The organism is Pseudomonas sp. ES3-33 (assembly GCF_000952175.1).
GTDB classification, from domain to species: Bacteria; Pseudomonadota; Gammaproteobacteria; order Pseudomonadales; family Pseudomonadaceae; genus Aquipseudomonas; species Aquipseudomonas gregormendelii.
Genome location: NZ_JZRI01000080.1, coordinates 56,197 through 102,953 on the forward strand (window position 1 = coordinate 56,197; position 46,757 = coordinate 102,953).

52 protein-coding genes (1 of these 52 running past the window's edge) are annotated in these 46,757 nt (G+C 59.6%); 21 read left to right on the plus strand and 31 right to left on the minus strand.

What is annotated here, in order from left to right; genetic code table 11:
- Together UB23_RS15585 and UB23_RS15590 are read right to left on the minus strand one after the other, a co-directional pair.
- Window positions 1-376, minus strand: the beginning of a protein-coding gene (locus tag UB23_RS15585) for an ABC transporter permease (RefSeq protein WP_045060198.1). Its footprint begins 2,129 nt before the window's first position; 376 of the gene's 2,505 nt are visible here — the first part of the coding sequence; it begins with the start codon at window positions 374-376; the stop codon falls past the left edge of the window.
- Window positions 376-1,059 carry an ABC transporter ATP-binding protein gene (locus UB23_RS15590; RefSeq protein WP_028619977.1) on the minus strand — a complete coding sequence of 228 codons (684 nt, stop codon included), beginning with the start codon at window positions 1,057-1,059 and terminating at the stop codon, window positions 376-378. The genes UB23_RS15585 and UB23_RS15590 overlap by 1 nt, the downstream gene beginning before the upstream one ends.
- Before the next feature lie 10 nt (window positions 1,060-1,069).
- Here UB23_RS15590 and UB23_RS15595 point away from each other — a divergent pair, with 10 nt between their 5' ends.
- The 3 genes from UB23_RS15595 to UB23_RS15605 all read left to right on the plus strand — a co-directional run bounded on the left by UB23_RS15595 (window position 1,070) and on the right by UB23_RS15605 (window position 3,457).
- Complete coding sequence (locus UB23_RS15595) at window positions 1,070-1,675, plus strand: arylesterase (RefSeq protein ID WP_045060199.1); 606 nt, start codon at window positions 1,070-1,072, stop codon at window positions 1,673-1,675.
- Window positions 1,676-1,731: 56 nt separating this feature from the next.
- Window positions 1,732-2,025 carry a hypothetical protein gene (locus UB23_RS15600; RefSeq protein WP_003226812.1) on the plus strand — a complete coding sequence of 98 codons (294 nt, stop codon included), beginning with the start codon at window positions 1,732-1,734 and terminating at the stop codon, window positions 2,023-2,025.
- Window positions 2,026-2,485: 460 nt separating this feature from the next.
- Entirely contained in the window at window positions 2,486-3,457 is a 972-nt protein-coding gene (locus UB23_RS15605; protein WP_045060200.1) for a L,D-transpeptidase family protein, read from the plus strand.
- Between the two features lie 123 nt (window positions 3,458-3,580).
- Here the strand turns inward: UB23_RS15605 and oprI are convergent, their stop codons facing one another.
- Entirely contained in the window at window positions 3,581-3,832 is a 252-nt protein-coding gene (gene oprI, locus UB23_RS15610) for an outer membrane lipoprotei OprI (RefSeq protein WP_003199355.1), read from the minus strand.
- Between the two features lie 639 nt (window positions 3,833-4,471).
- Here oprI and UB23_RS15615 point away from each other — a divergent pair.
- A complete protein-coding gene (locus tag UB23_RS15615) occupies window positions 4,472-4,759 on the plus strand; it encodes a GNAT family N-acetyltransferase (RefSeq protein ID WP_020800382.1) in 288 nt (95 codons plus the stop codon).
- Window positions 4,760-4,832: 73 nt separating this feature from the next.
- Here UB23_RS15615 and UB23_RS15620 read toward each other — a convergent pair whose 3' ends face one another.
- Together UB23_RS15620 and UB23_RS15625 are read right to left on the minus strand one after the other, a co-directional pair.
- Entirely contained in the window at window positions 4,833-5,909 is a 1,077-nt protein-coding gene (locus UB23_RS15620; protein ID WP_045060201.1) for a 3-deoxy-7-phosphoheptulonate synthase, read from the minus strand.
- Between the two features lie 128 nt (window positions 5,910-6,037).
- Window positions 6,038-6,481, minus strand: coding sequence for a PilZ domain-containing protein (locus UB23_RS15625; protein ID WP_045060202.1), 444 nt, complete (start codon window positions 6,479-6,481; stop codon window positions 6,038-6,040).
- Here UB23_RS15625 and UB23_RS15630 point away from each other — a divergent pair.
- The 5 genes from UB23_RS15630 (at window position 6,480) to cysB (ending at window position 10,434) form a co-directional block, all read left to right on the plus strand.
- The gene (locus UB23_RS15630; protein WP_045060203.1) at window positions 6,480-6,866 is read left to right on the plus strand and encodes a thioredoxin family protein; all 387 of its coding nucleotides are present in this window, start codon (window positions 6,480-6,482) and stop codon (window positions 6,864-6,866) included. The genes UB23_RS15625 and UB23_RS15630 overlap by 2 nt on opposite strands.
- Window positions 6,863-7,819: a putative 2-dehydropantoate 2-reductase gene (locus tag UB23_RS15635; RefSeq protein WP_045060204.1), complete on the plus strand. Its 957-nt coding sequence runs from the start codon at window positions 6,863-6,865 to the stop codon at window positions 7,817-7,819. Before UB23_RS15630 ends, UB23_RS15635 begins: the two co-directional genes overlap by 4 nt.
- Before the next feature lie 24 nt (window positions 7,820-7,843).
- The gene (locus UB23_RS15640; RefSeq protein ID WP_045060205.1) at window positions 7,844-8,749 is read left to right on the plus strand and encodes a 5'-nucleotidase; all 906 of its coding nucleotides are present in this window, start codon (window positions 7,844-7,846) and stop codon (window positions 8,747-8,749) included.
- A 94-nt stretch (window positions 8,750-8,843) separates the two neighbouring features.
- Window positions 8,844-9,347, plus strand: a complete 504-nt coding sequence (locus UB23_RS15645; RefSeq protein WP_045060206.1) for a universal stress protein — start codon at window positions 8,844-8,846, stop codon at window positions 9,345-9,347.
- Window positions 9,348-9,459: 112 nt separating this feature from the next.
- On the plus strand, window positions 9,460-10,434 hold the full coding sequence (cysB, locus tag UB23_RS15650) for an HTH-type transcriptional regulator CysB (RefSeq protein WP_008148549.1): 975 nt from the start codon (window positions 9,460-9,462) through the stop codon (window positions 10,432-10,434).
- A 7-nt stretch (window positions 10,435-10,441) separates the two neighbouring features.
- On the opposite strand, the gene UB23_RS15655 is transcribed toward cysB, so the two are convergent.
- Together UB23_RS15655 and UB23_RS15660 are read right to left on the minus strand one after the other, a co-directional pair.
- Entirely contained in the window at window positions 10,442-10,924 is a 483-nt protein-coding gene (locus UB23_RS15655) for a GreA/GreB family elongation factor (protein WP_045060238.1), read from the minus strand.
- Between the two features lie 11 nt (window positions 10,925-10,935).
- A complete protein-coding gene (locus UB23_RS15660) occupies window positions 10,936-11,352 on the minus strand; it encodes a hypothetical protein (protein WP_045060207.1) in 417 nt (138 codons plus the stop codon).
- 124 nt (window positions 11,353-11,476) lie between these two features.
- Between UB23_RS15660 and earP the strand changes: the two genes are divergently transcribed.
- A complete protein-coding gene (gene earP / locus UB23_RS15665; protein ID WP_045060208.1) occupies window positions 11,477-12,619 on the plus strand; it encodes an elongation factor P maturation arginine rhamnosyltransferase EarP in 1,143 nt (380 codons plus the stop codon).
- A 48-nt stretch (window positions 12,620-12,667) separates the two neighbouring features.
- Complete coding sequence (locus UB23_RS15670; protein ID WP_032626910.1) at window positions 12,668-13,237, plus strand: elongation factor P; 570 nt, start codon at window positions 12,668-12,670, stop codon at window positions 13,235-13,237.
- Between the two features lie 170 nt (window positions 13,238-13,407).
- On the opposite strand, the gene UB23_RS15675 is transcribed toward UB23_RS15670, so the two are convergent.
- The 3 genes from UB23_RS15675 to UB23_RS15685 all read right to left on the minus strand — a co-directional run bounded on the left by UB23_RS15675 (window position 13,408) and on the right by UB23_RS15685 (window position 15,535).
- The gene (locus UB23_RS15675; RefSeq protein WP_045060209.1) at window positions 13,408-13,827 is read right to left on the minus strand and encodes an organic hydroperoxide resistance protein; all 420 of its coding nucleotides are present in this window, start codon (window positions 13,825-13,827) and stop codon (window positions 13,408-13,410) included.
- 220 nt (window positions 13,828-14,047) lie between these two features.
- Entirely contained in the window at window positions 14,048-14,509 is a 462-nt protein-coding gene (locus tag UB23_RS15680) for a MarR family winged helix-turn-helix transcriptional regulator (RefSeq protein ID WP_045060239.1), read from the minus strand.
- A gap of 69 nt (window positions 14,510-14,578) precedes the next feature.
- The gene (locus tag UB23_RS15685) at window positions 14,579-15,535 is read right to left on the minus strand and encodes a LysR family transcriptional regulator (RefSeq protein WP_045060240.1); all 957 of its coding nucleotides are present in this window, start codon (window positions 15,533-15,535) and stop codon (window positions 14,579-14,581) included.
- A gap of 107 nt (window positions 15,536-15,642) precedes the next feature.
- Between UB23_RS15685 and UB23_RS15690 the strand changes: the two genes are divergently transcribed.
- Entirely contained in the window at window positions 15,643-16,392 is a 750-nt protein-coding gene (locus tag UB23_RS15690) for a sulfite exporter TauE/SafE family protein (RefSeq protein ID WP_045060210.1), read from the plus strand.
- Here UB23_RS15690 and UB23_RS15695 read toward each other — a convergent pair.
- Complete coding sequence (locus UB23_RS15695; RefSeq protein WP_045060211.1) at window positions 16,382-17,236, minus strand: LysR substrate-binding domain-containing protein; 855 nt, start codon at window positions 17,234-17,236, stop codon at window positions 16,382-16,384. The genes UB23_RS15690 and UB23_RS15695 overlap by 11 nt on opposite strands.
- A gap of 96 nt (window positions 17,237-17,332) precedes the next feature.
- Between UB23_RS15695 and UB23_RS15700 the strand changes: the two genes are divergently transcribed.
- Both UB23_RS15700 and UB23_RS15705 read left to right on the plus strand, forming a co-directional pair.
- On the plus strand, window positions 17,333-17,554 hold the full coding sequence (locus tag UB23_RS15700) for a DUF1127 domain-containing protein (protein WP_045060212.1): 222 nt from the start codon (window positions 17,333-17,335) through the stop codon (window positions 17,552-17,554).
- Window positions 17,555-17,764: 210 nt separating this feature from the next.
- A complete protein-coding gene (locus tag UB23_RS15705; RefSeq protein WP_045060213.1) occupies window positions 17,765-18,994 on the plus strand; it encodes a winged helix-turn-helix domain-containing protein in 1,230 nt (409 codons plus the stop codon).
- Between the two features lie 105 nt (window positions 18,995-19,099).
- Here UB23_RS15705 and UB23_RS15710 read toward each other — a convergent pair whose 3' ends face one another.
- Complete coding sequence (locus UB23_RS15710) at window positions 19,100-20,446, minus strand: class II 3-deoxy-7-phosphoheptulonate synthase (protein WP_045060214.1); 1,347 nt, start codon at window positions 20,444-20,446, stop codon at window positions 19,100-19,102.
- A gap of 160 nt (window positions 20,447-20,606) precedes the next feature.
- Here UB23_RS15710 and UB23_RS15715 point away from each other — a divergent pair, with 160 nt between their 5' ends.
- Window positions 20,607-21,362: a spermidine synthase gene (locus UB23_RS15715; RefSeq protein ID WP_045060215.1), complete on the plus strand. Its 756-nt coding sequence runs from the start codon at window positions 20,607-20,609 to the stop codon at window positions 21,360-21,362.
- A 117-nt stretch (window positions 21,363-21,479) separates the two neighbouring features.
- Here UB23_RS15715 and UB23_RS15720 read toward each other — a convergent pair whose 3' ends face one another.
- On the minus strand, window positions 21,480-22,271 hold the full coding sequence (locus UB23_RS15720) for a crotonase/enoyl-CoA hydratase family protein (RefSeq protein WP_045060216.1): 792 nt from the start codon (window positions 22,269-22,271) through the stop codon (window positions 21,480-21,482).
- 432 nt (window positions 22,272-22,703) lie between these two features.
- On the opposite strand from UB23_RS15720, the gene UB23_RS15725 reads away from it, so the two are divergent.
- Window positions 22,704-24,377, plus strand: coding sequence for a DEAD/DEAH box helicase (locus UB23_RS15725; protein ID WP_045060217.1), 1,674 nt, complete (start codon window positions 22,704-22,706; stop codon window positions 24,375-24,377).
- Between the two features lie 59 nt (window positions 24,378-24,436).
- Window positions 24,437-24,745: a hypothetical protein gene (locus UB23_RS29785; RefSeq protein ID WP_160298065.1), complete on the plus strand. Its 309-nt coding sequence runs from the start codon at window positions 24,437-24,439 to the stop codon at window positions 24,743-24,745.
- 42 nt (window positions 24,746-24,787) lie between these two features.
- Here UB23_RS29785 and UB23_RS15735 read toward each other — a convergent pair whose 3' ends face one another.
- The 7 genes from UB23_RS15735 to minC form a co-directional block, all read right to left on the minus strand.
- Window positions 24,788-26,962, minus strand: coding sequence for a mechanosensitive ion channel domain-containing protein (locus UB23_RS15735; RefSeq protein WP_045060219.1), 2,175 nt, complete (start codon window positions 26,960-26,962; stop codon window positions 24,788-24,790).
- 76 nt (window positions 26,963-27,038) lie between these two features.
- Window positions 27,039-27,215, minus strand: coding sequence for a hypothetical protein (locus tag UB23_RS29930; protein ID WP_163019418.1), 177 nt, complete (start codon window positions 27,213-27,215; stop codon window positions 27,039-27,041).
- A 138-nt stretch (window positions 27,216-27,353) separates the two neighbouring features.
- Complete coding sequence (locus UB23_RS15740; RefSeq protein WP_045060220.1) at window positions 27,354-28,643, minus strand: M18 family aminopeptidase; 1,290 nt, start codon at window positions 28,641-28,643, stop codon at window positions 27,354-27,356.
- 243 nt (window positions 28,644-28,886) lie between these two features.
- Entirely contained in the window at window positions 28,887-29,522 is a 636-nt protein-coding gene (locus tag UB23_RS15745) for an RluA family pseudouridine synthase (protein ID WP_045060221.1), read from the minus strand.
- Window positions 29,523-29,702: 180 nt separating this feature from the next.
- A complete protein-coding gene (gene minE, locus UB23_RS15750; RefSeq protein WP_007944431.1) occupies window positions 29,703-29,957 on the minus strand; it encodes a cell division topological specificity factor MinE in 255 nt (84 codons plus the stop codon).
- Window positions 29,957-30,769 (minus strand): septum site-determining protein MinD, encoded by an 813-nt coding sequence (minD, locus tag UB23_RS15755; protein ID WP_045060222.1) that lies wholly within the window; start codon window positions 30,767-30,769, stop codon window positions 29,957-29,959. Before minD ends, minE begins: the two co-directional genes overlap by 1 nt.
- Before the next feature lie 202 nt (window positions 30,770-30,971).
- Window positions 30,972-31,709 (minus strand): septum site-determining protein MinC, encoded by a 738-nt coding sequence (minC, locus tag UB23_RS15760; protein WP_045060241.1) that lies wholly within the window; start codon window positions 31,707-31,709, stop codon window positions 30,972-30,974.
- Window positions 31,710-31,827: 118 nt separating this feature from the next.
- On the opposite strand from minC, the gene UB23_RS15765 reads away from it, so the two are divergent.
- Together UB23_RS15765 and UB23_RS15770 are read left to right on the plus strand one after the other, a co-directional pair.
- Window positions 31,828-32,760 (plus strand): lipid A biosynthesis lauroyl acyltransferase, encoded by a 933-nt coding sequence (locus UB23_RS15765; protein WP_045060223.1) that lies wholly within the window; start codon window positions 31,828-31,830, stop codon window positions 32,758-32,760.
- A gap of 52 nt (window positions 32,761-32,812) precedes the next feature.
- On the plus strand, window positions 32,813-33,967 hold the full coding sequence (locus UB23_RS15770) for a patatin-like phospholipase family protein (RefSeq protein WP_045060224.1): 1,155 nt from the start codon (window positions 32,813-32,815) through the stop codon (window positions 33,965-33,967).
- Window positions 33,968-34,065: 98 nt separating this feature from the next.
- On the opposite strand, the gene UB23_RS15775 is transcribed toward UB23_RS15770, so the two are convergent.
- The 9 genes from UB23_RS15775 to puuE form a co-directional block, all read right to left on the minus strand.
- On the minus strand, window positions 34,066-34,851 hold the full coding sequence (locus UB23_RS15775) for an outer membrane protein OmpK (RefSeq protein WP_045060225.1): 786 nt from the start codon (window positions 34,849-34,851) through the stop codon (window positions 34,066-34,068).
- A 26-nt stretch (window positions 34,852-34,877) separates the two neighbouring features.
- Window positions 34,878-35,225 (minus strand): hypothetical protein, encoded by a 348-nt coding sequence (locus tag UB23_RS29420; protein ID WP_152644279.1) that lies wholly within the window; start codon window positions 35,223-35,225, stop codon window positions 34,878-34,880.
- Window position 35,226: 1 nt separating this feature from the next.
- Complete coding sequence (locus UB23_RS15780; protein WP_045060226.1) at window positions 35,227-36,012, minus strand: outer membrane protein OmpK; 786 nt, start codon at window positions 36,010-36,012, stop codon at window positions 35,227-35,229.
- Between the two features lie 160 nt (window positions 36,013-36,172).
- Window positions 36,173-37,525 carry a nucleobase:cation symporter-2 family protein gene (locus UB23_RS15785; protein WP_045060227.1) on the minus strand — a complete coding sequence of 451 codons (1,353 nt, stop codon included), beginning with the start codon at window positions 37,523-37,525 and terminating at the stop codon, window positions 36,173-36,175.
- A 141-nt stretch (window positions 37,526-37,666) separates the two neighbouring features.
- Window positions 37,667-38,965 (minus strand): urate hydroxylase PuuD, encoded by a 1,299-nt coding sequence (locus UB23_RS15790; protein WP_045060228.1) that lies wholly within the window; start codon window positions 38,963-38,965, stop codon window positions 37,667-37,669.
- A 50-nt stretch (window positions 38,966-39,015) separates the two neighbouring features.
- Entirely contained in the window at window positions 39,016-39,519 is a 504-nt protein-coding gene (locus UB23_RS15795; protein WP_016773758.1) for an ureidoglycolate lyase, read from the minus strand.
- A 117-nt stretch (window positions 39,520-39,636) separates the two neighbouring features.
- Window positions 39,637-40,632, minus strand: a complete 996-nt coding sequence (gene alc, locus UB23_RS15800; protein ID WP_045060229.1) for an allantoicase — start codon at window positions 40,630-40,632, stop codon at window positions 39,637-39,639.
- An 89-nt stretch (window positions 40,633-40,721) separates the two neighbouring features.
- Complete coding sequence (uraD, locus tag UB23_RS15805) at window positions 40,722-41,237, minus strand: 2-oxo-4-hydroxy-4-carboxy-5-ureidoimidazoline decarboxylase (protein WP_045060230.1); 516 nt, start codon at window positions 41,235-41,237, stop codon at window positions 40,722-40,724.
- Window positions 41,234-42,160 (minus strand): allantoinase PuuE, encoded by a 927-nt coding sequence (puuE, locus tag UB23_RS15810; RefSeq protein WP_045060231.1) that lies wholly within the window; start codon window positions 42,158-42,160, stop codon window positions 41,234-41,236. Before puuE ends, uraD begins: the two co-directional genes overlap by 4 nt.
- Window positions 42,161-42,578: 418 nt before the next feature.
- On the opposite strand from puuE, the gene uraH reads away from it, so the two are divergent.
- Window positions 42,579-42,932, plus strand: a complete 354-nt coding sequence (uraH, locus tag UB23_RS15815) for a hydroxyisourate hydrolase (protein ID WP_008031462.1) — start codon at window positions 42,579-42,581, stop codon at window positions 42,930-42,932.
- A 224-nt stretch (window positions 42,933-43,156) separates the two neighbouring features.
- On the opposite strand, the gene UB23_RS15820 is transcribed toward uraH, so the two are convergent.
- Both UB23_RS15820 and UB23_RS15825 read right to left on the minus strand, forming a co-directional pair.
- Window positions 43,157-43,783 carry a LysE family translocator gene (locus tag UB23_RS15820; protein WP_045060232.1) on the minus strand — a complete coding sequence of 209 codons (627 nt, stop codon included), beginning with the start codon at window positions 43,781-43,783 and terminating at the stop codon, window positions 43,157-43,159.
- 72 nt (window positions 43,784-43,855) lie between these two features.
- The gene (locus tag UB23_RS15825) at window positions 43,856-45,205 is read right to left on the minus strand and encodes an NCS2 family permease (protein WP_045060233.1); all 1,350 of its coding nucleotides are present in this window, start codon (window positions 45,203-45,205) and stop codon (window positions 43,856-43,858) included.
- A 642-nt stretch (window positions 45,206-45,847) separates the two neighbouring features.
- Between UB23_RS15825 and UB23_RS29425 the strand changes: the two genes are divergently transcribed.
- Window positions 45,848-46,757 (plus strand): hypothetical protein (locus tag UB23_RS29425; protein WP_152644280.1); only part of this gene is annotated, 910 nt, incomplete at its 3' end.

The window sequence follows — 46,757 nt, forward strand, 5'->3', positions numbered from 1 at the left end:
CGCTTTTCAGTTCGCCGCGTAATGGGTAGGCGTTATCTGCCGCCTTGATGCTCGACAGCTGGATCCCGTTGTCGGTGGCGATCACGCTGGAGAACTCGACCACCTGGGCGTGTTCGAGTCCCAGCTCGACGCCGCTGGTGATCTGTTCCGGTCGCGCTGGCGAGCTGCCTTCGAGCAGCAGGTCGGCGCCGAGGAACTCGGTGGCCCGCAGCAACATGGCGCCGTTCAGGCGGGCGCCGAAATAACCAATGGCCGTACTCGCCGCCACGGCGACCAGCAAGGCGAAGAACAACACCCGCAGCTCACCGGCGCGGGCGTCGCGCAGCAGTTGGCGCAGGGCAAGGCTGAACAGGCGCAATAGCGGCAGGCGTGCCATCAAGGCTCCAGAGGGGCGACCAGCAGGCCGGCTTCAAGGCGGATCAGGCGCCGGCACCGGTGTGCCAGGCGTTCGTCGTGAGTCACCAGCACCAGCGTGGTGCCGCGCTCTTTGTTGAGTTCGAACAGCAGGTCGCTGATGCGCTCGCCCGTGTGGCTGTCGAGGTTGCCCGTGGGCTCGTCGGCAAACAGTACGTCGGGCTCGGCTGCGAACGCGCGGGCAATTGCCACGCGTTGCTGTTCGCCACCAGAGAGCTGGCGCGGTGAATGGGTCAGGCGCTGGCCCAGGCCTACCCGCTGCAACAACTGCGTGGCCCGTTCGCGGGCGTCCTTGCGACCGTCCAGCTCCAGCGGCAGCATGACGTTTTCCAGGGCGTTGAGACTGTCGAGCAGCTGGAACGACTGGAACACGAAACCGACGTGCTCGGCCCGGATGCGCGCCCGCTGGTCTTCGTCAAGATTACTCAGGGCCTGGCCGGCCAGTGTGACTTCACCGCTGCTGGGCAGGTCGAGGCCGGCGAGCAAACCGAGGAGGGTGGATTTGCCTGATCCGGAGGCGCCGACGATAGCCAGGCTATCGCCCTTGTTCAGTTCCAGGCTGAGTTCGTGCAGGATAGTCAGTTCACCTTCCGCGCTGGGTACCACTTTGCTGAGGTTCTTCGCGGTGAGAATGCTTGCGCCCATGGAGAATCCGATGCGAGTGTGGTTTTTGAGTGCTGGCCTGGCCTTGATGTGCATGGCCCAGAACGCAGCGGCGGGTACAGTCCTGATCGTTGGCGATAGTATCAGCGCGGGTTTCGGCCTGGATACCCGCTTAGGCTGGGTGTCTTTGCTTGAGCAGCGGCTCAAGCGCGAAGGTTTCGACGATAAGGTGGTCAACGCGTCCATCAGTGGCGACACCAGTGCCGGAGGCCAGGCGCGCCTGCCGGCGCTGCTTGCAGAGCATAAGCCGGAGTTGGTGATCCTCGAGCTGGGTGGCAATGATGGCTTGCGCGGGATGCTCCCAACTCAATTGCAACAAAATCTTGCGTCGATGATCGACAGCTCGCGCGCCAGCGGAGCAAAAGTGTTGCTGCTGGGCATGCAATTGCCGCCCAATTATGGTGCTCGCTATACCAAGGCTTTTGCCGAGGTCTACAGCACCGTGGCCGACGAGAAAAAAATCCCGCTGGTACCCTTTTTTCTGGAGGGGGTGGGTGGGCATCCGGACCTGATGCAAAGCGACGGCCTGCACCCGGCTGCAGGGGCTCAGGGCAAGTTGCTGGAAAATGTCTGGCCAACACTGAAACCGCTGCTTTGACGCTTTTCTACTGGCTGCGTTTCGGCTAAGGTGGCGCCCCCGATTTGGAGCCCCCGATGCCGCGTCCCGCCTGGTCACTTTTCGCCTATCAACTGATCGAGCCTGACGAGCAGCTGGATCTGTTCGCCTGCCAGGAAGTGCGTGTGCATCTGGTGACCCGACAGCTTGAACTGGGCGGCTCGGCAGACCGGACCCTCTGCGGCAGCCTCCTGCCGGCGCAGCCACGTTGGTCGAGTGTGGATCGTCGGGTGTTTCAGGACCAGCGCTTGTGTTCGTTGTGTCGTGCGATTCTGGAATCGCAGAAACGCGGGACTTCGCCGATCTGGCCGGAGTTGCGGTTTGAGCTGTAGGAGCCGTAGGAGCTGTCGAGTGAAACGAGGCTGCGATCTTTTGATCCCGCTTTGTGTACATATCCATTTTTGCGGTAACGGCTTCTGATGGTTCCGCTCTTACAGCGGGTTACTTTGCGCCGGGGCGCGCAGCCTTTTCGAAAGTGACCCGCCGTAAGGGCGGAACCATAAGCAGCCCTGACCGCAGCAATGGATATGTACGCAAAGCAAGATCAAAAGATCGCAGCCTCGTTTCACTCGACAGCTCCTACGGCTCCCGCAGCTACCCAGCTCCACCGGACCCCAGGGACCCCATCACCTCAGGCCGAATTCGTTAGCAGGGGTTTCGAAATAAACCGAACCCCCCACCCACCAAACCCCCCAGCCAATGCGCGCTCTATCGGTGCGTCTCCCCGACTAGCGAAGCGCCAGTGTACAATCGCGTTTTTATACCTTGTCGATCATGCGAAGGATTTTCCGGATGTTGCCGCGCTTTCCCGCCGTCACCCGCTGCCTGACTCTTGCCGCGCTCTGTGCCGCAGGCCCCGTGGCAGCCTTGGAGTTGCCTCTTCCGCCACCCGGTGAAGACATCATTGGCCAGGTGCAAGTGATCAAGGCCAAGTACGAAGATACCTTCGCCGACCTTGGCACCACCTACGACCTGGGCTATTCGGAAATGGTCGCCGCCAACCCGGGCGTCGACGCCTGGCTGCCTGGCGTGGGCACCGAAATCATTCTGCCAACGCGCTTCATCCTGCCCCCAGGGCCGCGTGAAGGCATCGTGATCAACCTCGCCGAGTACCGCCTTTATTACTACCCCAAAGGCCGGGACGTGGTGTACACCTTCCCGCTGGGCATTGGCCGTGAAGGCTGGGGCTCGCCGATTGCGCATACCACCATCACCGCCAAGACACACAATCCGACCTGGACGCCGCCTGCGTCGATCAAGGCCGAACACCTTGCCGATGGCGATCCGCTGCCCAACGTCGTACCGGCCGGTCCGGACAACCCATTGGGGCCGTTCAAGTTCAACCTGGGTACCCCGGGCTACCTGATCCATGGCTCGAACAAGAAATTCGGCATCGGCATGCGCACCAGCCATGGCTGTTTCCGCATGTTCAACAATAACGTCCTGGAAATGGCGAGCATGGTCCCGGTGGGTACCTCGGTGCGTATCATCAACGACCCGTACAAGTTCGGCGTGAGTGGCGGCAAGGTCTACCTCGAGGCGCACACGCCGCTTGACGACAACGGCAACCCGTCGGTGGTCGACAAGCACACGGCGGTGATCAACGCGATGCTCAAGCGTGAGGACATCACCAACAACCTGCGCATGAACTGGGATGTGGTGCGTGATGTGGTCGCAGCCGAAGATGGCTTGCCGGTGGAGATCGCCGTACCCAATGGTGCGGCGCCGATGGTGACCAGCTCACCTATCGACCTGCAGCAGTAGGCCTGTGCAAAAGCCCGTCGACGTGAATCGCGTCGACGGGTTTTTTATTGTCCGCAGGAAAATCCGGGCAATAAAAAAGCCGACCCAAAAATGGGTCGGCTTGATAACAATCCCGAGGGATTATTACTTGCGGCTAGCTTTGTCGAGCATGCGCAGAGCGCGCTCGTTAGCTTCGTCAGCAGTCTGTTGTGCTTTTTGAGCAGCAGCCAGAGCTTCATCAGCTTTACGGTAAGCTTCGTCTGCACGAGCCTGGGAGCGAGCTGCTGCGTCTTCGGTAGCAGTCAGACGTGCTTCGGTTTCTTTCGATGCGCTGCTGCAACCGGTAGCCAGAACTGCGGCCAGGGCCAGAGCAGAGAATTTCAGAACGTTGTTCATCGTGTTCCCCTTCAAGGACTTTCTATTAAGTAGCTGTCTCCTCAGAGTGAGGAAATAGCCGGCGTACATACTACCCATTACTTGTAGTAAGTAAACTGACGTGTAGCAAGAAGCAAAAAAAATTGTAGGCGTTGATTCTTTTTCGAGCAACTTTTAACTGCTTTGTATAAAAAATATCCAGCTGCGAGCCCCGATCTGAGCGAGCCCCCCGGAAAAAGTTCCCGATCTGCAGCGCTGTTTTTGCGGTCTAGGGTAAAGTCTGTCTAAATGATTTCGTCTACACTTTTGTTCGGGAATTGTGCAGTGCTTCGCTTATCTTTCTGCTAGTTGAGGTGACTTTAACAACGGGCGCTCGTCTTAAGTCTCAACATCCGGCAATGTTCAGGTAATCGGCTGCGGGAAATCCCCGGTCTTGAAGTCCCTGCGTCTCCTCTGGAGCAGCACCCGCCAATCTGCGTAATGACGAGCGTACCTTGAGCATTTTTGCCAATGGTGCCTACTATTTGTACGTGCCCGGTTGCGCGAGATTGGTGCAGCTCTTCTCGGTGTCCTTTCAGGCACGGGGTGGCGTAGATGTTCCTTCGCCGGAAAAACATCGGTAAGGTAGGGGTCAAAATTCAAGACCCGCGAGGAGTAGTGATGAGCGAGGCGTTGTCCATCCACCATGACCAGGCTGGTCATCAGTTCGAGACCAATGTGGACGGTCATCGTGCCTACCTGACCTATATGGACCTGGGTAAACAGACCCTGGATATTTATCGTACCTTCGTACCCAACGCGTTGCGTGGTCGCGGTATTGCCGCCGCGTTGACCGAGCAGGCGCTGCAGTACGCCGAGGAAATGGGCTACACGGTCATTCCATCGTGCTCCTATGTGGAGCGCTACATGGAACGTCACCAGCGCCATGCCGCCAAGCTGAGCCAGTAAACGCAACGCAAAAAAACGCCGGGCTGCCCCGGCGTTTTTTTTGCGTTGCGTTTACTGACCCGCTTGGCCGTGCTCAGTCGCGAGCGCGTTTTGGCAGTACGTCCTTGAGCTTGGCATGCATGCTGCGCAAGGTCGTCTCGGTGGCAGACCAGTCGATGCAGGCGTCGGTGATCGACACGCCGTATTGCAGGTCGGCCAGATCCTTCGGAATGGCCTGGCAGCCCCAGTTCAGGTGACTCTCGACCATCAGGCCGATGATCGACTGGTTGCCTTCGAGGATCTGGTTGGCCACGTTCTCCATCACCAGCGGTTGCAGGGCGGGGTCCTTGTTGGAGTTGGCGTGGCTGCAGTCGACCATGATGTTCGGCTTGATCTTCGCCTTGTTCAGTGCCTGCTCGCAGAGCGCGACGCTAACCGAATCGTAGTTCGGTTTGCCGTTGCCGCCGCGCAGTACCACGTGACCGTAGGCATTGCCCTTGGTGGTGACGATCGACACGCCACCTTCCTGATTGATGCCCAGGAAACGGTGCGGGCTGGAAACCGACTGCAGGGCGTTGATCGCAACGGTCAGGCCGCCGTCGGTGCCGTTCTTGAAGCCGACAGCCGAGGACAGGCCGGAAGCCATTTCACGGTGAGTCTGGGATTCGGTGGTGCGCGCGCCAATGGCCGACCAGCTGATCAGGTCCTGCAGATACTGCGGGGAGATCGGGTCAAGGGCTTCGGTGGCGGTGGGCAGGCCCATCTCGGCCAAGTCCAGCAGCAATTGACGACCGATATGCAGACCGTCCTGAATCTTGAAGGAGTCATCCAGGTACGGATCGTTGATCAGGCCCTTCCAGCCAACGGTGGTACGTGGCTTCTCGAAATACACTCGCATGACCAGATACAGGGTATCGGACACCTCGGCGGCCAGCACCTTGAGGCGCTCGGCGTATTCGTGGGCGGCCTTGATGTCGTGGATCGAGCAAGGCCCGATAACGACGAACAGGCGGTGATCGGTGCCATCAAGAATGTTGCGAATGACTTCGCGACCCTTGGTGACGGTGCGCAAGGCAGCGTCGCTCAGGGGCATATCACGCTTGAGCTGGTCAGGGGTGATCAGCGTCTCGTTGGAGGCGACGTTTAGGTCGTTGATCGGTAAATCAGCCATCGTTTACTCGTCAGGTCACGGGTGCCGGCCGCCAGCGAACCCGCGCGGCGGAGCACAGCAAATTAAGCGCGTCGGGGAGCGGAACCTTAGCGCGTTACACCGTGGCTCGACAATGGGCAGAAGTGGGTTTAATCCAGCACAGGCTGCGCAAAAGCCTTGCTTACCGTGTCGTGGGAGAACTCATCGGCATGCTGCTGCACCCATTCAAGCGCCAGTGCCTGGTTGTCCTGGCGCTCGCTGTGCGGTTCATGCAGGCGGCAATAGCGTTCGATCTGGCAAATCTGCTCGCCCATTCTCGCGCTGAACAGCATCTGTTCGTCGACAAAGGCTATGCCTACCAGATACCCGCGCTTGCGGCGCAGGCACCAGGCTACATAGCCCAGGTAGCGCAGGTCCGGGTTGAGGGTCGGCATGCGCACTTCAAGCGCCGTGCCGTGGCGCCAGGCGCGGTGATAATTGCAAGCCATGCCGCCGAGGCTGATAGTGTGCAGCCGTTGTCGCGATATGCATTCATGTTTGAGCAACGTTAATTCAACGGGCACATCGTCAGGGTGAGGAAGAAAACGTCCCATGAACACAGACTCCATGTGTCGGTCATCTGACAGCGTTTCCCCCAGTATAGTGGTCGAATTGGAACTGACCGATTTCGATGCCGACCAGCGGCTGCTGGCGCTGAGCGGTGTTTCGCTGGTGATTTTCACCAGCGTCGGCTGCGCCAGTTGCCGTTATGCCAGGGCTCGCTTGCCCGGGCAGGCGCTGGAGGTCGACCGGCTGTGCTGGATTGATGCCGGCAGCAACGGTGGCGTGGTCGAGCGTTACCAGGTCTTTCACTTGCCAGCACTGTTTGTCGTGCGTGACGGTGAATTCTTCGGGGCACTGAATTCGCGCCTTGAGACTACTGAACTCAATGAGGCGCTGACTAAGGCGCTGACACGAACAGCAGAGGAGTTGCCATGACGGGGGCAGCAGCGAGGCCGACAATCGGCATTATAGGCACCGGGGCGATCGGTGGATTTTACGGGGCGATGTTGGCGCATGCCGGCTTCGATGTGCATTTCCTGGTGCGCAGCGAGTTCCACGCCGTGGCCGAACGTGGCCTGCAAGTGCACAGTGCGCAGCATGGGACATTGAACGTTTTCCCGGTGCAAGCCTATTCCTCGGTCGACGACATGCCGCCCTGTGACTGGTTGCTGGTGGGGACGAAAACCACCAGTAACGCCGAGCTGGCATCCACCATCGTTCGAGCTGGCGCGGCTGACGCCAAGGTGCTGCTGTTGCAAAATGGCCTGGGCGTCGAAGACAGCCTGCGCGAATCGCTGCCTGATTCGCTGCACGTGCTCGGAGGTCTCTGTTACATCTGTGTCCATCGCGAGGCGCCCGGGGTTATTACTCATCAGGCCCTTGGCGCAGTGCATGTCGGTTATCACAGCGGTCCTGCCGCCGACCTGCCGGCGCGCCAGGCAATAGCCGAAGAAGGCGCCGGACTGTTCCACTTCGCCGGCATCGACTCCCAGGCCATGGCAAATCTGCATCAGGCACGCTGGCAGAAACTGGTCTGGAATATCCCCTACAACGGACTCTCGGTGCTGTTGCGCGCGAGCACTGTGCCGTTGATGGCCGATACCAATAGCCGGGAACTGATCAAGGCGTTGATGGCCGAAGTGGTGCAGGGCGCCACCGCCTGTGGTTATCAGGTGCCCGCCGGGTACGCCGAGCATCTGTTCATGATGACCGAAAAGATGCCCGATTATTGGCCGAGCATGTATCACGATCATCTGCACGGGCGGCCACTGGAGCTGGAGGCGATCTACGCCCGGCCCCTGGCAGCCGCGAAAGCCGCGGGATGCGAAATGCCGCGAATCGAAGCCCTGTTCCGCAGTTTGGCTTTCATCGATCGACGTCCTGCCTGAGTCGGTCATTCAGTGAGGGAAGGTATGGCAAAGACTATCGATGACAAGCTGGTGCTGGCGATTTCCTCGCGAGCGCTGTTCGACCTGAGCGAAAGCCACAAGGTGTACCTGTCCAGTGGCGTTGAGGCCTACCGCCAATATCAGATCGAGCACGAGGACGAAATCCTCGAACCGGGCGATGCATTTCCCTTGGTGCAGAAACTGCTCAACCTCAACAACAGCCTGGGCCGTGCCCGGGTCGAGGTGATCCTGGTGTCACGCAACAGTGCCGACACCGGGCTGCGGGTGTTCAACTCCATCCACCACTACGGCCTGGCGATCTCGCGCGCAGCATTTGTCGGCGGGCGCAGTCCGTACCCCTACCTCAAGGCCTTCGGCTGTGACCTGTTCCTGTCGACCCATGCCGAAGACGTGCGCAGTGCCCTGGACGCCGGTTTCGCTGCGGCGACCATCCTGTCCGGTGGTGCCAGCCGGGCGGCCAGCGAAGAATTGCGGATTGCCTTCGACGGTGACGCGGTGCTGTTTTCCGATGAATCCGAGCGGGTTTACCAGGCCGGTGGCCTGGAAGCCTTTCAGGCCAGCGAGCGGGAGTCGGCCAGGGAACCGTTGCGGGGTGGACCGTTCAAGGGCTTCCTCGCGGCACTCAATTTGTTGCAGCGTGAATTTCCAGACGACGCCTGTCCGATCCGCACCGCCCTGGTGACGGCACGTTCGGCGCCGGCCCATGAACGGGTGATCCGCACATTGCGCGAATGGGATATCCGTCTCGATGAGTCGCTGTTCCTTGGCGGCCTGACCAAGTCGGCTTTTCTCGAAGCGTTCGCTGCCGATGTATTTTTCGACGATCAGGCCGGGCACTGCGAGTTGGCCCGTGAAGTGGTTGCGACCGGCCATGTGCCCCATGGCATAAGCAACGAGCAAAAGGTTTAAGCCCGCCGTTCAATGCGTTACACCGGCCGCCGTACTCGCCAAGGCACTGCTAAGCTCAACCCATCTCCGCCATGTTGGCACACGAGGAGGTCATATGATTCGTTCGATGCTGTATGCCACTGACCTCGGCCTTTACGCACCGTTGGTGATGCAGCATGCCCTGGCGCTGGCCCGGACATTTGATGCGCAGTTGTATGTGGTGCATGCGGTGGAGCCGATGGGGCTGTTCGCCGAGTCGGTACTGCAGAGCTACCTTGATGAGCAGGCGTTGAACGATTTTCACAGCCAGGGCCTGAATACGGTGATTGCCAACATCGAGCAGCGGGTGCTCGACAGCTTTCGCGAGGAGCTGGGTGAGGAGGGGGACCAGGACCTGGCGCGCATCCAGGCGGTGCGGGTGATCCAGGGAGATCCCTCACAGGTGATTCTTGACCAGGCGCAGAAACTCTCTGTGGATTTGCTGATCGTAGGTAGTCACAGCCACGGGGCCGGCGCGGAAACACCCTTGGGCCGCACCGCTGCGCGGGTGTTGCAACTGGCGAGGGTGCCGGTCTACCTGGTACCGCTGGTTGAGCGTCGGCGCCTGGGAGATCGCTAGAACACGAATCGTGGCGAACTGATAAAAAGTTCTAGATTTATTCTTCAAACCATTAATATAGTTATATACCGTCGCTGATGCCCGTGGCGTCTACCTGCTTTGAGGGATTCATATGAAGCTTCAACAATTGCGCTACATCTGGGAAGTGGCGCACCACGACCTCAACGTTTCAGCTACAGCCCAAAGCCTTTACACCTCGCAACCGGGCATCAGTAAGCAGATTCGACTGCTGGAGGACGAATTGGGCGTCGAGGTCTTCGCCCGCAGCGGCAAGCACCTGACCCGCGTCACCCCGGCAGGCGAGCGCATCATCACCACCGCCGGCGAGATCCTGCGCAAGGTCGAAAGCATCAAGCAGATCGCCCAGGAATTCTCCAACGAGAAAAAGGGCACCCTGTCGATCGCCACCACCCACACCCAGGCGCGCTACGCACTGCCGCCGGTGATCAGCAACTTCATCAAGCAATACCCCGATGTGGCCCTGCACATGCACCAGGGTTCGCCGATGCAGATCGCCGAAATGGCCGCCGACGGCACAGTGGATTTTGCCATTGCCACGGAAGCGCTGGAGCTTTTCGGCGACCTGGTAATGATGCCATGCTACCGCTGGAATCGCTGCGTTGTAGTGCCCCAGGGCCATCCGTTGACCAAGCTGTCGAAGCTGACCCTCGAAGCGCTGGCCGAATACCCGATCGTAACTTATGTGTTCGGTTTCACCGGTCGCTCCAAGCTCGACGAGGCCTTCAGTCACCGTGGCCTGACACCCAAAGTGGTGTTCACCGCCGCCGATGCTGACGTGATCAAGACCTACGTGCGGCTTGGCCTGGGCGTGGGCATTGTGGCGAAGATGGCCGTTGACGCCAAGCTCGACAGTGACCTGGTGATGCTCGATGCCAGCGATTTGTTCGAGTCCAGCATTACCAAGATCGGCTTCCGTCGCGGTACTTTCCTGCGCGGTTTCATGTGCGACTTCATCGAGAAATTCGCGCCGCACCTGACGCGCGAAGTCATGGCCAAGGCCATCCAGTGCCATAACAAGCAGGAGCTCGAAGAGCTGTTCGACGGAGTCGAATTGCCGGTGCATTGATCCCGGTCTAGATCACCTCGGTAACAGCAAACTGTTGCCGGGTTCCCGCCACCAGAATGTCTACCTCGTCCCCTTCGAACTTGCCCAGCAGACTTTTTCCCAGGGGCGAGCGGGGGGTGATGACGGTGATGATCTGCCCTACCATATCGATCTTCAACCCCGCCGCGTCGGGTGCGAGGAACAGCCATTGTTCGCGACCCTTTTCGTCTTCCAGCCCCAGCAGCGCACCGACTTCGATGCCGCGTTGCTCGTCGTAGGGGCGCAGGGCCAGGTTCTGGCAAAGGGTCAATGACTGCCTGATCTCCTCCACGCGCCTGGCCTGGCCGGCTGCCAGGTAGGACGCTTCCAGGCCCAGGGTGTCGTACTTGTTCTCGGCGATGTTCTCTTCGTGAGTCGCGGTCTCATAGGCGGTCTGCGCCGCGCGCTCGGCGATGTCGAGATCAATGCGCAGCTTGTCGAGTATGAGTTGGTGGACGGTCTTCTTGTGCATGGCTGGCTTCATCAATCGCAAAATTGCTGGACGTTGGCGCGACTCTTTTCACTCGGTGCGTTCTGGTCCTGTTGCAGCCAGAACTGGCACTTCGGATTGGCCAGGTTGCGGCTGCTGCCCCGGGCCTGATCCAGTCGCTGCTGCTGCTCGTTCTTGCGCAGGTTTTCTTCGTATTGTTCGAACAATGGACTCTGCGGCGCAATGTCAGGTCGTGGTTGCACCTGCGCCGGAACGGGCGGCCTGGCCAGTTGCTCCACCGCCGTGGCCACGGGCGCCAACTGCTCGCTGAACAACAGGCGTGAGGCGAGCCAGCAAGTCAGGGCGATCGCCATGAATCCAAGCCACAGGCCCAGGGCGATGCTGGCACTCAGTTGCAGCACATGGAATCGTACGGCAAGTGGGCGGCGCGGGTTGGGGCGGTAGGGCATGGCGGCCTCCTGGCGGGTGGTTGCAAGCGAAGGGCGATTGTCGCATGAAGATTAATCGCCGTCGGCTCTTCTGCGCGGGGTAATTTATGCGGACAATCGCTACCTTTGCCAACGGGAGCCTGGAATGCCTCAAACGAACCCCCGCTGGGATATTTTCTGTACCGTGGTCGACAATTTTGGCGACATCGGGGTGACCTGGCGGCTGGCCCGGCAACTGGTGGCCGAGCACTCGGTGCAAGTGCGCCTGTGGGTCGACGACCTGCGCGCCTTCGAGCGGCTGTGCCCGGAGATCGACATTCAGCTGGCGCAGCAATGGCAGCAGGGCGTCGAGGTGCGGCAATGGCCGGCGGAATGGCTGCCGGTTGATGCCGCTGATGTGGTCATCGCCGCATTTGCCTGCCAATTGCCGGCGCCCTATATGGACGCCATGGCCGCGCGGGCACAACCACCGCTGTGGCTGAACCTGGATTACCTGAGTGCCGAAGACTGGGTGGTGGGTTGTCACGGCTTGCCGTCGGTCAAATACCGACACGTGCAGAAGTACTTTTTCTTCCCCGGTTTCCGCCAGGACACGGGCGGCTTGCTGCGCGAGCGTGGCTTGCTCGAGCGACGGCGCAAGTTCCAGCAGGATGCTTCAGCGCAGCGCGAATTCCTCCAGGGCCTGGGCGTCGATCGCGCCCCTGGCAGCCAGTTGATTTCGCTGTTCGCCTATGAGAATGCCGGGTTGGCCAGCTGGCTTGATTGCCTGGCGAGCGATTCCACGCCTTCGCACATGCTGGTGCCGGAAGGGCGGATCCTCGGCGACGTCGAGCGCTGGCTTGGGGTCGAGGGGCTCGCGGCGGGGGACGTGCACGTTCGCGACGGTTTGACCGTGCAGGTGCTGCCATTCGTCCGACAGGATCAATACGACCTGTTGCTGTGGAGCTGCGATTTTAATGCGGTGCGCGGCGAGGACTCGTTCGTGCGTGCCCAATGGGCCGGGCGCCCGCTGCTGTGGCACATCTATCGGCAGGACGAAGATATTCACCTGGACAAGCTCGAAGCCTTCCTCACGCTGTACACCAAGGGCCTGACGCGGCCGGCCAGCGAGGCGATCAGCGGTCTATGGCGAGCCTGGAATGCCGGTGTAACAATGAGCGATCACTGGCTGGCCACCCGTAAACACTCGCCAGAACTGCAGCAACACGCCGAGGCGTGGTGTCTGGAACAGGCCTTGCAAGATGATCTTGCCGCGGCGCTGGTACAGTTTTATGTAAATTGGATATGATACGCGGCCTAGATTTTTGTAAATCCCATCCAAATTCGGATATTCGCAATGAAAACTGGTAAAGAACTGAAACCCGGTACCGTGATCCGTCTCGAAAACGATCCTTGGCTGGTTCAGAAAGCTGAATTCACCAAATCCGGTCGTAACAGCGCGATCATGAAGACCAAGCTGAAAAACCTGCTGACCGGTTACAAGACCGAGATCGTTTACAGCGCCGACGACAAACTGGACGACGTAATCCTCGACCGCAAAGAAGCGACCCTGTCCTTCATCAGCGGCGACACCTACACGTTCATGGACACCACCGACTACACCATGTACGAGCTGAACGCTGAAGACATCGAAGCCGTTCTGCCTTTCGTTGAAGAAGGCATGACCGATGTTTGCGAAGCGATCTTCTTCGAAGAGCGTCTGGTTTCCGTAGAGCTGCCGACCACTATCGTGCGCGTAGTTGACTACACCGAAGGTTCGGCTCGTGGCGACACTTCCGGCAAGGTGATGAAGCCTGCCAAGCTGAGCAACGGTACCGAGCTGCAAGTGGCTGACTTCATCGAAATCGGTGACCGCATCGAGATCGACACCCGCGAAGGCGGTTCCTACAAAGGCCGTGCTAAATAAGCACAGCTTCAGGAATGAAAAAGCCCGACCATTGAGTCGGGCTTTTTTGTGCCTGCAAAATCACAGGATCGCAGCCTCGTTTCACTCGACAGCTCCTACAAGGGAATCACGTTCTTCCTGGTTCTTCCTGTAGGCGCTATCGAGTGGAACGAGGCTGCGATCTTTTGCTGTTAAACCGTGACGTGCAAGCGCACTTCAACGTTGCCGCGGGTGGCGTTCGAGTAAGGGCACACCTGGTGAGCCGCCTCTACCAGCGATTGCGCGTCGGCTTGTTCAAGACCCGGCAGGCTGATGTGCAGGTCGATGTCCAGGCCAAAACCGCCGGGGATCTGGCCGATGCCGACATGGGCAGTGATCGAGGCATCGTTGGGGATGCTGCGCTTGGTCTGGCTGGCAACGAATTTCAGTGCGCCGATAAAGCAGGCGGAGTAGCCGGCCGCGAACAGCTGCTCGGGGTTGGTTGCTGCGCCACCCGCACCGCCCAGCTCTTTAGGCGTGGCGAGCTTGACGTCGAGGACGTTGTCGCTGGAAACCGCACGACCATCACGGCCGCCAGTGGAAGTTGCGATTGCGGTGTAGAGCGTTTGCATGATTTAGGCCTCGCCAGATCAGATATGTTTCGCGCTAAATGTTTGCGCGCAAATTAAGTGCGAGATGAATGTATCGCGCTAATAGCTTGCGCGCAAGATAAATTTTGAAGCGCCTGATAGCGCAGTACCCGTCGACATCAATGTTGGATGTTATACCGCTATCGCGGGCAAGCTTTGCTCCCGCAATGGGCTTCACCTTCAGAGGCGTTCGCTCTCACCTTCAGAGGCTGTCCTGCAGATGACTACGCAGCGCTTGCAACTCGGCCTGCAGCTTCTGCAACTGCTGCAAGGTCTGGCCACTCGCCCCCAGGATGCACTGTGGAATATCGCGGGCCTTGTCCCGCAATGCGCGGCCTGGCCCGGTCAACTCGACAATCACTACCCGCTCATCCTCACGGCTGCGGGTACGACTGAGCAAGCCCTCGACTTCGAGGCGCTTGAGCAGCGGCGTCAGTGACCCGGGATCGGTCAACAGACGGGCGCTGATTTCACTCACGGTCAAGCCGTCGCGCTCCCACAACACCAGCATCGCCAGGTACTGCGGATAGGTGAGGCCCAACGCCTGCAGGAGCGGTTTGTAGACTTTGGTCATCATCAGTGACGTGGAGTGCAGGGCGAAACACACCTGATTGTCCAGCAGCAGGTGGTCACAGTTATCCGGAGTGTTGCGCTTGTCGGTCATTTCAAAGCCTTGATCAGTCATCGTCATCAATCTAGTGGGCGAATCTTTAATGCGCCAGATAATTCGCGGTCAGTGCCGACCCAAAGTGTTTTGCAGCACCAGGTCCCAGGGCGGGATCGGGCTGAAACGGGTCTTCAGGTACTCAAGCAGCAGGCGACTGCGTGGGTTGGGTTGCTGCTGCAGGCGCAACGCGTAGATCCCGGTGCTTTCCGGCGGCGGCAGTCCGTTGTCACAAAACAACGGTTGCAGTTCGCCGCGCAGCAGGTATTCGCTGGCAAGCCAGGTGGGTAGATGGGCAATGCCCAGCCCGGCCAACGCACCGCACACCAGTGCTTCGGCATTGTTGGCGCTCATGCGGATGCGCGCCGGGCGGTGCAGTTGCATCTGTCCGTGCTGTTCAAAGCGCCAGGCGAAGGGCGGCGCCAGGCCGTCCCAGTCCAGGCCATCATGCTCGATCAACTGCGCCGGTTCCGCCGGCACGCCACGGAGCTTCAGGTAGGCTGGGCTCGCGCACGCAATTCGAACCATCCGCGCCAGAGGTGTGGCGACCAGGCGGGTGTCGGCCATTTGTCCGGCGCGCAGCACGAGGTCGACCTTGCCCAGGTTAAGGCCCTGCATGTCGACGAAACTGTCGATCAGGTGCAGTTGCACATCGAGGCCAGGGTAGAGCATCAGGAAGTCGGCAATCACTGGCGCCAGGTGTCGGCGCCCGAACGCGGCAGGCGCGTCGATACGAATCAGGCCTTCCGGTGCACTGCTCAGGGAAACCGCCTCGGCTCGGGCCAGGCGCAGTTCGGCGACGATCCGCCGCGCGCGCTCGGCAAACGCCAGGCCTGCCGGTGTCGCCCGCACCGCGTGGGTGCTGCGGATGAACAGCTGGCTGCCCACGGCGTTTTCCAGGCTGTCGATACGCCGGGCGACAGCGGAGGGTGTCAGCGGATAACGACGCGAAGCGGCAGAAAAACTGCCGGTTTCCAGTACGTCGAGGAACAGCGCAAGCTGCTCGGTTAACTGATTGGGGTTCATGGCGATGCGCTTGTGCGAAGTTGGCATAGCCATTGTGCGTTGCTATGCGTTTCACTGCCAATCCCGAATGCGTAGCATGGGCCCATGATTTGGATAGGAATGTAACTGTGATTGAGTTCTTGGTGTATCTGGTGTTCGGCGCAGCCTTGGGCACCCTGGGCGGATTATTTGGCATTGGCGGCGGATTGATTGCTATCCCATTGCTGGGTGTTTTTTTCGGGCTCGACCAGCAAATAGCCCAAGGCACGGCGCTGGTCATGGTGGTGCCGAACGTAATGCTCGCCTTGTGGCGTTATCACCAGCGCAATCGCATCGAATTGCGCCACGCGTTGCCGCTGGCCGTGATGGGCTTCAGTTTTGCCTGGATCGGCTCGATCTGGGCGGTGGGCATTGATGCGCAATCCATGCGCGCCGGATTCGTTGCATTTCTGGTGGCCTTGTCTGCGTACAACCTTGTGCGAATGTTCACCACCAACCCGCCGGCAACGGCGCAAATGCGCTATTCATGGCCATGGCTGGGCGTGCTCGGCGCCGCGTCCGGGACCATGGGGGGTCTATTCGGCGTTGGCGGGGCAGTGGTGGCAACACCGGTGTTGACCAGCCTGTTCGGCACCACTCAGGTCGTTGCCCAAGGGTTGTCCCTGGCCCTGGCGCTGCCCAGCACCGGCGTGACACTGGTGACCTACGCCGTGCACCATCAAGTCGACTGGATGATCGGCGTGCCATTGGCCATCGGCGGCCTGCTGAGCATCAGCTGGGGCGTTAAAATCGCCCACGCGATGCCGGAGCGCCTGCTGCGCGGGCTGTTTTGCGGCTTTCTGGTGATGTGCGCGGTGATGCTCGCCTTTAAAGTTTGAAACCATCGACGATGTGTTCCGCCAGGCACTCAGTGATAGGCGAGGGGTTGTGCAAGTTGCGCACCAGCATGATGCTGGCCTCGGGCAACACCGGCAGACCCTCGGCCTCACCCAGGATGCGCATATCGGGGGTGATCAGGCTTTCCAGTTGCGCAGTCACTGCAAGGCCGGCGCTGACCACCGCCATGATCGCCGACAGGCTTGAACTGTTATACGCCACCCGATAATCACGCCCCATGGCATCCAGTGCATTGCACGCCCACAGGCGGCAGAAACAATCGCTGTTGAACATCGCCAGCGGCAAAGGCGTCTGCTCGTGGGCGCTGAAACATTGCGCTTCGGCCCAGACAAATCGTTCTTTGCGCAGCAGTTGGCCGATCTCGTTGCCGGGTTCGCGGGTGACGATGGACAGGTCAAGGTCCTGGCGCAGCAGCAATTGTTTTGATGACTCGCAATGCACCTCAATCTGGATCAGCGGATAGGACTGCGCAAAACGCCGCAGAATCCCGGGTAGAAAACGCATCACGTAGTCGTCCGGCGTACCGATCCGGACCATGCCGACCATGTGCGGCTCGCGCAGGGTATTGAATACTTCGCTGTGCAGCTTGAGGATGCGCCTGGCATAACCAAGCAGTACCTGGCCCTCGGCTGTCAGTCGCACCTGGCGCCCGTCACGTTGAAACAACTGGCGCTGCAGCACGTCCTCTTCAAGCCGCTTCATCTGCATGCTGACCGCAGACTGGGTGCGGTTGACCAGTTCGCCTGCGCGAGTGAAGCCACCCTGGTCAGCGATGGCGACGAAGGTGCGCAGCACTTCAGTGTCGATACTGGGGTAGGCAGACATCCATCAATCTCCGAGATGTATTGCATAAGAAACATTCGTTGGATTGATCTTAGCCCCGGCGCGACACTTGAGCCATCCCAAACGGAGGGCAACAAGATGAAAGGTCAACAGGATGTCAGCGCAGTAGAAAAACACTCCATTCACGTCGTCTCGGATCTGCTGCACAAGCTGACCCGCTGGTATGAACTGCACCGCGAACGGGAAATGTTGGCGGGCATGAGCGATGAGGCCTTGAAGGACATCGGCCTGAGTCGCGCGGACGTGGCGCAGGAAGCGGAGCGTCACTTCTGGCAAGACCCATTGGGCGGCGGCAAATAAGGCTGGAAACACCGATGGCACATGCCTGGTCACAACCCCATCACGCGTGGCGCAAGCCCGGGTCATGGGGTTTTTCATGGGCGGCAGCAGGCGGTCGTATTCGTTCGCTGGAGCCGGGCGGGCACCTGCTGAAAAGGCGATGAGGTCACGCCATTGGCGTTTCATGCGTGGGCCGCTAAGGTGGACACAGACCTCTGCATGAGCCTTTGAATGTCTACCTCCTCGTATTTTTCCTTGCTGCAGGCCAGGCGCCTGGCGTTGAGCTCCCAGGGGTTCGGTGGGCGCCAGCCGCCAGCGCTGGTCAAATCAATCCAGGTCAATCGTTTGATCGAACGTCTGGGTATCCTGCAGATCGATTCGGTCAATGCACTGGTGCGCTCGCACTACCTTCCCCTGTTTTCGCGCCTGGGCTGTTATTCATCCGCCTTGCTTGATCAGGCGGCCTGGAGTCAGGGGCGGCAGCGCACGCTGTTTGAATACTGGGGGCATGAAGCGTCCCTGCTGCCCTTGTCGATGTTCCCCTTGATGCGCTGGCGGATGGCGCGGGCAGGCCGGGGCGAAGATATTTATCAGCAACTGGCGCGTTTCGGTCGTGAGCACCAGGACATCATCCGCCGCGTCCTTGGCTCGGTTCAGGAACTCGGGGCGTTGGGCGCAGGCAGCCTGTCGACTCGCCAGGAAAGAGCCGGGCCATGGTGGGACTGGAGCGCGGAAAAACACGCGCTGGAATGGTTGTTTGCCGCCGGTGAAGTGACTGTTGCCGGACGACGTGGATTCGAGCGGTTGTATGACTTGCCGGAGCGGGTGCTTCCCGCGGTCATCCTCCAGCAGCCGATGCTCTCGGAAGATGAGGCCCAGCGTGGCCTGTTGCTGCATGCGGCCAATGCCTTGGGCATCGCGACGGAAAAGGACCTGCGTGACTACTTTCGCCTGAATCCGGGCGATGCGCGTTCGCGCCTGGCGGAACTGCTGGAGGCGGGCGCATTGCTGTCCTGTGAGGTCCAGGGTTGGCGGCAACCGGCCTTTTGCCTGCCCGAGCCGAAAGTGCCGCGCAAGGTCGAGGCCAGCGCCTTGCTGTCGCCCTTCGATTCACTGATCTGGGAGCGCGGCCGTACCGAGCGGTTGTTTGATTTTCGCTATCGGCTGGAGATTTATACGCCCCGGGATAAACGGGTCTATGGCTATTACGTGCTGCCGTTTTTGCACAACGAACGAATATCGGCGCGGGTAGATTTGCGCGCGGAGCGCGCGCACGGCCGCTTGGCGGTGCATGCCGTGCACGAGGAAGAGCCGGGGCTGGATGATCAGGGGATGCTGGCGTTGGCGGTGAATTTGCGGCGGATGGCCGATTGGCTGGGGCTGGCGCAGGTGAAGTTGAATTGCCAGCGGGTGAGTGCGGCCAGATTAAGAGTGGCATTGGCTGGGATTGAGGGTGCCTGAGCTGGCCTCATCGCGAGCAGGCTCGCTCCCACAGTTGACCGCGTTTGGCAGAACAACGCCGTCAAAATGTGGAAGCTAGCCCGCTCGCGATTGTTTCAAAGTGGTTTACCGCCGGACTTGCTTCAACGTCTCGGCAATCAAGAACGCCAATTCCAGCGACTGATCTGCATTCATTCGCGGGTCACAATGGGTGTGGTAGCGGTCTGACAACCCGTCCTCGGTAATCGGCCGCGCGCCGCCGATGCATTCGGTCACGTTCTGCCCGGTCATCTCGATATGAATCCCGCCGGCATAACTGCCTTCGGCCTGGTGAACCTGGAAGAATTGCTTCACTTCGCCCAGGATCTGCGCAAAGTCGCGGGTCTTGTAGCCGCTGCTGGCCTTGATGGTGTTGCCGTGCATCGGGTCGGAACTCCACAGCACCTGCTTGCCCTCGCGCTGCACAGCGCGGATCAGGGCGGGCAGGTGGTCACCGACCTTGTTGGCGCCCATTCGGGCGATCAGGTTCAGGCGGCCAGGGTCGTTGTCCGGGTTGAGCACATCAATCAGGCGGATCAGGTCGTCGGGGTTCATGCTCGGGCCGACCTTGACCCCGATCGGATTGTTCACGCCACGCAGAAACTCGACGTGAGCGCCGTCCAGCTGGCGAGTGCGGTCGCCAATCCACAGCATGTGCGCTGAACAGTCATAGTAATCGTTGGTCAGGCTGTCACGGCGAACAAAAGCTTCTTCGTAATTGAGCAGCAAGGCCTCGTGCGCAGTGAAGAAACTGGTCTCGCGCAGCTGTGGCGAGCTGTCCATGCCGCAGGCGCGCATGAAGGCCAGGGTTTCATCGATGCGATCGGCCAGGTGGCTGTATTTCTCAGCCAGTGCCGAGTTGGCGATGAAGTCCAGGTTCCACTTGTGCACCTGATGCAGGTCGGCAAAACCACCCTGGGCAAACGCGCGCAGCAGGTTGAGGGTGGCGGTGGACTGGTGGTAGGACTGCAGCAGGCGTTCCGGATCCGGCACGCGGCTTTTTTCATCGAAGCCGATGCCGTTGACGATATCGCCACGGTAGGCCGGCAAGGTGACGCCGTCGATGGTTTCGTCATTGGCCGAACGGGGTTTGGCGAACTGCCCGGCCATGCGACCGACCTTGACCACCGGGCAGCCGGCAGCAAAGGTCATGACGATGGCCATTTGCAGCAGCACCTTGAAGGTGTCGCGAATTTTTGCTGCGGAGAATTCGGCAAAACTTTCAGCGCAATCGCCGCCCTGCAACAGAAACGCCCGACCCTGTGTCACTTCGGCGAACTGGCGACGCAACTCCCGGGCTTCACCGGCAAACACCAGCGGCGGATAGCTGGCCAGGGTTTGCTCGACCTGCAGCAAATGTGCTGCGTCTGGGTAGGCGGGTTGTTGCTGGATCGGCAGGGCGCGCCAGCTGTCAGGGCTCCAGGGTTGGCTCATCACGGTCTCGGTAGTTTTACGCTCGGACCCTCATGTTATCAGCAATTAGTGCGTGACCTGTTCCCGTTGCATCGCTGACAATCGCGCCTTTGCAGCCGCATCAGCGGTTGACTGCGCTGTGTTTCCCCAAGCTGCAGGCCCGAGACGACCAGGAGACGAAATGACCGAGGAGCGCGTCGAGCATCTGCTCGCCGAGGTACAGGATGAGTTCGGCGTGATACGCGTGCTGGAAGTGGCGGACTACCGATTTCTCGAGTTCGGTGACGCCATCGAACAGAGTTGCGTGTTCACCGCCGACCCGAGCTGGCTCGAATACGATTACACCCGCGCGATGCTGATCGGTGCTTTGTGCCACGAGCAGCCGGAAAGTGCATTGTTCCTGGGGCTGGGCGCCGGTACGCTGACCCAGGCCTGCCTGAAATTCCTGCCGCTGGAAGACGTCGAAGCCATCGAGCTGCGGCCCGACGTGCCGCGCCTGGCCATTGAATACCTGGGGCTGGATGATGATCCGCGCCTGTATATCAGGGTCGGCGACGCGCTGGAGTTGCTGGACACTGCGGAGCCTGCAGACCTGATTTTCGTCGACCTGTATACCGATGTCGGGCCTGGGGTCGGCCACCTGGCCTGGAGTTTCCTGGAGAACTGTCAAAAGCGCCTGAATCCGGGCGGATGGCTGGTGATCAATCAGTGGGCGACCGACGATGGCAAGCCGCTGGGCGCTGCGCTGTTGCGCGGGCTGTATCACCGCCATTACTGGGAGTTGCCGGTGAAAGAGGGCAATGTGATTTTGCTGGTGCCGTCAGAGCTGGATCAGGAGCTCGACATGGACGCCCTGGTGGCCCGGGCCGAAGGGCTGGCGCCGCGATTGGGGTATTCGTTGCAGTCGCTGATCAAGGCTATTCGCCCGGCAACATGAGTCGGCGTCTGTGAGGCCCTCATCGCGGGCAAGCCCGCTCCCACAGGTTTCGTATACGACGCAATCATTGTGGGAGCGGGCTTGCCCGCGATGAGGGCCCCACAGTCAATACATCCCTCAAAGCCCCTTAAACACGCCAGGTCGCTTCTCGATCATCGACCGCACTCCCTCCCTGGCATCCTCACTGCCCAGCAGCTTCTTCGCCAGCGGCGCCAGCCCCAGCGCTGCCGCCGTTTCTCCTTCATAGCGCGCCTGCCGGGCCGACATCAGGGTCGCCTGCACCCCAAGCGGCGCCTGACGGGCGATCCGTTCAGCCAACTCCAGTGCCCGTGGCAGCAAATCCTCACTGGCCATGACTTCCTGGACCAGGCCCAGGTGCAGCGCCTCATGGGCATCGAACTCATCCCCGGTAAGTAACCAGCGCATTGCATTGCCCCAGCCGGCAACCTGATGCAGGCGCAAGGTGGCGCCGCCGAACGGGAAAATCCCGCGTTGCACTTCTTTCTGGGCGAAGCGGGTATTGCTGGCGCACAGGTTGATATCAGCGGCCAGCATCAATTCGATGCCAATGGTCAGGCAGTATCCCTGGGCGGCGACGATCACCGGCTTGCTCACCCGAGGGCCGGCCTGGATTCCCCATGGATCGCAGCCACCGGGGGGCACCTGCCAGCCTTCGGCCAGGCTGGCACTGGCGCTGACCAGGTCGAGCCCGGCGGTAAAATGCTCGCCGTGGCCAAACACTACCGCCACCCGCGCTTCGCGGTCGGCTTCGAACTCGCCATAGGCCAGGCTCAGTTCATTCAGCAGGTCGAGGTCGAACGCATTGCGCTTGGCCACCCGGTCCAAACCGATCAACAGCACATGACCGCGCCGTTCGCGGCTGACTCGACTGGAGCAGGGCTGATTCATGGGGCAATTCCTCGGGCGGGAAGGGGGCGGTTGCCGGGCGCAGGGCAAAGGTGGCGGCTCAGCAGGGTGAACCGTTTTAGCGCCATCTCCAGCAGGGCCGGGCCTTTGAAAAGTAGACCCTGGTTGGATTCTGCGCAAAGCCTGTGACACAACGGCGTATACGTCAGTTTTCCGACAAATAATGCTCCCTTTTTGCCCGAATTCCGGTATAGTGCGCGCCGGCCTTTAACCAGGCCGCGTTTAGGTAGCGCAATTCCCCGAAGTCAGCTTCGGCTGCACGTCCGCACAGCGGACTCTCCCTTGACGAATCTTTTTCATTCATTCGTTTTCGCAAATCCCCGCCGACAAAGCAGCCAGGGCGACTCTTGAGTCTTACACGGCATGCGCAGCTTTGGAGCATGGGTCTTTGCGGATGCACTTAGAGGCAGACCCATGACCCAGGAAACCGGCGGCTTCGCCGCTTTTAATCTTAATCCGAATATCCTTGCAGCCGTCATTGCGACTGGCTACGAAGAACCTTCGGCTATTCAGCAGCAATCGATCCCAATCATCATGGCCGGCCAGGACATGATTGGCCAGGCGCAAACCGGTACGGGTAAAACCGCTGCGTTCGCCCTGCCTATTCTGCATTGCATCGATCCTGCCAAGCGCGAGCCGCAAGCCCTGATCCTGGCGCCAACCCGTGAGTTGGCGCTGCAAGTAGCAACCGCTTTCGAAACCTACGCCAAGCAAATGCCGGGCGTTACCGTTGTGGCCGTTTACGGCGGCGCGCCTATGGGCCCACAACTGAAAGCAATCCGTAACGGCGCACAAATCGTTGTCGCCACCCCGGGCCGTCTTTGCGACCACCTGCGTCGCGACGAAAAAGTCCTGTCGACCGTGAACCACCTGGTTCTCGACGAAGCTGACGAAATGCTCAAACTGGGTTTCATGGACGACCTCGAAGTCATCTTCAAGTCCCTGCCTGCAACCCGCCAGACCGTATTGTTCTCGGCAACCTTGCCGCAGTCGATCCGTGCCATTGCCGAACGCCATCTGCGCGATCCGCAACACGTGAAGATCCAGACCAAGACTCAGACCGTTACCGCGATCGAACAGGCTCACCTGTTGGTTCACGCTGACCAGAAGACCTCGGCTGTATTGAGCCTGCTGGAAGTTGAAGATTTCGACGCCCTGATCATGTTCGTACGCACCAAGCAAGCGACCCTGGACCTGGCCAGCGCCCTGGAAGCCAAAGGCTACAAAGCCGCTGCGCTGAACGGTGACATTGCCCAGAACCAGCGTGAGCGCGTGATCGACTCCCTCAAGGATGGCCGTCTGGACATCGTTGTGGCGACCGACGTTGCCGCTCGTGGCCTGGACGTTCCGCGCATCACTCACGTGTTCAACGTTGACATGCCGTACGATCCAGAGTCCTACGTTCACCGTATCGGCCGTACTGGCCGTGCCGGTCGCGAAGGTCGTGCGCTGTTGCTGGTGACTCCACGTGAGCGCCGCATGCTGCAAGTGATCGAGCGTGTAACCGGTCAAAAGGTTGCCGAAGTTCGCCTGCCGGACGCACAAGCTGTTCTCGATGCCCGCATCAAGAAACTGACCAACAGCCTGTCGCCACTGGTGGCTGACGCCGAATCGACCCACGGTGATCTGCTGGATCGCCTGACCGCCGACATCGGTTGCACTCCGCGTGCCCTGGCAGCTGCCCTGTTGCGCAAGGCAACCAACGCCCAGGCGTTGACCCTGGCCGCGATCGAGAAAGAACGTCCACTGGTGCCGAACAATGCACCGCGTGGCGATCGTCCAGAGCGTACCGGTGATCGTCCGGACCGTGGTGATCGTGAGCGTCGCGCTCCGGTTCCATTGGCTGAAGGTCGTGCTCGTTGCCGTACCGCGCTGGGTGCGCGTGATGGTATCGCTGCCAAGAACCTGCTGGGCGCCATCCTGAACGAAGGCGGCCTGGCCCGCGAAGCCATCGGTCGCATCCAGGTGCGTGACAGCTTCAGCCTCGTCGAGCTGCCGGAAGATGGTCTGGAAAAGCTCCTGACCAAGCTGAAGGACACTCGCGTTGCTGGCAAGCAGTTGAAGCTGCGTCGCTATCGCGAAGATTGATCGGCCCTTGGGTTGATTGATCGAACATAAAAAATCCCCGACTGGTTCGGGGATTTTTTTTGCCTTTGAAAACGTACCCGCTACCGCTACCGCTACCGCTACCGCTACCGCTACCGCTACCGCTACCGCTGCCGCTGCCGCCGCTGCCGCCGCCGCTGCCGCTGCCGCTGCCGCCGCTGCCGCTGCCGCCGCTGCCGCTGCCGCTGCCGCCGCTGCCGCTGCCGCCGCTGCCGCTGCCGCTGCCGCCGCTGCCGCTGCCGCTGCCGCTGCCGCCGCTGCCGCTGCCGCCGCTGCCGCTGCCGCTGCTCGAACCCACTGTAGGAGCTGCCGCAGGCTGCGATCTTTTGATCTTGATCTTGGGCAATTGAAGATCAAAAGATCGCAGCCTGCGGCAGCTCCTACGGGTTAGGTTAGTCAGGGTTCGAGGTTGTTTGCGCTATCGGTCCGCCGCCCGCCGTTACCACCTGCACACTCATGCGCGGCGTTGCCAGATCCATTCCTGCCTCATCCAGATGGCGTTTGAGCGACAGGTTGAACGCCCGCGACACTTCCCACTGCTTGATCGGTGCCGTCTTGAACCGGGCGCGCAGGATCGCGTTGCCTGACTCGAAACTCTCGACGCCCTGGATCTCCAGCGGAGACCAGATGTTGCGCCGCTGCAGCGGGTCGGTGCGCATTTTCTGGCCGACATCACGCATCAGCTTGATCGCTTCGTCGATGTCCATGCTGGACGGCACCGCCACCCGGAAAATCGCGTAGCCGAACTCCCGGGAGTAGTTCTTGATGCTTTTGATTTCGCTGAACGGGATGGTGTGCACGATACCGTCGATGTCCCGCAGGCGTACCGTGCGGATCGTCAGGCCTTCGACGGTCCCCAGGTGCCCGCCGACGTCCACGTAGTCGTCAATGGCCAGTGAGTCTTCAATGATGATGAACAGGCCGGTGATCAGGTCGGCGACCAGGGACTGCGCGCCAAAACCGATGGCCAGGCCGATTACGCCGGCACCCGCCAGCAGCGGCGTGACGTTCATGCCCATGTTGGCCAGGGCGACGATCAGCGCGATGATGAAAATGGCCACGAACAGCACGTTGCGAATCAGCGGCATCATCGTCTGCGCCCGGGCGTTGGCCAGGCCTTTGCGCGAGCGGGTCAGGGCGTGGTGCACCGCGGTGTCGCTGAGAATCCAGATCAGCCAGGCGAACATCAGCGTGCCGGCCACGCTTAACAGCTTGACGCTGATTTCATGGCCTTCACCCTCGGTGAAGGCTATCAACGACATGCCCCAGACGCGCAGGCCCAATTCGATGAACGCCAGCCAGACCACCAGGTGGGCCAGGGTGTAGAAGAAGCTTTTCAGACGATCCGAATACAGTGCATGGCGCTTCACCCCGCGTTGCGGCCTGAGCGAGTGACGCCGCACCAGGCCGTTGATCACCATGCACAACACCAGCAGCACGGTGCAGATCAGCGACTGGCGCAGTGCGGTGCTGGTATCACCGGCGGATACGAACGTGGCAAACAGCGAGATCGCTACCAGCACCAGCGCCGGTACATACCAGAAGGTGCCCAGGATATCGATGCTGTCGCTGAGTGCGCGGCGGGTCAGGCGGCGCGACAGTGGCTGGTTGCGGATCAGGTGGGCGATCGGGCGGCGGAAACGCAAGATGAACAGACCCGTGGACAGCGCTGCCAGGACATTGGCTATGGTCGCGGCGGTGTGCGCCAGGTGGCTGCCAAGGCTTTCCACTAGGCGCGGGTCGCTCAGTGCCTCACCAAACGCGGCAAAACTGCCGATCAGCCACAGTGGCCGGAAGGCCTGGTGCCGCAAGATGAACAAGGCGCGGTGCCGGTGCGGGCCGTCCAGAACGGAAAAGGCGATCACGCAGATAGCCGAGAAACAGGTGCCCACCACCAGCGCATAGGCAAGGACCATGGCCAGGCTTTTGCCCAGTGACGAGGGCAGGGCGTAGGTCATGTACACGGTCATGACCAGGGCGATCAACCAGGGCCCGAGTTTGCGCAGGGCGAAGCGCAACATATCCAGGGCCTTGGGGTGTTGGGGCAGCTCTTCGGTCAGGCCGAAGCGCATGCGCACGCGGTGGCCGAGCCAGATCAGCACGGCAGCAAGCAGGCTCCAGACCATCAGGATCATGGCGAAGGCGAAGATGATCGGCAGCCATTCGTTGGCCGGCAGAATCAGCGCTTGCAGCTCGTCCTTGGCCAGGTCGTACTCTTGGGACCAGCGGGTAATCGGGCTGTCCTCCCCGGAAAACTGTTTCTCGAAACTGGCCAGCGTGCCGCCGATCAAACCAAGCACTCCTTGTTCGGCGGCTGGCTGGACTTGCTTGGTGGCATCGCGGAGTTTTTTCAGGTCGGCCAGCAGTTTGCTGCGCTGCTGGTCGTTTTCCAGCGACTTGATGACATCGTCCAGGGACTGCCCGAGAGGCGCTTGCGCCTCCGGCTGGGGTTTCTCCGAGCCATTGAGCAGCCCGGGCAGGCCGACCGCCTCGGCAGACGCCAGCGGTAGCAGCGTCATGAGGCAGACGAAGAGGAAATACGGCAGGGCAAAAAGACGAACAAACACTAGGCGGTCAACCTTGGGAGATCAGATTGCCCGAGTGTACGAGCCCGCCAAAATCAATGCGAGTCGGGGCGAGTATTTATTCGTTGAGTTTGGCGAGGATCTTGAACACCACGGTGCCAAGGATCGTCAGCATGCCAATCCACATTGCGAACACGCCGGCATTCTTGTCGCGGAAATTGAATCCGATGGCCAGCAGGATCATCCCGGTGAGGATCGGGATCAGCATGGCGTGGAAGGATTGCATGGTGATCATGGCGACGGCCTTGTCGAAAGGGATTACTTGAATTCTAGGCGGGTTTGGTGGGTCGAGCACAGGCCGTGGGAGCCCGGCTTGCCGGCGATGGAGTCATTGAAACCGCCATCGCCGGCAAGCCAGGCTCCTACACGGGTGTCATGGCAATTCGTGACTGGCGTAGAACGCGCTCAGTACTTTCACAAGGTGCGCCAGGTCATGGCTGCCGCACAACTCGCGGATCGAGTGCATGGCGAACGTCGGCAAGCCGATGTCGACCGTGCGCACGCCCAGGTGGCTGGCGGTGATCGGGCCGATGGTCGAGCCGCAGCCCATGTCGCTACGCACCACGAAGCTTTGCACCGGCACTTCTTCAGCCATGCACAAGTGACGGAAGAACCCGGCGGTTTCGCTATTGGTGGCGTAGCGCTGGTTGCTGTTGACCTTGATGACGGGGCCGGCGTTGAGTTTCGGGCCGTGGTTGGCATCGTGCTTGTCGGCGTAGTTGGGGTGCACGCCATGGGCGTTGTCGGCCGATACCAGCAGGGATTTCTGGATGGTGCGGACAAACTCGTCACCCTCCGGCAGCAAGCGGCGCAAGGTTTGCTCAAGCATTGGGCCGTCGGCACCGCAGGCCGAGCAGGAGCCGACTTCTTCGTGGTCGTTGGCCACCAGCACGCAGGTTTCATCGGTCTCGGCGGTGAGCAATGCCTGCAAGCCGGCATAACACGACAGCAGGTTGTCCAGGCGCGCACCGGCAATGAAGTCGCCATGCAGGCCGATGATCGCAGCGGCCTGGGTGTCGTAGAAGCTCAGCTCGTAGTCGAGCACCACGTCGGCATTCAAACCATGTTCCAGGGCCAGCTGGTTGGTGAGCACAGCACGAAAATCCACGCGCTCGTCGCCGGCAAACTGCGCGAGGATCGGCGGCAGTTCGGTTTGGGCATTGATCGCCCAGCCCATGTTGGCTTCACGATTGAGGTGAATGGCCAGGTTGGGAATGATGGCAATCGGAAGCTTGAAATCGATCAGCTGGCTTTCGACCTTGCCGTCGCGGCGGAAAGTGACCCGGCCGGCCAGCGACAGGTCGCGGTCGAACCAGGGTGCCAGCAAGGCGCCGCCGTAGACTTCCACGCCCAGCTGCCAGAAACCCTGGCGCTGCAACTCCGGCTGCGGCTTGACCCGCAGGCACGGGCTGTCGGTGTGGGCGCCCACCAGGCGGATGCCGCTGTTGAGTGGGGAGTGGCGGCCCATCTTGATCGCGACAATTGAAGAGTCATTGCGGGTGACGTAGTAGCGACCGTTCGCTTCGGTGTTCCAGGACTCGCGCTCGTCAAGACGCTGGTAGCCCGCCGCTTCCAGGCGCTGTACAAGGCTGGCAGTGGCATGAAAGGGGGTAGGGGAGGCCTTGAGAAAGTCGATCAGGCCTTGGTTCAACTCTTCGCGCATAAAAAGCTCCAGACAGCAGTGGCGCCAGTTTAACGTATTGGGCGGCTAATGTGCCTATCGAGCCGATCCCTGTGGGAGCGGGCTTGCTCGCGAATACGGATTGCCAGCCGGCATAGATGTCGACTGACGCACCGCCATCGCGGGCAAGCCTCGCTCCCACAGGTTTGTGTGGTTCGCACAAGCTATGAACTGGCCAACTGTGGGAGCAAGGCTTGTCCGCGATTGGCGGGGGAAGGCAGTAGCCTAGAACGGTGCGGGACACTCGAAGCGCAGGCGTTCGCCGGATTGCGGATGGGTGAAGCTCAGCATGCTGGCGTGCAGGCACAGCCTTGGCCAGGCGGCCAGTGCCTGTTCGTGGGCATAGAGCCCGTCGCCCAGCAGTGGATGACCAATGGACAGCATATGCACGCGCAGTTGATGGGAGCGGCCAGTGATGGGCGTCAGTTCGACCCGGCACCAGTCACCGCAACGCTCCAGCACTCGCCAAAATGTCAGCGCGTGCTTGCCAAATTCGTGATCCACCACGTGGCGGGGTTTGGTCGGCGGGTCGTAGCGCAGGGGCAAGTCAATGCTGCCACTGTCCAGTTCCGGCTGGCCCCAGCACAGGGCGGTGTAGGCTTTCTCCGTTTCGCGGTCGTGAAACTGCCGGGACAACTCGCGATGAGTATCCGGGTCACGCGCCAGCAGGATGATGCCGGACGTCTCCCAATCCAGCCGGTGGACGATGCGCGCCTCAGGGTAGCCATTTTCCTGCAGGCGGGGGATCAGGCAGTCCTTGTTGTCATCGGCCCGGCCAGGGACGGAGAGCAGCAAGGTCGGTTTGTTCACCACCAGGACGCCGGCGTCCTGGTGGATGATCTGGATGTTGGACAGCGGCATTAAAACAGCCTCGTAACAAACGCCAACGGCGACTCACGCCCTTCATTGTCCCCGTAGGAGCTGCCGCAGGCTGCGATCTTTTGATTTTGCCTTTAAAAACAAGATCAAGAGATCGCAGCCTGCGGCAGCTCCTACACGGTCCCGAAGGGCCTGAGCCGCCGTGGCTCCAGCCGGATCGACTCAGCGATCAGGCAGGGTGATATTGAGTTCCAGAATCGAGCAGCTGCCCTGGTTTTCCAGAGCGACATGCACGTCATCGGACCCGATATTGACGTACTTGCGGATCACCTCCACCAGTTCCTTCTGCAAGGCTGGCAGGTAGTCCGGTGTACTGCGTTGGCCGCGTTCATGCGCCACGATGATCTGTAGACGCTCTTTCGCTACCGAGGCTGTGCTTGGCTTCTTGTTGGCTCGAAAGAAGTCAAAAATGTTCATTACCTACCTCCAAACAGGCGCTCGAAGAATCCCTTCTTCGTGACATCGAGGAAACGATGCTCCACGGTTTTGCCCAGCAGACGATCGACGGCATCGCTGTATGCCTGGCCGGCATCGCTCTGGTCGTCGAGAATCACGGGCACACCCGAGTTGGAGGCCTTGAGTACAGCCTGGGATTCCGGAATCACGCCAAGCAGGGTGACAGACAGGATTTCCTTGACGTCTTCCACGCCGAGCATCTCACCGTCATTCACGCGTTGCGGGTTGTAGCGGGTCAGCAGCAGGTGTTCCTTGATCGGATCCTCGCCCTTTTCAGCGCGGCGCGACTTGCTGGCCAACAGGCCCAGCATGCGATCCGAGTCACGTACCGAGGACACTTCCGGGTTGGTCACGATGATCGCTTCATCAGCGAAGTACATCGCCAGGTGAGCGCCCTTCTCGATACCTGCCGGGGAGTCGCAGACCACGAATTCGAAGTCTTCCTTCAACGCCATCAGGACTTTTTCCACGCCTTCGACGGTCAGCGCGTCTTTGTCGCGGGTCTGGCTGGCGGCCAGTACGTAAAGGTTTTCCAGGCGCTTGTCTTTGATCAGGGCCTGTTGCAGGTTGGCTTCGCCGTTGACCACGTTGACGAAGTCGTACACCACGCGGCGTTCGCAACCCATGATCAGGTCGAGGTTACGCAGGCCTACGTCGAAGTCGACGATAACTGTCTTGTGGCCGCGCAGTGCGAGGCCGGTACCGATAGCGGCACTGGTGGTGGTCTTACCCACACCACCCTTGCCGGATGTAACCACGAGAATCTTGGCCAAGGTGTTTCACCCCTAAGGAAAAAGGACATTTAGCCCCTGAAAAAACATCTCTGGAAAACTACTGCAGTCGGACAGCCTTGGCTGGAATCCGGCCCTGAACGGCGCTTACCTTCGGTAAACACTGCTTTCTGGCCATTTTCCCACTTCGTTCAAGCCGTTTTCGCTACGTTTTAGAGATGCTTGGAAAATGCGGCAGTATCCGTTAAAGCCGAATGATGTTCAACACATCGCCCGACAGGCTGACCTGAACGCCTGAACCCCATAAAGGGTCGCGTCGCAGGTCCTCCGAAACCTTGTAGTGGCCTGCAATGGAGACCAGTTCAGCGCTCATCTGCTGACAGAAAATCCTGGCCTTGGTGTCGCCTTTGACCCCGGCCAGCACGCGACCGCGCATCGGGCCGTATACATGGATGTTGCCATCGGCGAGAAGTTCCGCCCCCGGGCTGACGGAGGAGATCACCACCAGGTCGCAACCCTGGGCGTAAATCTGCTGGCCGCCGCGCACGGGGGAGGTGATGATTTTGGTCGGCTTGATCGTCGGCTCCGGTGGTTTCTCCGGTTTTTTCACGACAACGCCTTCATTCGGGTCCAGGGCTCGCTCACGGGCACCGGACGGTGGCAGCACCGGCAGGTCGACCGCAATGGCCGCAGCAATGTCCTCGATGCGACTGGCACGGATCGCCAGGGTGCGCAGGCCATGCTGGCGGCACACGCGCATCAGGCCCGGCAGATCAACGGCGCCTTCACCCGGTGGAAGTTTGTCCAGGGCCAACACCAGTGGCGCGTTGCTGAAGAAGTTAGGCGCCTGGGCGACCTTGGCGGCCAGTTGTCGATCGAGGTTCTCGAGGTCGTTACGGGCCAGTTCCAGCACCGTAATGGCGAGCATGCTGCCCTTCAACTGGAACACGGGATCTTTGTCTAGCGGTTCGGTTTGGCTCATGGTCGGCATACAACGACTTGTCACTAAAAGTGCCGAGACTTATAACGAGAACGCCCGCAGGCCGCAAGCCGGGTCTAACGATGTAGAATGCGCGGCCATTGTCTTGACGGAACCTTTAATGGATCGCCCGCGTTTTCGAAGAGCATTTCTTTACCCGCGTTTCTGGCCGCTGTGGTGTGGTCTGGGGCTATTGTGGCTGATTGTCCAACTGCCTTATCCGGCGTTGCTGTCCATCGGTCGGCTCCTGGGCGCCGTCATGTATCGCCTGGCGGGCGACAGACGGCGCATCGCCAAGCGCAATCTCGAATTGTGTTTTCCGGAAAAATCCGCCGCCGAGCGCAAACACCTGCTCAAGGAAAATTTCGCTTCCACCGGCATCGCCTTCTTTGAAATGGCCATGAGCTGGTGGTGGTCGCGCGAGCGGCTGGCGAAGCTGGCGCATGTCGAAGGCCTGGAGCATCTGCAAAAAGCCCAACGCGAAGGCAAGGGGGTGATCCTGATGGCCGTGCATTTCACCACCCTGGAAATCGGGGCAGCGTTGCTCGGCCAGCAGCACACCATTGATGGCATGTACCGCGAGCACAAGAACCCGCTGTTCGATTACATCCAGCGCCGCGGCCGCGAGCGCCACAATCTCGACTCGCTGGCCGTGGAGCGTGACGACGTGCGCGGCATGCTCAAGCTGCTGCGGGCCGGACGCGCGATCTGGTATGCACCGGACCAGGACTACGGCGCCAAGCAAAGTATCTTCGTGCCGCTGTTTGGCATTCAGGCCGCTACTGTGACGGCCACCAGCAAGTTCGCACGGCTGGGCAAGGCGCTGGTGGTGCCGTTCACTCAGGAGCGCCTGGCGGACGGCAGCGGCTATCGACTGTTGATCCATGCGCCGCTCGAAGGCTTCCCGGGGGAAACCGAGGAAGCCGACTGCATTCGCATCAATCAGTGGGTCGAAGGCGTGCTGCGCGACTGTCCGCAGCAATACCTGTGGGCGCATCGGCGTTTCAAAAGCCGCCCACCCGGTGAACCCAAGCTGTACGCCAAGCGCGGTTGAGACATGATCCCCTGCAGGAGCGGACTACCAACAAGTACCATGGAGCGTTGCGATGAGTCCCGTTGAACCGGTTACAGGCTTGATTCTTTCCGGCGGTGGGGCTCGGGCGGCCTATCAGGTGGGAGTGCTGGCGGCGATTGCCGAGTTGCTGCCGCAGGGTGCACGTAATCCGTTTCCGGTCATTGTCGGTACCTCGGCGGGTGCGATCAATGCGGTCAGCCTGGCCAGTGGCGCGCTGGATTTTCGTGCCGCCATCGAGCGCCTGACGGCGTTCTGGCAAGGCTTTCGCAGTCATCTGGTGTTGCGCAGCGACTGGCCAGGGGTGATCCATCAGGCCAGCCGCTTTGTCGGCCACAGCCTGCTCGGTATCGGTGCCCAGGTGCCGGTGGCCTTGCTTGACAGTTCGCCATTGCGCGGGCTGCTCGACGACAAGCTGCAGTTGTCCGGAATCGCTGAGGCGATCGCGCAGAAACAGTTACAGGCCGTGGCGGTCACTGCGTTTGGCTATGAGTCGGGTCAGGCCGTCACGTTCTACCAGGGCGGCGGCACCATCGACGCCTGGTTACGCCATCGTCGCATCGGCGTGCCTACGCAATTGACGATTGAGCACCTGCTCGCCAGTTCCGCGATTCCGCTGCTGTTCGCGCCGGTGAAAATCGGTGAAGAGTATTTCGGCGACGGCGCGGTACGCCAATCGGCCCCGATCAGTCCGGCCCTGCATCTTGGTGCCAGCCGCGTGCTGGTGGTGGGGGTCAGCGGCAACCCGCGCGGGGTCGATCCCGAGCAGCCGCTGCAACGCGCCTATACCGGCCAGCAGCCGACCCTCGCGCAAATTGGCGGGCACATGCTCAACAGCACGTTCATCGACAGCCTGGAAAGCGACATCGAGCTGCTGCAGCGTCTGAACCAGTTCAGTCACCTGATGCCAGATGGCACGCCCACCCGAGCGCTTGGCGTGGCGCCGGTGGAGGTGCTGGTGATCTCACCGAGCCAGCCGATCGATGAGATCGCTGCGCGGCATCGGCAGGAATTACCAGCGGCGCTACGCCTGTTCCTGCGCGGACCGGGGGCGACCAAGACAAGTGGAGCGGGGGTGTTGAGTTATCTGTTGTTCGAGGCGGGGTATTGCAGCGAGTTGATTGATTTGGGGCGGCGTGATGCGCTGGCCAAGCGCGGGGAGTTGTCTCGGTTTCTGGGGTTGCTGTAGGAGCGAGCTGGCTCGCGATGGACGTTAACGATGACGCTGGGAGCCTGAAACCCCGTGGCGCTCTCTGGTCCTTCGCGAGCAAGCTCACTCTTACAAAATCAGAAGTGAACCTTGACCAGGAAGCTGGTCACGCTCTGATCGGTTTTGAAGCCCTGGCTGTCTTCGATACCGTACTTGTTTTTCCAGTAGTCATACTCGACACCGACGTACAACTGCTTGGCACCCAGACTCAGGGCCTTGCCCAGGTCGTATTTGACTTGCGGATTGAAGTGCAGGTTGGCGTGGTATTCGCCTTTGTCGTTCACGTCGTTGTCGACCACCCAGTCCATGAAGCCGTCGATCAGCACGTCCGAGTCACCCACCGGGATGGTGTAGGACCAGGCCGGCGTGATCTGCCAGACATCGTCACCCGCACGGTCGCCTTCGGTGTGACGGTTATAGAAGTTCAACTGGAAGTAGTCGAAGCCGGGGATGGCCAGGTCAAAACCCGGACCGATCAGGTACGACTCGGTGTCGTCTTCGCCGAACTCATAGGTCATGGCCAGCAGCACGTCCTTGATCGGGCCGAACTCCAGCTTCTGGTTGAAAATCTTGTTGAACGACAAGCGCGGGCTGAATTCGCCGTAGTGAGTGTTCTTGCCGGCGAAAGAGTCTTCCTTGCCGTTGTAGAAAATCTTGTCGATGAAGAAGAAGTTGTCCCCGTATTTCCAGCCGTCGGCGTGTTCGAATGTCACGGTCTGCTGGATGCGCGGGTTGACCTGGAAGTCTTTGCCATACAGGTAAGTCAGGCTGTTGTCCTGCCACTGCAGCAAGTCGCCGGCCATGGCCTGGCCCCCGGCCAGCAACGATCCTGCCAGCATCAGGCTAGTGCACGTACGTTTCATTCGGTTGCTCCCAAAAAGTAGTGGTATCACGTTATTTTTTTAAGGTCGGCGCTCTGGTGTGGCGCCTTTTTCTTTAGCTGCAAAAAATCATCCATACGGTCAGCTTTATTGCTGTTAGCAAAAGCTGCGCCAAGGCTTTGCGAAAACCAAAAAACTCCCGCTCGGCTGCTCGAAAACAGTCGATTGAGAGTGGTTCGGGGATGCCTTGATACCGTCCAGAGCCGGGATAAGTTGGCTTTCTGGTCAGGATTTAAATCCGGGCTTTTTTTTAAAGCGGATTCAGGCGGCCGCGGAGAATACTGACTCCTTGGCCAGGTCTCAAGTGCCCCGCAACAGCGCACCGACGACAGGTTTGGGGCACGGTTGCGGGTCATCTTAGAAGTGCACCTTCACCAGCAGGCTGGTGGTGTTTTCATTGGTGTCGAAATTGGCGCTGTTTTCGATGCCGTACTTGTCTTTCCAGTAGCTGTATTCGATGCCGACGTACACCTGTTTCTCCCGCCAACCCATGGACTTGCCCAGGTCGTACTTGATCTGCGGGTTGAAGTGCACGTTGGCGTGATAAGTGCCACGGGCGTTCTGGTCGTTATCCACCACCCAGTCCAGGTAGCCGTCGATCAGTACACTCGAATTGCCGAGTGGAAGGGTGTAGGACCATGCCGGGCTTACTTGCCAGACATCGCTGCCGGGGCGCGAGCCTTCGGTCTGGCGATAATAAAAATTCAAGGTGAAGAAGTTGAAGCCCGGTATTGCGAGGTTAAAACCGGGGCCGATCAGGTAGGCCTCGCTGTCGTCTTCGCCATTCTCGTAGGTCATGGCCAGCAACACGTCCTTGATCGGGCCGAATTCGAAGCGTCGGTCAAGGATCTTGCCCAAGGACAGTCGCGGGCTGAACTCGCCGTAATAGGCGTGAACGCCTTTGTTGCGGTCTTGCTCGCCGTTGTAGTAGGTGCTGTCGATGAACATGAAGTTGTCGCCGTACTTCCAGCCATCGGCGTGCTCGAATGTCACCGTCTGCTGGATCGACGGGTTGACCGCAAAGTCCTTGCCATAGAGATAGCTCAGGCTGTTGGTCTGCCACAGCAACAAGTCGCCGGCCATGACCTGGCCAGTGGTCAGCAGGGCGGCGCCCAGCAGCAGGTTTTTCTGAGTCCGGATCATCTGGTGCTCCTTCTTGTTTTTATTGTTCAAGGCACGGGGGCTCCAACCCTGTGGGAGTGAGCCTGCTCGCGATGGCGGTGTATCAGTCAATGAAGTGTTGATTCCGATAACGTCATCGCGAGCAGGCTCGCTTCCACCTGGCGGGGCGTGTACTTATTTGTCAGTGCGCGTGGCAGTCGTTGATGGCGGCGCGTTCCTTGCCGCCGAGGATGTTGAACAGCAGGTTCAGCGACAGCGCGCTCAACGTCGCCATCGCGATTCCGCTGTGGGTGATCGGGCTCATCCACAAGGGCAGGTGGGCGAAAAACTCCGGCCGCACCACCGGGATCAACCCCATGCCGATGCTCACCGCCACCAGCAACTGGTTGCGACGGTCACCGATGTCGGCTTCCTGCAGAATCTTGATCCCGGTGGCCGCAACCATGCCGAACATGGCAATGGCTGCACCGCCCAATACCGCCGGTGGAATCGACGCCACCAGAAACGCCGCTTTGGGCAGCAGGCTCAGCACGATCAGCAAGCCGCCGGCGACGATGGTGACCGAGCGGCAGCGTACGCCGGTCATCTGCACCAGGCCGATGTTCTGGGCGAACGAGGAGTGGGTGAAGGTGTTGAAGAAACCGGCAAAGAATGAAGCACCCGCGTCGCACAACAGGCCGCGGCGCAGCATCCGCGGGCAAACTTCCTGCCCGGTGATCTTGCCCAGGGCGAGAAACATGCCGGTGGACTCGACGAAGATGATCACCACCACCAGGCACATGGACAGGATCGGTGCGAGCTCGAATTTCGGCATGCCGAAATGCAGCGGGGTGACGATCTGTACCCAGGGCGCCTGGGCCATGCCGCTTAGGTCGACCATGCCGATCAGGCCGCAGATCACATAACCCAGGCACATGCCGATCAGCACCGAGATATTGACCCAGAAGCCGCGCATGAAACGGTGCACCAGCAAAATGGTGCCCAGCACCAGGGCGGCGATGGCCAGGTAGATCGGTGAGCCGAATTGCGCCGCACCGGCGCCACCGCCGGCCCAATTGACGGCCACGGGGAACAGCGACAAACCGATTGAGGTGATGACCGTGCCGGTCACCAGGGGCGGGAAAAAACGTACGACCCTGGACATGAACGGCGCGATGATCATGCCGAAGAAGCCCGCGGCAATGGTCGCGCCGAAAATGCCTTGCAGGCCGATGCCAGGCATTCCTGCCATGGCAACCATGCTGCCCACGGCGGCAAAGCTGGCGCCCATCATCACCGGCATGCGGATGCCCATCGGGCCGATGCCCAGGGACTGCACGATGGTTGCGATGCCGGCAACCAGCAGGTCGGCGTTGATCAGGAAAGCGATTTCTTCGCGACTCAGGCCTGCGGCCTGTCCGATGATCAGCGGCACCGCAATGGCGCCACCGTACATCAGCAGAACGTGCTGCAGTCCAACCAGGATCAGTTGCAACAGGGGCAAACGCTGAATAGCGGGTGCGTCGGGGATGCGCGCTTCGGATAGCTCGGACATGCAACACCTCGGATCTTTTTTATTCTTGTGATTTTGTGCATCAGGTCGACCGTGCGGCGGCCAATCGCGGGCAAGCCTTGCTCCTACAGAATTCCTGGGAATCCAGTGGGAGCAAGGCTTGCTCGCGATGCTTTTCAGCGGTTAATTGGTCTGGGCTCCCTGCACGATCCAAGCACCAATCAGGTCACGTTCCTGCTGGGTCATCTGGGTGATGTTGCCCAGTGGCATGATCTGGCTGGCGACCGCTTGCGCCTGGATACGCGGGGCGTTCTGGCGGATCTGGTCGGGGGTGTCGAACATCACGCCAGCCGGTGCGGCACTGAACAGCGGGCTGGTCGGCTTGGCGGAATGGCAAACCGTGCAGCGTTCCTGGATCACGTTGTGCACCTTGTCAAAACCCGGGCCGGCATTCGCTGCCTGGGTCGGTGCCGTTGCAGGAGCCGTCGCGGGTGCAGCTTCAACCGGCTTCTTGTCACCGCCCAGGGCGGTTTCCGGCAGTGGCTGGTACTCGATGGCGGCCTTGGCGACTTCAGGCGCGCTGGACATCGGCTTCGGACCGGACACATAGGCCAGGCAAATCATGCCCACCGCTGCCACCGGCAGGGTCCAGGCAAATTTGTGGCTGTCGTGACGGGTGTTGAAGTAGTGACGCACCAGCACTGCCAGTACCGCGATCCCGGCCAGGATCAGCCAGTTGTACTGGCTGCCATAGGTGCTCGGGAAGTGGTTGCTGATCATGATGAACAGCACGGGCAAGGTGAAGTAGTTGTTGTGCCGTGAGCGCAGCAGGCCTTTGGCCGGCAGTGCCGGATCGGGCGTACGGTTCTCGGCAATCGCCGCCACCAGCGCACGTTGTGCTGGCATGATGATGCGGAACACGTTGCCGACCATGATGGTGCCGATGATCGCGCCGACGTGCAGGTAAGCACCACGACCGCTGAACACTTTACTGAAGCCGTAGGCGGCGCCAATGATCAGCACGAACAGAATGAAACCCAGCAGCGCAGGGCGCTTGCCCAGGGCCGAGTCGCAGAGGAAGGAGTAGACGAACCAGCCAACGAACAGCGAGCCGATGCCCAACAGAACGCCTTCAGGACCGGTCAGGCTGCTGCCGGGAGCCAGCAGGTAGAGCGTCGGGTTGGAGTAGAACACCACGCACAGCAGCGCGATCCCCGACATCCAGGTGAAGTAGGCTTCCCATTTGAACCAGTGCAGGTTGTCCGGCATGGTTGGTGGAGCCAGTTTGTATTTTTCCAGGTGGTAGATACCGCCGCCATGGATCGCCCACAAATCACCGGCCAGACCACTTTTCGGGTTGACCCGATTGAGGTTGTTCTCCAGCCAGACGAAATAGAACGACGCACCGATCCAGGCCACGCCAGTAATCATGTGAACCCAGCGCACGCTCAGGTTCAGCCATTCCAACAGATGTGCTTCCACAGTCTTTACCTCTCGCCTGTCACTCTGTATTCGAGTGATCAGACCTTCTCTTATTGGTGGGGGGCGAGGATCAAACGCTCATCCTCTTTGAAAAAATGCTCATCGCAGTTATTGCCTGTGCCACTGCGATCAACCACCAGGAAGTCATCCCGCTTTTCGATCGTCAGCACCGGATGGTGCCAAACGCCGCGATGGTAATTAATGCCCTGCCTGCCGTTGGTGACGAAGGCGCGGACCAAGCCTGATACAGGTTCATCGCCAACTGGCGCGACCACGATCAGAAAGGGGTTGCCGAGCAGCGGAATGAAAGCCTGGCTGCCCAGCGGATGGCGCTCCAGCATGCAAACGGTCAGTGGCATGTCCTGCGCGTCGGCGCGGAAGATGCTGATGATGGCGTTGTCCTCAGGCGTAGCGGTTTCAACCGTCGCCAGTTTATGGAAGCGCATGGTCGAACCGTTGTTGATCATGAAGTGATCGCTGCCGTCGGTTTCAATGACGTCACCGAAAGGGGCGAAGGCTTCTTTGGTCAGCGGTTCAATCGTCAGTGTGCGCATGCTGTTCTTTTCCGAATTCTGTGTTGTTGGTTCTGTTGCTATCGCCAGCAGGCTGGCTCCCACAGGGGAATGCATTGCCAATGTGGGAGCCAGCCTGCTGGCGATTGGGTTCAGCGCTTATTTAGCGACCTTGCCCAATACTCGCAGGCGGCTCACACCACCGTCCGGGAACACGTTCAGGCGGATGTGGGTGATTGGCCCCAGTGCCTTGATCTGCTCGGCGAAGGTGTGCTCGGCGTGCATTTCCAGCTTCTGCGCCGGCAACAGCTCACGCCAGAACAGCGACTGGGTTTCGATCTGGCTGTCGGTACCGCCTTTCACGAACGCGCCCTGGATGGAGCAGGTGTCCGGGTAGTTGCCCTTGAAGTGCAGGGTGTCGACGATGATTTTTTCGATCTCGCCCGGATGACCCAGCGCGACGATGACCCAGTCATTGCCCGGGGTACGACGACGTGCGGTTTCCCAGCCGTCGCCCATGTTGATGCCACGGCCCGGGTTCAGGATGTTGCTCATGCGACCGAAGTGTTCGTCGGAGCAGGCGAGGGCGCGGCCGCCGTTCAGGGCTGCAGCCAGGTCAACTTGCTCGTTGTCGCCCACGGCCGACCAGTCGCGGAACGGAATGCCGTACACGCGCAGTCGAGCCACACCACCGTCCGGGTAGATGTTGAAACGCAGGTGGCTGAACGACTGGTCGTTGCTGATTTCGTGGTAGTGATGGCTGTTGCCCTGCAGCTCGACGGCCGACAGCACTTCAGTCCACTGGGTGTTGTCGTCTGGCTCGCCCGAGGCCAGGAAGCAGGCTTCCAGGGACGCCGATGGCGGGAAGTTGCCGGTGAAGAATGAAGTGTCGATGTCCACGCCCTTGATCGAACCTGGTACACCCAGGCGGATCACAGCGCTGTCGTAACCTTCGAAACGCTTGCGGCGCGACTCCCAGCCGTCCATCCACTTGCCGTTGTCATCGAACACGCCCTCCTTCCATACGGCCGGGGTCGGTTGGAACAGACGATTGGCGTCTGCGAACCAGTCATCGGTGACCGAGATGATCTTGGTGCCCAGGCGGGCATCTGCCAGGTTGACGAACTTCTCGAAAGGTACGGCGTAAGCTTTCATTCTTCTTGTCTGCCTTTAATAAGTTGGCTTGGGATGCTTGCAAGGCCCCGGGTGTCATTTGCGTTTGAGAACACCTGGGCCAGGCTCGCTTATAGGGTCAGTAATCGGAACAGGGCGATCTTGTTGATCTCCGCCAGCGCGCACTTGAATTCGGTGTCGACCGAGTTGTTGATGCGCGTTTCGAACGCCGCGAGGATCTGATGCCGGTTGCTGCCTTTTACCGCCATGATGAAGGGAAACTTGAACTTGGCTTTGTAGGCGTCGTTCAGCTCGGTGAAGCGAGAAAACTCTTCTGCCGTGCATTGGTGAATACCGGCGCCAGCCTGTTCATTGGTGCTGGCTTCGGTCAGCTGGCCCTGGACGGCAGCTTTGCCGGCCAGGTCCGGGTGAGCGTTGATCAATGCCAGCTGGCTGGCGTGATCGGCGCTCAACAGGATGTCGCTCATGCGCTGGTGCAGGGTTTCGATCTGGTCGATCGAGGCGTCCTGGCCCAGGTCAAAGGCCTTCTCGGCCACCCATGGCGAATGTTCGTAGATGTCGGCAAAGGCTTTGACGAAGGCGTCGCGGCTCAGGGTCGAGGGTTTGAGAGTTTGAAAAGTGCTCATTTTGCAGGCCCTTGGTACGGGTGGGTTTCGTGCCAGTGGCGAGCGATGTCGACGCGACGGCTGAACCACACCTGTTCATGACTTTTAGCGTATTCGATAAAGCGTTTGAGCGAAGCCAGACGCGCTGGACGGCCGATCAAGCGGCAGTGCAGGCCGATGGAGAGCATTTTCGGTGCTTCGGCGCCTTCGGCGTACAGCACATCGAACGCGTCTTTGAGGTATTCGAAGAAATCATCGCCCTTGTTGAAGCCCTGGACCTGGGTGAAGCGCATGTCGTTGGTGTCCAGGGTGTAAGGGATCACCAGGTGCGGCTTGCCGGTCGGATTGTTCGGTTCCCAGTAGGGCAGGTCATCGTCGTAGGTGTCACAGTCGTAAAGGAAACCACCTTCTTCCATGACCAGGCGCCGGGTGTTCGGGCCGGTGCGGCCGGTGTACCAGCCCAGTGGGCGTTCACCGGTGATCTCGGTGAGCACGCGGATCGCTTCGAGCATGTGCTCGCGTTCCTGGGCCTCATCCATGTACTGGTAGTCGATCCAGCGATAGCCGTGACTGCAAATTTCGTGGCCGGCATCGACCATGGCGCGGATCACGTCCGGGTGACGCTGGGCGGCCATGGCCACCGCGAAGATCGTCAGCGGAATGTCGAATTCCTTGAACAGTTTCAGGATCCGCCAGACGCCGGCGCGGCTGCCATACTCGTAAAGCGATTCCATGCTCATGTTGCGCTCGCCTTGCAGCGGCTGCGCCGAGACCATTTCCGAGAGGAACGCTTCAGACTCTTTATCGCCATGCAGAATGTTGCGCTCGCCACCTTCTTCGTAGTTGAGTACGAAGGACAAGGCGATGCGGGCATTGCCCGGCCAGTGTGGGTGCGGAGGGTTACTGCCGTAACCGACCAGGTCGCGTGGGTAGTCAGCGCTCACTGCAGTCTTCCTTCTTGTTCGTTGACAGGTTGTGTGGCGGCCTGGCGATGGAATCACAGGCTGGCGTCACAGCGATGGGATGATTGTATACAACTTTATATCCACATTGTAAGTCTGAATTTTCGCATTTTTCACTCGCTGTCATCTTGCAGTGGTAGTGCAAGAAACCTGCCTGAATGGTCAGCTAATGGATCGAAGGTCCTGAGGTGGCCTGCCGAGCAGGCAGATACAGCACTGATCGGCAGTGGGCAGGAGTGACACGAAAAATGTCGTTTTTATTGTGTACAATTTTTTTGAAAAGTGTCTTAATCAGTTCCTCGCCGCAGCGTTTCGTGCTCCGAATCGGTGCGGTCTCCTTTTTAACTGACTTCGGGAGGCGCGAGGCCTGACGGTTCGATACCGCAGGCGCGCAGAATCAATGGGACGTTTGACTACTCACGTTTTGGACGCAGCACACGGTTGCCCGGGCAGCTCGATCAAGGTCGAGCTCTACCGCGTTGAAGGCTCGCAGCTGGAATTGGTCGCCAGCGCGATAACCAACAGCGACGGGCGGGTCGATGCACCGCTGCTGCAAGGCGATGACTACCGTACCGGGGTTTATCAGGTGCAATTTCATGCAGGCGACTACTACCGCGCCCGTGGCGTGCAGTTGCCGGAGCCAGCGTTTCTGGACGTCGTGGTGTTGCGGTTTGGCATCTCTGCCGAGCAGGATCACTACCACGTACCGCTGCTGATCTCGCCGTACAGCTATTCCACGTATCGCGGCAGCTGATCCCCCAAGCAGCTGCCCCAACCGGGAAGCGACTGCGCATATAGCTTCTTTGGTCTTTCGCCCGCTCACACTGCGGGCTTTTTTTTGCCTGCTGGAAAGTCAAAAGAGCACCACAATCCACTGTGGGAGCGGGGTTGCCCGCGATGAGGCCCCAACAGGCAACATCACCTCCAGATCGTCCGAAGGCCCGGGCCGCGTTCGGACGATCTTTTGATTTTGCCTTGCTAACGGCTCAACAGCGACGCAGCACCCGCACCACTGAACAGGCCGGCACTGATCCGGTTAAACCAACTCTGCCCCTTGCCGCTTCGCAGATACCGCGCCGCGCCGTGCGCACCCAGCCCATAAGCCAACTTGCACAGCAGATCCAGCACCGTCCACGTCGCAATCATCACCAGTAATTGCGGCAGGAACGGTTGTTCGGCGCTCAAAAACTGTGGCAGAAACGCAGCGAAGAAAAGAATGTCCTTCGGATTACTTGCGCCCAATACAAATGCGCGCCCGAACAGTGCGCGAAAGCGCGGAACAGCGGCCGTCTGGGGCACTTCAGCGCCCACCGACGGTTGGCGCGATTGCTGCCAGCTCTGCCAGGCGAGGTAGAACAGGTACAGCGCACCGACGATCTTCAGCGCGCTGAACAGCTGTTCCGAAGCCAGCAGCAGGGCGCCCAGGCCCAGTGCAGAAGCGCTGAGCAGGCAGATCGAGGCAATCACTCCCCCGAGGAAGGCGGGGTAAGACCGTCGCAGACCGTAATTCAGGCTGTTGCTGATCATCAGCAACGACAGCGGTCCCGGGATCAGGATCACCACCAGTGCAGCGCCGCTGAACAGCAGCCAGGTTTCCAGACTCATCACTTTCCTCCATTTGCGCAAAAGCCCCACCCGACGGGGTGAGGCTGGTTCGTAACGCTTACTGCGTAACGCTTACAAGAAAACGAACTTGGCGATGAAGATCGCGCACAACACCCACAGGCTGACGGAAATTTCCTTGTACTTGCCCGTGCCGGCCTTCAGTGCCACGTAGGTGATGAAACCCAGGGCGATACCGTCGGCAACGGAGAACGTCAGGGGCATCATGATCGCGGTGACAATCGCCGGGATACTGTCGGTCGCTTCATCCCATTCGATGTGAGCCATGCCGCCCATCATCAACATGGCGACATAGATCAGCGCGCCGGCTGTGGCGTAAGCGGGAATCATCCCGGCCAGCGGTGCGAAGAACATCGCGGCAATAAATAGCACACCTACGGTGACTGCGGTAAGACCAGTCCGACCACCTGCGGCAACGCCAGCGGCACTTTCCACATAACTGGTGACGGGCGGCACACCCACTACCGCACCGAATACACTGGAAGCACTGTCGGCCTTAAGGGCACGGGAGAGGTTTTCGATCTTGCCGTCGGCATTTACCAGGCCGGCGCGCTGGGCCACGCCCATGAGGGTGCCGGCGGTGTCGAACATGTGCACGAAGAGAAAGGCGAGTACCACGCTGATCATGCTGACATTGAACACGCCGGCGACGTCCATGGCCATCCAGGTCGGGGCCAGGCTCGGCGGGGCCGACATGATGCCTTCATAATGCACAAGGCCCAGGCCCCAGCCTGCCAGTGTCACGGTGATGATGCTGATCAGAATCGCGCCAAATACCCTGTGGTAGCTGAGAACAGCAATCATCAGGAAGCAGATGGCTGCCAGCAGCGGGCCAGGTTCGCGCAGGGAGCCCAGTTTGATCAGGGTAGCCGGGCTATCGACGACGATGCCCGCGGTTTTCAGGCCAATCAGCCCCAGGAACAACCCAACACCGGCGCCCATGGCGTAGCGCAAACTCACTGGAATGCTGTTGAGCAGCCATTCGCGGATCCGCGAGAAGGTCAGGAACATGAACAGCACGCCAGACACGAAGACCGCGCCAAGGGCCGTTTCCCAGTTGTAGCCCATGGTGCCGACCACGGTGTAGGTGAAGAACGCGTTAAGCCCCATGCCCGGCGCCAGGCCGACCGGCCAGTTGGCATAAAGGCCCATCAGCAGGCAGCCCAGCGCAGCGGCGATGCAGGTGGCGACAAAAGCCGCACCGTGATCAATCCCGGCATCGGCCATGATGTTGGGGTTGACGAAAATGATGTAAGCCATGGTGATGAAGGTTGTCAGACCGGCAATCAACTCGGTCTTCACCGTGGTGCCATGCAAGCTGAGTTTAAACAGACGCTCCAGCCAGCCGGTGGGGGCGGGCGGCGAGAGGTCCAGCGTCGATGCTTCGGATTTGCGGCTTTCCACAGCGAGTACTCCTCAAGAGTTTTATTGTTATTTCCAGGACCGGACCCATGAGGGCGGCAGCGGTCCTTTGAGGCACTTGCGAATTTGTTGACCGCTTGGTCAGGAACTCGCACGAGGTGGATTATGCTTTTGTGTACAAATAAAGCAAATATTGTTTTTGCTTTTGTAGACGAAAAAATTTTCGATCGGAGTATATCGCCTGTCACGCCGCCTTCGCGAGCAAGCCCGGCTCCCACAGTGATCCGCCGAACATAAATACAGCGTCCACCACCAAAACCCTGTGGGAGCGGGCTTGCCCGGGTAGAAACCGGGGACTTCCTTTACGTTTTAAACCAGCGACATCGTATACAGGTGCAAAAATGCGGTCAGGAGGTGCCTGACCATGCCATGGAATCGAGAGTCCCCGATGGATCAACGAATCAAACTCATAGGCGTCTGGCGGCACTTGAGAGCGGAATATCTCCACCTGCTGCTTACGAGCACGCGATAGCGCTCAAACCACCTGGGGGGCCGGAGTTACACTGACATGGCGCTCAGAATGATAAGGAGCGTATTCTGCAAGATGACCTTATCTATTGCACCGTATATACACTTAAGATTTTTATGTAATTGCTTATAGAACATTTCAAGGGTGGGGTAATTATGCAGTCTTCAAGTTTGTCCGGTCCACAAGGAATACTCAGTCTTAAATTACATGAACAGTGCAATGCCAATAAAGTTTCAAAAAAACCCTTGGGTGAGCTCGGTGAATTAGTCGGTGTACTTGGTGGGGTCCGAAATAATTCTTACGAATTGAGGAATGTAATTAAATCAACGGGCAGAATTGATTCAGGAGAAAAATGGCTTAGAATTTATAGTATTGACCGTGAGATTCGCGTCACAAAAAAAGAAGTTGGAAGGCTCAATGGTGAAAATAGCAAAAACACAGAAAAAATATTACGCCTTGAACAAGATATTCGATGGGCAAATACCAGCGATAGCGACTTGGAATCTTTTCGCAACAAACGTCGGAAGAGAGCCAATGAGCGCATTGCTAAAGCCCAGGAACGATATGAACATAAAATTTCCAAGAAAGACAGGGACATTCAGAGTCTGACAAATAGCAAAGATCGGGCTGTGGAGCACGCGTCAAATCATGGCGTCGCGGTAAGGAGTCGTCTGGATTTGGCCATCGCTGGCGAGATCTATGATCCTAAAAATACTGGTTTTGGGCCCATGTGGTCCTCTCACATACAAAGCGATGAATTTGCTATGAAGGAATTCGGTTTTATAGAGGGCTACGGGGAATATGGAGAACGCATTGAAGTCCCAAATGCTGAGGGTGAGATGTGGAAAATACTTGTGAAAGACTTTATGGGTTCGCCAGCTAAACTAGATAAGTTGCAGTCGGATAAAGCCAAGCTTGAGAAAGGATGTAGGCAACTAGCTGAATTAATGACGCGCGATGCGGAAATTCCGGATAAAAAAATTTCTGAGCAAGAAATTACTGAAATAAATAATTCTATCTCTACTTTCAAGAAAGAAAATGAAAACCTGTCTCTTATACACATCT

What these genes read in the sequence shown, in the direction of transcription:
- UB23_RS15590 (WP_028619977.1), bottom strand. Translation starts at nt 1,059, where the DNA reads ATGGGCGCAAGCATTCTCACCGCGAAGAACCTCAGCAAAGTGGTACCC.
- UB23_RS15595 (WP_045060199.1), top strand. Translation starts at nt 1,070, where the DNA reads ATGCGAGTGTGGTTTTTGAGTGCTGGCCTGGCCTTGATGTGCATGGCC.
- UB23_RS15600 (WP_003226812.1), top strand. Translation starts at nt 1,732, where the DNA reads ATGCCGCGTCCCGCCTGGTCACTTTTCGCCTATCAACTGATCGAGCCT.
- UB23_RS15605 (WP_045060200.1), top strand. Translation starts at nt 2,486, where the DNA reads ATGTTGCCGCGCTTTCCCGCCGTCACCCGCTGCCTGACTCTTGCCGCG.
- oprI (WP_003199355.1), bottom strand. Translation starts at nt 3,832, where the DNA reads ATGAACAACGTTCTGAAATTCTCTGCTCTGGCCCTGGCCGCAGTTCTG.
- UB23_RS15615 (WP_020800382.1), top strand. Translation starts at nt 4,472, where the DNA reads ATGAGCGAGGCGTTGTCCATCCACCATGACCAGGCTGGTCATCAGTTC.
- UB23_RS15620 (WP_045060201.1), bottom strand. Translation starts at nt 5,909, where the DNA reads ATGGCTGATTTACCGATCAACGACCTAAACGTCGCCTCCAACGAGACG.
- UB23_RS15630 (WP_045060203.1), top strand. Translation starts at nt 6,480, where the DNA reads ATGAACACAGACTCCATGTGTCGGTCATCTGACAGCGTTTCCCCCAGT.
- UB23_RS15625 (WP_045060202.1), bottom strand. Translation starts at nt 6,481, where the DNA reads ATGGGACGTTTTCTTCCTCACCCTGACGATGTGCCCGTTGAATTAACG.
- UB23_RS15635 (WP_045060204.1), top strand. Translation starts at nt 6,863, where the DNA reads ATGACGGGGGCAGCAGCGAGGCCGACAATCGGCATTATAGGCACCGGG.
- UB23_RS15640 (WP_045060205.1), top strand. Translation starts at nt 7,844, where the DNA reads ATGGCAAAGACTATCGATGACAAGCTGGTGCTGGCGATTTCCTCGCGA.
- UB23_RS15645 (WP_045060206.1), top strand. Translation starts at nt 8,844, where the DNA reads ATGATTCGTTCGATGCTGTATGCCACTGACCTCGGCCTTTACGCACCG.
- cysB (WP_008148549.1), top strand. Translation starts at nt 9,460, where the DNA reads ATGAAGCTTCAACAATTGCGCTACATCTGGGAAGTGGCGCACCACGAC.
- UB23_RS15655 (WP_045060238.1), bottom strand. Translation starts at nt 10,924, where the DNA reads ATGCACAAGAAGACCGTCCACCAACTCATACTCGACAAGCTGCGCATT.
- UB23_RS15660 (WP_045060207.1), bottom strand. Translation starts at nt 11,352, where the DNA reads ATGCCCTACCGCCCCAACCCGCGCCGCCCACTTGCCGTACGATTCCAT.
- earP (WP_045060208.1), top strand. Translation starts at nt 11,477, where the DNA reads ATGCCTCAAACGAACCCCCGCTGGGATATTTTCTGTACCGTGGTCGAC.
- UB23_RS15670 (WP_032626910.1), top strand. Translation starts at nt 12,668, where the DNA reads ATGAAAACTGGTAAAGAACTGAAACCCGGTACCGTGATCCGTCTCGAA.
- UB23_RS15675 (WP_045060209.1), bottom strand. Translation starts at nt 13,827, where the DNA reads ATGCAAACGCTCTACACCGCAATCGCAACTTCCACTGGCGGCCGTGAT.
- UB23_RS15680 (WP_045060239.1), bottom strand. Translation starts at nt 14,509, where the DNA reads ATGACCGACAAGCGCAACACTCCGGATAACTGTGACCACCTGCTGCTG.
- UB23_RS15685 (WP_045060240.1), bottom strand. Translation starts at nt 15,535, where the DNA reads ATGAACCCCAATCAGTTAACCGAGCAGCTTGCGCTGTTCCTCGACGTA.
- UB23_RS15695 (WP_045060211.1), bottom strand. Translation starts at nt 17,236, where the DNA reads ATGTCTGCCTACCCCAGTATCGACACTGAAGTGCTGCGCACCTTCGTC.
- UB23_RS15700 (WP_045060212.1), top strand. Translation starts at nt 17,333, where the DNA reads ATGAAAGGTCAACAGGATGTCAGCGCAGTAGAAAAACACTCCATTCAC.
- UB23_RS15705 (WP_045060213.1), top strand. Translation starts at nt 17,765, where the DNA reads ATGTCTACCTCCTCGTATTTTTCCTTGCTGCAGGCCAGGCGCCTGGCG.
- UB23_RS15710 (WP_045060214.1), bottom strand. Translation starts at nt 20,446, where the DNA reads ATGAGCCAACCCTGGAGCCCTGACAGCTGGCGCGCCCTGCCGATCCAG.
- UB23_RS15715 (WP_045060215.1), top strand. Translation starts at nt 20,607, where the DNA reads ATGACCGAGGAGCGCGTCGAGCATCTGCTCGCCGAGGTACAGGATGAG.
- UB23_RS15720 (WP_045060216.1), bottom strand. Translation starts at nt 22,271, where the DNA reads ATGAATCAGCCCTGCTCCAGTCGAGTCAGCCGCGAACGGCGCGGTCAT.
- UB23_RS15725 (WP_045060217.1), top strand. Translation starts at nt 22,704, where the DNA reads ATGACCCAGGAAACCGGCGGCTTCGCCGCTTTTAATCTTAATCCGAAT.
- UB23_RS29930 (WP_163019418.1), bottom strand. Translation starts at nt 27,215, where the DNA reads ATGATCACCATGCAATCCTTCCACGCCATGCTGATCCCGATCCTCACC.
- UB23_RS15740 (WP_045060220.1), bottom strand. Translation starts at nt 28,643, where the DNA reads ATGCGCGAAGAGTTGAACCAAGGCCTGATCGACTTTCTCAAGGCCTCC.
- UB23_RS15745 (WP_045060221.1), bottom strand. Translation starts at nt 29,522, where the DNA reads ATGCCGCTGTCCAACATCCAGATCATCCACCAGGACGCCGGCGTCCTG.
- minE (WP_007944431.1), bottom strand. Translation starts at nt 29,957, where the DNA reads ATGAACATTTTTGACTTCTTTCGAGCCAACAAGAAGCCAAGCACAGCC.
- minC (WP_045060241.1), bottom strand. Translation starts at nt 31,709, where the DNA reads ATGAGCCAAACCGAACCGCTAGACAAAGATCCCGTGTTCCAGTTGAAG.
- UB23_RS15765 (WP_045060223.1), top strand. Translation starts at nt 31,828, where the DNA reads ATGGATCGCCCGCGTTTTCGAAGAGCATTTCTTTACCCGCGTTTCTGG.
- UB23_RS15770 (WP_045060224.1), top strand. Translation starts at nt 32,813, where the DNA reads ATGAGTCCCGTTGAACCGGTTACAGGCTTGATTCTTTCCGGCGGTGGG.
- UB23_RS15775 (WP_045060225.1), bottom strand. Translation starts at nt 34,851, where the DNA reads ATGAAACGTACGTGCACTAGCCTGATGCTGGCAGGATCGTTGCTGGCC.
- UB23_RS29420 (WP_152644279.1), bottom strand. Translation starts at nt 35,225, where the DNA reads ATGACCCGCAACCGTGCCCCAAACCTGTCGTCGGTGCGCTGTTGCGGG.
- UB23_RS15780 (WP_045060226.1), bottom strand. Translation starts at nt 36,012, where the DNA reads ATGATCCGGACTCAGAAAAACCTGCTGCTGGGCGCCGCCCTGCTGACC.
- UB23_RS15785 (WP_045060227.1), bottom strand. Translation starts at nt 37,525, where the DNA reads ATGTCCGAGCTATCCGAAGCGCGCATCCCCGACGCACCCGCTATTCAG.
- UB23_RS15795 (WP_016773758.1), bottom strand. Translation starts at nt 39,519, where the DNA reads ATGCGCACACTGACGATTGAACCGCTGACCAAAGAAGCCTTCGCCCCT.
- alc (WP_045060229.1), bottom strand. Translation starts at nt 40,632, where the DNA reads ATGAAAGCTTACGCCGTACCTTTCGAGAAGTTCGTCAACCTGGCAGAT.
- uraD (WP_045060230.1), bottom strand. Translation starts at nt 41,237, where the DNA reads ATGAGCACTTTTCAAACTCTCAAACCCTCGACCCTGAGCCGCGACGCC.
- uraH (WP_008031462.1), top strand. Translation starts at nt 42,579, where the DNA reads ATGGGACGTTTGACTACTCACGTTTTGGACGCAGCACACGGTTGCCCG.
- UB23_RS15820 (WP_045060232.1), bottom strand. Translation starts at nt 43,783, where the DNA reads ATGAGTCTGGAAACCTGGCTGCTGTTCAGCGGCGCTGCACTGGTGGTG.